This is a genomic window from Curvibacter sp. EU05-FHT14A10 (assembly GCF_058791075.1).
Genome location: NZ_JBYTDE010000006.1, coordinates 113,584 through 170,371 on the forward strand (window position 1 = coordinate 113,584; position 56,788 = coordinate 170,371).

At 63.9% G+C, this 56,788-nt stretch carries 50 protein-coding genes and 1 pseudogene (2 of these 51 running past the window's edge); 24 read left to right on the top strand and 27 right to left on the bottom strand.

Annotated elements, in window-relative coordinates; all coding sequences use genetic code 11:
* The 3 genes and pseudogenes from AC3WUT_RS13270 to AC3WUT_RS13280 all read left to right on the top strand — a co-directional run.
* On the top strand, positions 1-242 hold the 3' end of the coding sequence (locus tag AC3WUT_RS13270) for a tripartite tricarboxylate transporter substrate-binding protein (RefSeq protein WP_492347540.1). It extends 706 nt beyond the left edge of the window; 242 of the gene's 948 nt are visible here — the last part of the coding sequence; the start codon falls outside the window, past its left edge; the stop codon is at positions 240-242.
* Positions 243-336: 94 nt separating this feature from the next.
* Complete coding sequence (locus tag AC3WUT_RS13275; protein WP_492347541.1) at positions 337-1,107, top strand: amidohydrolase family protein; 771 nt, start codon at positions 337-339, stop codon at positions 1,105-1,107.
* A 142-nt stretch (positions 1,108-1,249) separates the two neighbouring features.
* Positions 1,250-4,695: pseudogene (locus tag AC3WUT_RS13280) on the top strand (pyruvate carboxylase).
* Between the two features lie 113 nt (positions 4,696-4,808).
* Here the strand turns inward: AC3WUT_RS13280 and AC3WUT_RS13285 are convergent.
* From AC3WUT_RS13285 to AC3WUT_RS13295, 3 genes are read right to left on the bottom strand one after another with little or no spacing between them, the layout of a single operon-like run.
* Positions 4,809-6,032, bottom strand: a complete 1,224-nt coding sequence (locus tag AC3WUT_RS13285) for a M24 family metallopeptidase (protein WP_492347542.1) — start codon at positions 6,030-6,032, stop codon at positions 4,809-4,811.
* 11 nt (positions 6,033-6,043) lie between these two features.
* Positions 6,044-7,039, bottom strand: coding sequence for a Bug family tripartite tricarboxylate transporter substrate binding protein (locus tag AC3WUT_RS13290; RefSeq protein ID WP_492347543.1), 996 nt, complete (start codon positions 7,037-7,039; stop codon positions 6,044-6,046).
* 18 nt (positions 7,040-7,057) lie between these two features.
* Positions 7,058-8,248, bottom strand: a complete 1,191-nt coding sequence (locus AC3WUT_RS13295) for a M24 family metallopeptidase (RefSeq protein WP_492347544.1) — start codon at positions 8,246-8,248, stop codon at positions 7,058-7,060.
* A gap of 145 nt (positions 8,249-8,393) precedes the next feature.
* Between AC3WUT_RS13295 and AC3WUT_RS13300 the strand changes: the two genes are divergently transcribed.
* The 5 genes from AC3WUT_RS13300 to AC3WUT_RS13320 all read left to right on the top strand — a co-directional run bounded on the left by AC3WUT_RS13300 (position 8,394) and on the right by AC3WUT_RS13320 (position 15,805).
* Positions 8,394-9,044, top strand: a complete 651-nt coding sequence (locus tag AC3WUT_RS13300; protein ID WP_492347545.1) for a TetR/AcrR family transcriptional regulator — start codon at positions 8,394-8,396, stop codon at positions 9,042-9,044.
* Positions 9,045-9,252: 208 nt separating this feature from the next.
* A complete protein-coding gene (locus AC3WUT_RS13305; protein ID WP_492347806.1) occupies positions 9,253-9,948 on the top strand; it encodes an SDR family oxidoreductase in 696 nt (231 codons plus the stop codon).
* 406 nt (positions 9,949-10,354) lie between these two features.
* Positions 10,355-14,026 carry an MHYT domain-containing protein gene (locus tag AC3WUT_RS13310; protein WP_492347546.1) on the top strand — a complete coding sequence of 1,224 codons (3,672 nt, stop codon included), beginning with the start codon at positions 10,355-10,357 and terminating at the stop codon, positions 14,024-14,026.
* The gene (locus tag AC3WUT_RS13315) at positions 14,023-15,057 is read left to right on the top strand and encodes an HD domain-containing phosphohydrolase (protein WP_492347547.1); all 1,035 of its coding nucleotides are present in this window, start codon (positions 14,023-14,025) and stop codon (positions 15,055-15,057) included. Before AC3WUT_RS13310 ends, AC3WUT_RS13315 begins: the two co-directional genes overlap by 4 nt.
* An 88-nt stretch (positions 15,058-15,145) precedes the next feature.
* Entirely contained in the window at positions 15,146-15,805 is a 660-nt protein-coding gene (locus AC3WUT_RS13320; protein ID WP_492347548.1) for a hypothetical protein, read from the top strand.
* A gap of 68 nt (positions 15,806-15,873) precedes the next feature.
* On the opposite strand, the gene AC3WUT_RS13325 is transcribed toward AC3WUT_RS13320, so the two are convergent.
* From AC3WUT_RS13325 to AC3WUT_RS13345, 5 genes are all read right to left on the bottom strand, one after another.
* The gene (locus tag AC3WUT_RS13325; RefSeq protein ID WP_492347549.1) at positions 15,874-16,815 is read right to left on the bottom strand and encodes an NAD(P)H-dependent flavin oxidoreductase; all 942 of its coding nucleotides are present in this window, start codon (positions 16,813-16,815) and stop codon (positions 15,874-15,876) included.
* Between the two features lie 83 nt (positions 16,816-16,898).
* Positions 16,899-18,005 carry a CaiB/BaiF CoA transferase family protein gene (locus AC3WUT_RS13330; protein WP_492347550.1) on the bottom strand — a complete coding sequence of 369 codons (1,107 nt, stop codon included), beginning with the start codon at positions 18,003-18,005 and terminating at the stop codon, positions 16,899-16,901.
* Complete coding sequence (locus tag AC3WUT_RS13335; RefSeq protein ID WP_492347551.1) at positions 18,002-20,116, bottom strand: acetate--CoA ligase family protein; 2,115 nt, start codon at positions 20,114-20,116, stop codon at positions 18,002-18,004. The genes AC3WUT_RS13330 and AC3WUT_RS13335 overlap by 4 nt, the downstream gene beginning before the upstream one ends.
* A gap of 54 nt (positions 20,117-20,170) precedes the next feature.
* Positions 20,171-21,319, bottom strand: a complete 1,149-nt coding sequence (locus tag AC3WUT_RS13340; RefSeq protein ID WP_492347552.1) for an acyl-CoA dehydrogenase family protein — start codon at positions 21,317-21,319, stop codon at positions 20,171-20,173.
* 40 nt (positions 21,320-21,359) lie between these two features.
* Positions 21,360-22,169 (bottom strand): IclR family transcriptional regulator, encoded by an 810-nt coding sequence (locus tag AC3WUT_RS13345; protein WP_492347553.1) that lies wholly within the window; start codon positions 22,167-22,169, stop codon positions 21,360-21,362.
* Between the two features lie 188 nt (positions 22,170-22,357).
* Here AC3WUT_RS13345 and AC3WUT_RS13350 point away from each other — a divergent pair, with 188 nt between their 5' ends.
* The 9 genes from AC3WUT_RS13350 (at position 22,358) to AC3WUT_RS13390 (ending at position 29,854) form a co-directional block, all read left to right on the top strand.
* A complete protein-coding gene (locus AC3WUT_RS13350) occupies positions 22,358-23,338 on the top strand; it encodes a Bug family tripartite tricarboxylate transporter substrate binding protein (protein WP_492347554.1) in 981 nt (326 codons plus the stop codon).
* A gap of 41 nt (positions 23,339-23,379) precedes the next feature.
* Entirely contained in the window at positions 23,380-23,811 is a 432-nt protein-coding gene (locus AC3WUT_RS13355) for a Zn-ribbon domain-containing OB-fold protein (RefSeq protein ID WP_492347555.1), read from the top strand.
* Positions 23,808-24,977: a thiolase family protein gene (locus tag AC3WUT_RS13360; RefSeq protein WP_492347556.1), complete on the top strand. Its 1,170-nt coding sequence runs from the start codon at positions 23,808-23,810 to the stop codon at positions 24,975-24,977. Before AC3WUT_RS13355 ends, AC3WUT_RS13360 begins: the two co-directional genes overlap by 4 nt.
* A gap of 32 nt (positions 24,978-25,009) precedes the next feature.
* Positions 25,010-25,819, top strand: a complete 810-nt coding sequence (locus AC3WUT_RS13365; protein WP_492347557.1) for an enoyl-CoA hydratase/isomerase family protein — start codon at positions 25,010-25,012, stop codon at positions 25,817-25,819.
* 34 nt (positions 25,820-25,853) lie between these two features.
* Positions 25,854-26,669: an SDR family NAD(P)-dependent oxidoreductase gene (locus AC3WUT_RS13370; RefSeq protein WP_492347558.1), complete on the top strand. Its 816-nt coding sequence runs from the start codon at positions 25,854-25,856 to the stop codon at positions 26,667-26,669.
* 84 nt (positions 26,670-26,753) lie between these two features.
* Positions 26,754-27,725 carry a Bug family tripartite tricarboxylate transporter substrate binding protein gene (locus AC3WUT_RS13375; RefSeq protein ID WP_492347559.1) on the top strand — a complete coding sequence of 324 codons (972 nt, stop codon included), beginning with the start codon at positions 26,754-26,756 and terminating at the stop codon, positions 27,723-27,725.
* Positions 27,722-28,555 (top strand): SDR family NAD(P)-dependent oxidoreductase, encoded by an 834-nt coding sequence (locus AC3WUT_RS13380; protein ID WP_492347560.1) that lies wholly within the window; start codon positions 27,722-27,724, stop codon positions 28,553-28,555. Before AC3WUT_RS13375 ends, AC3WUT_RS13380 begins: the two co-directional genes overlap by 4 nt.
* Positions 28,552-29,049, top strand: a complete 498-nt coding sequence (locus AC3WUT_RS13385; RefSeq protein ID WP_492347561.1) for a nuclear transport factor 2 family protein — start codon at positions 28,552-28,554, stop codon at positions 29,047-29,049. Before AC3WUT_RS13380 ends, AC3WUT_RS13385 begins: the two co-directional genes overlap by 4 nt.
* Before the next feature lie 16 nt (positions 29,050-29,065).
* Positions 29,066-29,854 (top strand): SDR family NAD(P)-dependent oxidoreductase, encoded by a 789-nt coding sequence (locus AC3WUT_RS13390; protein ID WP_492347562.1) that lies wholly within the window; start codon positions 29,066-29,068, stop codon positions 29,852-29,854.
* A gap of 214 nt (positions 29,855-30,068) precedes the next feature.
* On the opposite strand, the gene AC3WUT_RS13395 is transcribed toward AC3WUT_RS13390, so the two are convergent.
* From AC3WUT_RS13395 to AC3WUT_RS13425, 7 genes are all read right to left on the bottom strand, one after another.
* Positions 30,069-31,145 carry a porin gene (locus AC3WUT_RS13395; RefSeq protein ID WP_492347563.1) on the bottom strand — a complete coding sequence of 359 codons (1,077 nt, stop codon included), beginning with the start codon at positions 31,143-31,145 and terminating at the stop codon, positions 30,069-30,071.
* A gap of 274 nt (positions 31,146-31,419) precedes the next feature.
* Positions 31,420-32,433, bottom strand: a complete 1,014-nt coding sequence (locus AC3WUT_RS13400) for a tripartite tricarboxylate transporter substrate binding protein (protein WP_492347564.1) — start codon at positions 32,431-32,433, stop codon at positions 31,420-31,422.
* 207 nt (positions 32,434-32,640) lie between these two features.
* Positions 32,641-33,969, bottom strand: coding sequence for an MmgE/PrpD family protein (locus AC3WUT_RS13405; protein ID WP_492347565.1), 1,329 nt, complete (start codon positions 33,967-33,969; stop codon positions 32,641-32,643).
* A gap of 1 nt (position 33,970) precedes the next feature.
* The gene (locus AC3WUT_RS13410) at positions 33,971-34,885 is read right to left on the bottom strand and encodes an alpha/beta fold hydrolase (RefSeq protein WP_492347566.1); all 915 of its coding nucleotides are present in this window, start codon (positions 34,883-34,885) and stop codon (positions 33,971-33,973) included.
* 49 nt (positions 34,886-34,934) lie between these two features.
* On the bottom strand, positions 34,935-37,022 hold the full coding sequence (locus AC3WUT_RS13415; protein ID WP_492347567.1) for an acetate--CoA ligase family protein: 2,088 nt from the start codon (positions 37,020-37,022) through the stop codon (positions 34,935-34,937).
* 3 nt (positions 37,023-37,025) lie between these two features.
* Entirely contained in the window at positions 37,026-37,817 is a 792-nt protein-coding gene (locus tag AC3WUT_RS13420; protein ID WP_492347568.1) for an enoyl-CoA hydratase/isomerase family protein, read from the bottom strand.
* A gap of 24 nt (positions 37,818-37,841) precedes the next feature.
* Positions 37,842-38,840 (bottom strand): Bug family tripartite tricarboxylate transporter substrate binding protein, encoded by a 999-nt coding sequence (locus tag AC3WUT_RS13425; protein WP_492347569.1) that lies wholly within the window; start codon positions 38,838-38,840, stop codon positions 37,842-37,844.
* A gap of 142 nt (positions 38,841-38,982) precedes the next feature.
* On the opposite strand from AC3WUT_RS13425, the gene AC3WUT_RS13430 reads away from it, so the two are divergent.
* Complete coding sequence (locus AC3WUT_RS13430) at positions 38,983-39,792, top strand: IclR family transcriptional regulator (protein ID WP_492347570.1); 810 nt, start codon at positions 38,983-38,985, stop codon at positions 39,790-39,792.
* Positions 39,793-39,876: 84 nt separating this feature from the next.
* Here AC3WUT_RS13430 and pcaF read toward each other — a convergent pair whose 3' ends face one another.
* From pcaF to AC3WUT_RS13475, 9 genes are all read right to left on the bottom strand, one after another.
* Positions 39,877-41,079: a 3-oxoadipyl-CoA thiolase gene (gene pcaF / locus AC3WUT_RS13435; RefSeq protein WP_492347571.1), complete on the bottom strand. Its 1,203-nt coding sequence runs from the start codon at positions 41,077-41,079 to the stop codon at positions 39,877-39,879.
* Positions 41,080-41,106: 27 nt separating this feature from the next.
* Positions 41,107-41,751 (bottom strand): 3-oxoacid CoA-transferase subunit B, encoded by a 645-nt coding sequence (locus tag AC3WUT_RS13440; protein ID WP_492347572.1) that lies wholly within the window; start codon positions 41,749-41,751, stop codon positions 41,107-41,109.
* A 17-nt stretch (positions 41,752-41,768) separates the two neighbouring features.
* Positions 41,769-42,485 carry a 3-oxoacid CoA-transferase subunit A gene (locus AC3WUT_RS13445; RefSeq protein ID WP_492347573.1) on the bottom strand — a complete coding sequence of 239 codons (717 nt, stop codon included), beginning with the start codon at positions 42,483-42,485 and terminating at the stop codon, positions 41,769-41,771.
* A gap of 112 nt (positions 42,486-42,597) precedes the next feature.
* Positions 42,598-43,035 carry a hypothetical protein gene (locus AC3WUT_RS13450; protein ID WP_492347574.1) on the bottom strand — a complete coding sequence of 146 codons (438 nt, stop codon included), beginning with the start codon at positions 43,033-43,035 and terminating at the stop codon, positions 42,598-42,600.
* A gap of 91 nt (positions 43,036-43,126) precedes the next feature.
* Positions 43,127-43,648 (bottom strand): carboxymuconolactone decarboxylase family protein, encoded by a 522-nt coding sequence (locus tag AC3WUT_RS13455; protein ID WP_492347575.1) that lies wholly within the window; start codon positions 43,646-43,648, stop codon positions 43,127-43,129.
* Positions 43,649-43,676: 28 nt separating this feature from the next.
* Positions 43,677-44,639 carry a Bug family tripartite tricarboxylate transporter substrate binding protein gene (locus AC3WUT_RS13460; protein ID WP_492347576.1) on the bottom strand — a complete coding sequence of 321 codons (963 nt, stop codon included), beginning with the start codon at positions 44,637-44,639 and terminating at the stop codon, positions 43,677-43,679.
* A 35-nt stretch (positions 44,640-44,674) separates the two neighbouring features.
* The gene (locus tag AC3WUT_RS13465) at positions 44,675-45,475 is read right to left on the bottom strand and encodes an SDR family NAD(P)-dependent oxidoreductase (RefSeq protein WP_492347577.1); all 801 of its coding nucleotides are present in this window, start codon (positions 45,473-45,475) and stop codon (positions 44,675-44,677) included.
* Positions 45,472-46,311, bottom strand: coding sequence for an amidohydrolase family protein (locus AC3WUT_RS13470; protein ID WP_492347578.1), 840 nt, complete (start codon positions 46,309-46,311; stop codon positions 45,472-45,474). Before AC3WUT_RS13470 ends, AC3WUT_RS13465 begins: the two co-directional genes overlap by 4 nt.
* A 111-nt stretch (positions 46,312-46,422) precedes the next feature.
* Positions 46,423-47,307, bottom strand: coding sequence for a LysR family transcriptional regulator (locus tag AC3WUT_RS13475; RefSeq protein ID WP_492347579.1), 885 nt, complete (start codon positions 47,305-47,307; stop codon positions 46,423-46,425).
* Positions 47,308-47,478: 171 nt separating this feature from the next.
* On the opposite strand from AC3WUT_RS13475, the gene AC3WUT_RS13480 reads away from it, so the two are divergent.
* The 3 genes from AC3WUT_RS13480 to AC3WUT_RS13490 all read left to right on the top strand — a co-directional run bounded on the left by AC3WUT_RS13480 (position 47,479) and on the right by AC3WUT_RS13490 (position 51,401).
* Positions 47,479-48,771, top strand: coding sequence for a cation:dicarboxylate symporter family transporter (locus tag AC3WUT_RS13480; RefSeq protein WP_492347580.1), 1,293 nt, complete (start codon positions 47,479-47,481; stop codon positions 48,769-48,771).
* A 67-nt stretch (positions 48,772-48,838) separates the two neighbouring features.
* Entirely contained in the window at positions 48,839-50,437 is a 1,599-nt protein-coding gene (locus AC3WUT_RS13485) for an alpha/beta fold hydrolase (RefSeq protein WP_492347581.1), read from the top strand.
* Between the two features lie 70 nt (positions 50,438-50,507).
* Positions 50,508-51,401, top strand: coding sequence for an alpha/beta fold hydrolase (locus tag AC3WUT_RS13490; RefSeq protein ID WP_492347582.1), 894 nt, complete (start codon positions 50,508-50,510; stop codon positions 51,399-51,401).
* 58 nt (positions 51,402-51,459) lie between these two features.
* Here AC3WUT_RS13490 and AC3WUT_RS13495 read toward each other — a convergent pair whose 3' ends face one another.
* Positions 51,460-52,383, bottom strand: coding sequence for a carbon-nitrogen hydrolase family protein (locus tag AC3WUT_RS13495; protein WP_492347583.1), 924 nt, complete (start codon positions 52,381-52,383; stop codon positions 51,460-51,462).
* 86 nt (positions 52,384-52,469) lie between these two features.
* On the opposite strand from AC3WUT_RS13495, the gene AC3WUT_RS13500 reads away from it, so the two are divergent.
* On the top strand, positions 52,470-53,390 hold the full coding sequence (locus tag AC3WUT_RS13500) for a LysR family transcriptional regulator (protein WP_492347584.1): 921 nt from the start codon (positions 52,470-52,472) through the stop codon (positions 53,388-53,390).
* Positions 53,391-53,432: 42 nt separating this feature from the next.
* On the opposite strand, the gene AC3WUT_RS13505 is transcribed toward AC3WUT_RS13500, so the two are convergent.
* Together AC3WUT_RS13505 and AC3WUT_RS13510 are read right to left on the bottom strand one after the other, a co-directional pair.
* A complete protein-coding gene (locus AC3WUT_RS13505) occupies positions 53,433-53,912 on the bottom strand; it encodes a DUF934 domain-containing protein (RefSeq protein WP_492347585.1) in 480 nt (159 codons plus the stop codon).
* A gap of 336 nt (positions 53,913-54,248) precedes the next feature.
* The gene (locus AC3WUT_RS13510; RefSeq protein WP_492347586.1) at positions 54,249-55,643 is read right to left on the bottom strand and encodes an aminotransferase-like domain-containing protein; all 1,395 of its coding nucleotides are present in this window, start codon (positions 55,641-55,643) and stop codon (positions 54,249-54,251) included.
* Positions 55,644-56,021: 378 nt separating this feature from the next.
* Between AC3WUT_RS13510 and AC3WUT_RS13515 the strand changes: the two genes are divergently transcribed.
* Both AC3WUT_RS13515 and AC3WUT_RS13520 read left to right on the top strand, forming a co-directional pair.
* Positions 56,022-56,504, top strand: a complete 483-nt coding sequence (locus AC3WUT_RS13515) for an MSMEG_0572/Sll0783 family nitrogen starvation response protein (RefSeq protein WP_027474024.1) — start codon at positions 56,022-56,024, stop codon at positions 56,502-56,504.
* A gap of 20 nt (positions 56,505-56,524) precedes the next feature.
* Positions 56,525-56,788 carry the beginning of a Nit6803 family nitrilase gene (locus tag AC3WUT_RS13520; protein ID WP_492347587.1) on the top strand. 750 nt of this gene lie beyond the right edge of the window, so only the first 264 of its 1,014 coding nucleotides appear in the window; it begins with the start codon at positions 56,525-56,527; its stop codon lies beyond the right edge, outside the window.

Consider the following 56,788-nt stretch of genomic DNA (forward strand, 5'->3'; position numbering starts at 1 on the left):
AGCAAGGCTTCCCTGGAGTGAGTGTCAACAGCTTCAACGCTTTCTTCGCTCCGAAAGGCTTGCCTAAGCCTTTGGCGGAAAAGTTCAACGCTGCGTTGCGTGCAACATTGGCGGACAAAGACGTCCAGATCAAGGTGGCGGATATGTCGCTAGAAATCGCTCCAGCTGATCTGGATGAGTCAGCCAAGGAAGTGGCTGCGTCCTATGAGTTTTGGCATCGCGCCGGAGTAGTTCCCAAGTAACTGAAACGAGCAGGCCATGTCTCATTCTGTTCCCTATTCAGCTGGCACCGACAGGCCTGCATTCACACCCCCAGAGAATGCATGTGACTGCCACATGCACTTGTTCGACAACCGGTTCCCGTTTATCTCGCCCGATGCACTAACCCATCCGGACGCCACCGTCGAGGACTATCGGAAGCTTCAGGCACGACTCGGATTGCAGCGATGCGTGTTGGTCCAGCCTTCTAGCTATGGTCTTGATCACCGTGTGCTTTTCAGTGGTTTGGACCAAATGGGGCAAGCTGCGCGCGGGGTTGCGGTTGTTGACGCGACTTTCAAAGCTGAGACCCTAGCTGAAATGAGTGCACGAGGTGTGGTTGGCACCAGGTTCAACCTTGTTCAAAAAGGCGCGACGCACGACGAAATGCTGGAGTCAGTAGCGCAGCAGATCAAGGATTTTGGTTGGCATATTCAGTTGCACATGAGCGCTGACGTCTTCTTGGGATTGGTGGATCGCCTTGCCGCGTTGCCTGTTCCTATCGTGATAGACCACTTGGCCAGGATCAACACGGCGCCGTTTATTTCCCAAGACGTTGAGAAACAGCTTTTGAGATTATTGGATCGAGGCCAAGCCTGGATCAAGCTTTCAGGCGCTTACATCGCATCCAACGATCACCCTCTGTACCGTGATTTGGATGCGTTTGTGCAGCGCCTACTCAAGACTCATCCAGAGCGTGCGGTGTGGGGATCAGACTGGCCTCATGTGACCGAGTCAGATAAGCCCAACGACGCAGCCCTGTTCGACCTGATGGCGCGTTGGGCACCGGAAGAAGGTCTCAGACGCCGGATATTGGTGGACAACCTGACATCCCTGTACAAATTTTGAGGCTCATGGCGTTGGAAGATGCCACTTTGTTCCCGATACAACCCGGGCATTTGCCTTAGGCGAATTCCAGTCAGAGCTTTTGGTGGCGCCGCAAAACGCTGGTGCCATTGCGACGGTTTTTAAACTCTGAGTGTTTTCTTTCATGAAACAACGAACCCTCCGGTCCATCCTGATTGCCAACCGAGGAGAGATCGCCATTCGCGTCATGCGCGCCGCCACAGAGATGGGTATGCGCACGGTCGCGATCTACTCCCATGAAGATCGATTTGCTTTGCATCGCTTCAAGGCCGACGAGGCTTATCTGGTTGGTGAGGGGCAAAAGCCGATTGCCGCGTATCTCGACATTGCTGAGGTGATCCGCGCAGCCAAACTAGCGGGTGTGGACGCTATCCATCCGGGCTATGGTTTTCTCTCCGAAAACCCCGACTTTGCTGACGCATGCGAGGCCGCTGGCATCGCCTTCATTGGCCCCAAGGGCGATGTGATGCGAACTCTGGGTAACAAGGTGGCAGCGCGCAACTTGGCACAGTCGGTAGGCGTACCGGTGATGCCAGCCACGCCGCCACTTCCCTTCGATGCCGTTGAGGCATGCGCAATGGCGGCCCAAATCGGCTACCCCGTCATGCTCAAAGCCAGTTGGGGTGGGGGCGGTCGCGGCATGCGCATCATCCAGGGCGAGGCTGAATTGCTCACCCAGATGCCGGTGGCTCGGAGCGAGGCAAAGACCGCGTTTGGCAATGACGAGATTTACCTGGAGAAACTGGTCCAGCGGGCTCGCCACGTTGAAGTGCAGATCCTTGGTGACCGCCACGGCAACCTGGTTCATCTGTATGAGCGCGATTGCTCGGTACAGCGCCGCAACCAGAAAGTTGTTGAGCGTGCGCCGGCACCTTACTTGAGCGAATCGACCCGCCACGCTCTGTGCCAGGCGGCTCTCAAGCTGGCCCAAGCCGTCAACTACACCCATGCGGGCACGGTTGAGTTCCTGATGGGTGCCGACACCGGGGCCTTCTACTTCATTGAGGTCAACCCTCGCATTCAGGTGGAGCACACCGTTACCGAGCAGGTCACAGGGATCGACTTGGTCAAGGCTCAGATTGCGGTGACTCAAGGTGCAAAGGTTGGGGTCGACGGTGGGTTCGTGCCTATCCAGGACGACATTCGCTGCAATGGTCATGCTCTGCAATGTCGTGTGACGACTGAAGACCCAGAGAAGAACTTCACACCTGACTATGGTCGCCTCTCGACCTACCGATCCAGTGGCGGATTTGGCCTTCGCCTGGACAGTGGCACTGCGTATTCGGGAGCGGTGATCACTTCGTTCTACGATAGCTTGTTGGTCAAGGTCACATCCTGGGGCAGCAACGCCGACGATGCCATCTCGCGCATGGATCGGGCACTGCGTGAGTTCCGCATTCGGGGTGTGGCTACCAATCTGGCCTTCCTGGAAAACGTCATCGCTCATCCATTGTTCAAGAGCGGCGAGTGCACCACACGCTTCATTGACCAGACACCTGAACTGCTCAAGTTCAAACCACGTCGAGACCGAGCCACCAAGCTGCTCAAATACCTGGGCGAGGTGAGTGTCAACGGCCATCCAGAAATGAAAGGCCGCACTCTACCGACATTGCCCGTATCGATGCCGGTGAAGCCGGTCTGCGATCTGACCGCTATGCCCGCTGAGGGCACTCGTCAGCTGCTGAAGAGCCTGGGGCCCGATACCTTCAGTCAATGGGTACTGGCCCAGCAGCGCGTGCTCTTGACCGACACAACGATGCGTGATGCCCACCAGTCTCTGTTGGCAACTCGGATGCGCAACAAAGACATGGTGGACATTGCCCCGCATTACGCCCGGTTGATGCCCGACCTGTTCTCGTTGGAATGCTGGGGTGGCGCCACCTTTGACGTGGCACTGCGCTTCCTCAACGAAGACCCCTGGGATCGGCTGGCCCAATTGCGTCAAGCAGTGCCCAATGTATTGCTGCAGATGCTCCTGCGTGCCTCCAACGCGGTCGGTTACACCAACTACCCCGACAACGTGGTGCGCTTCTTTGTGCAGCAGGCGGCCAAGGGGGGGGGCGACGTGTTCCGTGTCTTCGACTCGCTCAACTCGGTGGACAACATGCGAGTGGCGATGGAGGCGGTGCGGGAGACAGGGGCCTTGTGTGAGGCGGCCATCTGCTACACAGGAGATCTCTTTGATGAGAAGCGCGCGAAGTACAACTTGGCGTACTACGTCCATTTGGCCAAGGAGCTCAAGGCAGCCGGTGCTCACATATTGGCCATCAAAGACATGGCCGGCGTCTGTCGCCCACGTGCGGCAAGCGCGCTGGTACGTGCCCTGAAGGAGGAGGTGGGGCTGCCCATCCACTTCCATACCCATGACACCAGCGGGCTGTCCGGTGCCAGTGTTCTGGCTGCGATTGAGGCGGGGTGCGACATCGTCGATGGCGCCATGGACGCCATGAGCGGCCCAACCTGGGCAGTATCGTCGCGGCCCTGGAGGGGCATCCCCGCGACCCGGGCGTTAGCCAAAAGTCCCTGAGAGGACTGTCTCATTACTGGGAGGGGGTAAGGCGCTACTACCTGCCCTTCGAGAGCGACATCCGCAGCGGCACCTCCGACGTTTATCGCCATGAGATGCCTGGTGGTCAGTACACCAACCTGCGCGAGCAGGCGCGATCCATGGGCATCGAGCACCGCTGGCCAGAGATCGCCGAGGCCTATGCCCAAGTCAACCAGCTGTTTGGCGACATCGTGAAGGTCACCCCGACCTCCAAGGTGGTGGGCGACATGGCCTTGTTCATGGTGGCCAGCGAACTCTCGCCCAAGGACATCCTACATCCGGACAAAGAAATCGCATTCCCCGAATCAGTTGTGCAGCTCATGCGCGGTGAGCTGGGCTTCCCGGCTGATGGCTTCCCTGCTGCCTTGCAGCGCAAGGTGCTCAAGGGAGCCGCCCCTCTGGTGGGGCGCCCGGGTGAGCACTTGCCTACGGTGGACCTCGAGGCTGAGCGCGAGAAAGCCCGCAAGCTGGTCGGCCATGCAGTCGATGATCAGCAACTGGCCTCCTATCTCATGTACCCCAAGGTTTACCAGGGCTACGCGAAACACCGAAGCCAGTATGGCGATGTGAGCCGCATTCCGACCCCGGCCTACTTCTATGGCTTGCAGGACCACGAGGAGATTGCCGTCACCATCGACCGGGGCAAGACCCTGCAAGTGTGCGTCGAGGGCAGGGCGCCGGCAGATGACCAGGGGCAGTGCCGCCTGTTCTTTGAACTCAATGGTCAGCCGCGTCTGGTGCGAATCGCCAAGGCCGGTGCATTGGCCAGTGCTAAGGCCTTGCCAGAAGCTGAGGAGGGCAATCCCCATCACGTAGCTGCGCCAATGCCCGGCTCGGTGGCACGCATCGCCGTCAAGCCAGGTCAAAAGGTGTTGAAGGGGGATGTGCTGGCCAGCATCGAGGCCATGAAGATGGAGAGCCTGCTCACGGCCGAGCGCGATGGTACTGTGGCCTCGGTTCACGTGAAGGTCGGAGACACGGTGTCTGCCAAGGCGTTGCTGATGGAGCTCAGCAGCGTTTGAGCTTGTGCGCCATAGACATGAGGCTTGTCACATGAACCAGCAGAAAATTAGACCCCTGTTTTTGCTTCTAGCGAACCTGATGTCTGGGGTTGTTGACTTTTTCGGAGTGCATTTCATTGGGTAGTCAGGCCCAGCGCACGCTTTGTCAGAAAGCTTCTCAAGCCATGGCAAAGAGTTTTCTTGCGCAACACCAGTGCTTCAATGGCGATAGGCGCTTGAGTCAGGCATCTGTAGCCGTGTTCGGTTACGAGAACGGTATCTGAGTGCCTGTAACCGCCGACGCCCGTTGTGTAAATCCCAGGCTCGACTGAGATCAACATGTTCTTTTTGAGCACGTGCGGGCTCCCCACTGCAATCCATGGCGGTTCATGATTTCCCAGCCCGAAGCCGTGCCCACAACGATGGAGTCGTGTGCGCCAGTCACCAAAGCCCTCGGCTTTCAAGAACACGTTGACCGAAGCGTCGATTTCCTGGCAAGGCACGCCGGGCTGGATCATCTGGAACGCAAGTTCCCGAGCACGTGTCATGATCGCAAACACCTCTCGCTCCTCGGCAGTTGGCCCGGTAGTGAAAAAGGTGCGTTCGCATTCCGCAGCGTACCCATTGACTCGAGTCAGCACCATCGCCACATGGGGCCCCGCACCCAGACAGTCATCCATGCGCGGAATGGAGTGAGGTTCAGCACTCAGCGGTGCTGGCCATGCGGCTGCAATCGCCTTGGTTGCAAGTGCATCCCAGTCTGGGACCTCTCTGATGATCTTTCGCATCAAGGCCTGGGTGGGCGCGTATGTTTCCGCCACGGAGCCGCCGTTCCAAGCGGCACGCATGACCTGCAGAACACCCCAATCGGCATAGCGTGCAGCCCGCTCAATCTGCTCAATCTCCCACTCCGACTTCACCATTCGAATGTCAGCAAGAAGGTCTGATGGGTGACCTCCTGCTTTGCGCAGTACCTCACCGATCATGAATGGCGTGCCGTCATCGAACGAGAACGAACCTGAGAACAGCTGGCCCTCCAACAGTCGCTCCGACCATCCCTCACCTGGCGGCGCCGGATACTCCCTGTAGAAATGGATGTCTTCGCGAGTCAGGCCCCAGGCTTTGTGCATGTGATCCACTTCGAGCATGGGCACCAGCATTGCGCGCGATCCATTCGCGCCAACGATGAGAAAAAACGGTCTCTCTAATGGGTCGAACGTTGCTCCTGTGAGGTAAAAAATGTTTTCTGAACCGGTGACGACGTGGTGCTCGAATCCGGCTATGCGAATGGCGTCGACAAGGGTCCTGTGGCGGCGGCTGTATTCAGCCTGCTCGCGGGCATCAAATTGGCGCTCCATGGTCGGGTCCCTTACTGCGCAATGCCCAGGCGCTCAATGATCGGCCCCCAGGCGGCAGAGTCACGCTTGGTCATGATGAGAACGTCTGCGGGCTTGGATTTGACGGCTGTCAGCATCTGACCACTCAAACGGTCCTTCATTTCGGCACTGTCGAGCGCTTTGTTGACCTCTGCGTTCAGCCGGTCGATGGCCTCTGATGGAGCCCCTGCCCGAGCTACCAAGGAATACCATCCTGGCACATCCATCTCGATGCCCAGTTCCTTGAATGTGGGGACGTCAGGCAACTGTGGAAGGCGCTTTTCGCCCGTCACAGCGAGGGCAACCAGCTTGCCGGCTTTGACCTGGGGGACCAGCCCCACCGGAACAGTGGTGATGACGGGCGTGTCACCGGCCATCACGCTGGTCAATGCATTGGGTCCGCCTGCGCCACTGATCGGAACATGCTGCAGTTGGATGCCCGTACGAGACTTCAGCAACTCTGTGGCAAGGTGGGTTGAGTTGCCGATACCCGCAGAGGCATAGCTCAATCGACTCGGCTCGGCCTTGGCCATTTTGATCAGGTCAGCCAGGGTCTTGACTCCGAGGCTTGAGTTGACCGCAGTGATGAACGGTGTGTTAGCGATGACGGCGACACCGGCGAAGTCGCGTGCCGGTTGATAGGGCAGCGCCTTGTAAAGATGCGGGTTCCAAGACAAATTGGACACGCCTGCTAGAAACAGGGTGTATCCATCAGCTGGTTGCGAGAGCACGTAGTTGGCCGCCAGCGACCCATTTGCCCCGGGACGGTTCTCGATCATGACCGGTTGCCCCATGTTTTTTGAGAGCACGTCGCCAAGCGTTCTGGCCAGCGTATCGGGTCCCGATCCCGAGGGTTGAGGGACCACGATCCTGATGGGCTTGTTCGGAAATCCCTGGGCATACCCGGTTACCGAAGACAAAAGCGTTGATGCGCAGAACCCGAGCAGGGCGATTCGACGAGACAGCATGTTGATGCCTTTGTGTTGCATGATGAAGGGGCCCTCGCTTTAGCCAACGATGGCGTATTCGAGTGATTTAGGCGTGTTCGTGAGCACGCGAGGCGTGGCGCCGACGACGACCGTGTCATCCAAGCGGAAGCCCCCGACGCCGTACACGTACAGACCGGGTTCTGCTGAATAGACCTCGTTGTCTAACAAAGGACGTTGGCTGAACGCCATGTCTTCGGGGTATTCGTGGTGCACGATCCCGATCGCGTGACCAGTGCGATGGCGAATGCAGGCGGCGTATCCAGCCCGCTCGATGACCGCCTGGGCGGCTGCATCGATACAACACACGGGGTTACCCGTGACGGCTGCGTCAATGGCGGCCGCAGTGGCGTCACTTGCGGCCTTCCAGAGTGCCTTCTTTTGTTCATCCGGAGCACCACAAAACCAAGTGCGCTCGTTTTCGATCGTCAGGCCGTTCAAGCGAGGGATCACGATGTTGACCAGGATGTCACCTTCATGGATGCGGGCACCGCATGACGCTCCATCGCCGTGCGGTGACGCAGACGCTGGTCCGCTCAGGGTCCAGCAGCGCACCACTTCAAACTGCTCGCCAGGAAAGCGTTCAGCGGCCTCCTGCACCAACAGACTTGCCATGGCACAGTCAAGCTCCTGCACCAGACGCCCCGGCCTGATGTTTTCTCGGTAGCGGTCCTGGATCCAGTCAGACAAGCCAGCGATGGCTTGCATCACCGCCAGCTCTTCGGCATGCTTTTGCCAACGCAGGCTGCGGCACTCCAGCGTTGCAACGCGGATGTGCAACTCGGGCAGCAAGCGCTGGGTCGCGGCCAACACTCCGCTTGCGCCATCCGTTGCAATGCGTGCGCGGTGAAGGCCGGCCTGCTTCAGCCGGTCCGCCAAAACTTCCGGGAGCTGGGAGATCAGCGGTAGCCGGTTTTGCACCATGGGGTGCTCGGCGTAGAACGTCACGTCGGTGACCCACACCTTTTCCGCCTCCTTAGAGAAGCGCATGTGGTGAGTCGACAGCTCGTTCATGATCAAGAAGCCATCGCCGTGCCGGGGAATGACGGCAAAGATCGGGCGCTCCCACGGCTGGACGTCTGTGTGGAAATTGGTCGCGTATTGAAAGAAGTCTGCTGTGGTGAACATCAGCGCATCCACAGCCAGTTCGTCCATGAGTCGAAGCATCTTCTCGCGTCGGTGGCGCCACACGGCTTGGGTCAATTGAGGCATTTGGATTCCATTGATCGAGGGGTTTCGGATGCCTGGTACGGCTTCCAGGTTGCCATTATACAAACCGACCAGACGGTTTGTAAATGTGTGAGGAAAATTCCATGTCAGCGCTGGGAACGCCTGAGACAAAGATGACAATCGACTGATGGACAGGAACCTCACGGAATCAGCGGAATTGAAGGCCAAGCAGAGCAAGCCCCCTCGACGCAGTCACGCGGAGCGCAGTGGAGAGACCCGCCAAAAGCTGTGCGAGTCGGCTTTGCAGCTCCTGTCGGAAGTGGGTTATGAGCGTGTCACGACAGCTTCAATCGCACAGCACGCCCAGGTCTCGAAGGGCGCGCAAACCCATCATTTCCCAACCAAGGTCGACATCTTGGCCGCTGCGTTCGAATACTTGCTCGACGGCTGGAGAGAGCGTCGGATGCAGTTGATGAGCCAAAACGACGGTACTCCCACGCTGGAGGACACTGTGCGCTACCTGTGGCAGGAAGTCTTCAACCGACCCGATTACATTGCTGCCATCGAGCTCATGCTTGCTGCCCGGCACGATGGTCCTTTGCGCACCAAGCTTCAAGAATTGCTGGCCAACTGGACTGTGGCACGCGATGACATGTTTCGCCGCGTTGCAGGGCTGGACGGAGATCTGGACAAGGCTTCCACGTTTTTGAGACTCAACTTTTGTGTGCTGCGTGGAATGGCGCTTTACGAGGGATTGAACGAAACATCTGATCTCAATGAGCCTGTGCTCGAACTCTGGATCTCGATGGCAAGGCAACACTTGACAGCACAGGGGTGAGCAAGGAGCAAACCTATGCCTATCAGCAGGCCGTCCTGAAGTCCAGACGTGGATCGTGATGTCAAAACCCTGTGGTGCAGAGGGGAAATGCATGCATCGGAAGGCAAGCTGAGAGCTGTTTACGACTTTAGCGTCGTGAGCGGTTGGCGCTATGCTGCTGCAGCCCGCATGAACATTGACTCAGTGTTTACGACTTTAATTTGCAGGAATAGCCGCGGCGGCCATCGCCTTCGCCCGTGAGGGCGCTCGCGTGGCCATCACCGGCCGTGACGTCGAAAGCCTCGACCGTGTGAAAGCCGAGTTGGGGCCCGACGCGCTGGCCTGGGTCAGCGATGCCGGTGAGGTGTCGGCGCAGGCGGCGCTGGTGGCCCGCCTGCAATCGCAGATGGGTGTGATCGATGGCGTGTTCATCAACGCCGGCGTGGCCCAATTCGGGCCGTTCGCGCAAATCGACGAGTCTTTGTGGGACCGCAGTTTCGACACCAATGTCAAAGGCCCGTATTTCCTGATCCAGGGCCTGGCCCCCTTGATGACGCGAGGCGGGTCCATTGTTCTGAACGGCTCAATCAATGCCCACATCGGCATGCCGAATTCCAGTGTCTACGCGGCCAGCAAGGCTGCGCTGGTGTCATTGGCCAAAACCCTGTCAGCCGAGCTGCTGCCGCAAGGGGTGCGGGTCAACGTGGTGAGCCCGGGCCCGGTGACGACACCGCTGTATGGCAAGCTGGGCCTGGCGGCGGACCAGTTGCAGGCCATGGCCACCAGCATCCAGACGCAGATTCCGCTGGGTCGCTTCGGCCGCCCGGAAGAGATTGCGGCCACCGTGCTGCACCTGGTGTCGCAGGAGTCGGCCTTCATCGTGGGCACCGAGATCATTGCAGATGGCGGCATGAGCCAGCTTTGAGATGGGTGTTTTGCAGGGATCAACATGGCAGCGGAGACACGGGGCAGGCGGGCCCCGGTCTTGAGCCAGGGCCTGGATCCCCTATGCGGCCGTGTTCAAGGCACCGTCGTGGCCGCCCTGGCCCTCACGATGCCGAGGCATCGTGATGCCGAAACCTGCGTCAAGGATGTGCTGGCTGCCGCCAGGCAGCTCAGCCTGGTCATGGTTGGCCTGCCCGCACGCGGTCGTCAACCCAGTTGCGCGGGCCTGATCGTCTCAAGGAGGGCCAGCGGTCAGCGTCATGGGCTGCGCCAAGGCTTGGGTCAGCCTTGATCTTGAATGCCCCATCCCGTGGCAGTGCCCTTGAATCTCTCAAGCTTTCGTCAATTTGCCAAAATGACATTTTTGGATTCGTCACGGACCTGCTTTGCTCTCGTCTTTCTTCTATTTCGGCCCTGCCGACGCGGGTCTTCTGCAAGGGCAGCATGAGCCCTGGCTGGTGCTGTTGTCGGTGCTGGTGGCCATGCTGTCGTCGGCCATGGCCTTGCAACTGGCGGGTATTGCGCGGCGCAGCAGCCAGTTGGGGCTGGCGCGCATCGCCCTGGGCACGGGGGCGCTGTCCTTGGGCGCCGGGGTGTGGGCCATGCACTTCATCGGCATGCTGGCTTTTCAGCTGTGCACCACGGTGCGTTACTCGCCGGCCATCACCATTGGTTCGATGCTGCCCAGCCTGGGGGCCTCTTATGTGGCGCTTTGGGTGCTGTCGCGGCGGCAGGTGCGGCGTGGGCAACTGGTGTTGGGCGGGGCGCTGGTGGGGGCCGGCATCGGCCTCATGCACTACGGCGGCATGGCCGCACTCCAGATGGCCCCGGTGCTGCGCTACGACCCGCTCTGGTTTGCTGCCTCGCTGGGGGTGGCCGTGGGGCTGGCGGTACTGGCCTTGTGGATCCGCTTCGAGTTGGCACGGCGCCGCCGGCTGACGGCTGGGCAGGCCATCGCGCTGGGGGGCGGGGTCATGGGGCTGGCGATTTCGGGCATGCATTACTCCGCCATGGCGGCCGCCCGCTTTGTGGGGCAGGACGAGCCCGGCTTTGTGGCGGATCTGGGCAGAAGCAGCAGCCTGGCGCTGACCATCGCCCTGATCACCCTGCTCATTTGCGCGATGACGGCGGCTGTCAATGCGGCGTTGCGCTATCGCCAGGTGTACCGGCACCTGGCCCGCAGCCAGGCCCGGCTGCAGGCCATTCTGAACACGGCCGCCGATGGGGTGATCAGCATGAACCCGCAAGGGGTGATCCTGACGCTCAACCCGGCGGCTGAGCAGCTCTTTGGCGCGCCGGCCGCCCAATTGACGGGGCTTTCGATCAACGTGTTGCTGCCCGAACTGCGTGGCGCTGGTGATCACCCGGAGGGGCCGGCGCACCCAGGCCTGGTGCCAGGGGTGCGTGAGTTGACCGCGCAGCGCATGGATGGTCGTCTGTTGCCCATCCGGCTGGCCCTGGGCCAGGCCCCCGATGCCGATGAATCGCTGTGGGTGGCCTTTGTGACCGACCTCACCGAGCGCCAGCGCATCGAAAACGCCCTGGCCGAGAGCGAGCACCAGCACCGCAGCCTCATTGCCAACATTCCTGGGGTCACTTTCCGCTGTGTCTACCAGCGTGAGCGGGGCTGGGGTGAGTTGGTGTTCATCAGCGATGCCGCAGAGCCACTCACCGGGTGGCCGGTGGTGGCTTTCATGGCCGGCGAGGTGCAGCTGGAGGCACTGATCCACCCCGCCGATCGTGAGCGGGTGCAGCGCCTGCGCCAGCAAGCGCTGGCGGAGACGGGTGCTAGCGCCCTGGAGTACCGCCTGCTGAGCCGTGGCGGCGTTGAGCACTGGGTGTCTGAAACCTCGGCCGCCGTGCGCGACGCGCAGCGCCGGCAGCGTTGGGTGGACGGTATCCTGATGGACATCACCGAGGCCAAGCTGCGCAACGCCGACTTCGAGAGTGTGGTGCAGGCCATCAACCGGGCGCTGGTGGTGATTGAGTTCGACCTGGAGGGCCGCATCCTCAATGCCAGCGACAAGTTTTTTCACCTTGTGGGCTATTCACCGCACGAACTGATCGGGCAACACCACCGTCTGCTGTGTCTGCCCGAAGAGGTGGCTGGGCCGGCCTACGCCGAACATTGGCAGGCGCTGCGGCGCGGCGAGTTCCGCGGCGGCGAATACCGCCGCCTGGGCAAGCACCACAAGGACATCTGGATCCATGCCACCTACAGTCCCATTTTGGATGCCGACGGGGCGCCGCGGCGCATCATCAAGTTCGTCAACGACCTGAGCGAGCGCCACGCCATGGAGCTGGACCTGCGCCTGGCCAAGGACAAGGCTGAGCAGGCGGCCGCCAGCAAGAGCACCTTCCTGGCCAACATGAGCCACGAGATCCGCACCCCCATGAACGCGATCATCGGCTTCACCGAGGTGGTGCTGGAAAGCCAGCTCAGCGAGGCACAGCGCCAACACCTCAACATCATCAACCGGTCCGCCCGATCTCTGCTGAGCCTGCTCAACGATATCCTCGACACGGCCAAGATGGAGCATGGCTCGGTGGTGCTGGAGCCGCGGGACTTTTCGCTGCGCGAACTCTGCCGCGATCTGCTGGCCACCCTGCGCCTGGGAGCGTCCGCCAAAGGCCTGGGCCTGACCCTGGACTACCCTGATGAACTGCCCGAGTTCTTTGTGGGCGATGCGCTGCGGCTGCAGCAGGTGCTGCTGAACCTGCTGGGCAATGCCATCAAGTTCACCGAGCAGGGGCAGGTGGGCCTGGTGATTGGCTACTCAGGCCAGAGCCTGCGCGTGCAGGTCATTGACACCGGCATCGGCATCCCCGCTAACCGCCTGGAGCGAATTTTCGATCCTTTCTCCCAGGCCGATGCGTCGATGACGCGGCGTTTCGGCGGCACTGGCCTGGGCACCACCATCGCCCGCCAGCTGGTGCAGCTGATGGGCGGTGACATCAGCGTCAGCAGCACCCTGGGGCAGGGCAGCACCTTCACGGTGCAGGTGCCGCTCCCGTTGGGCAAGGCGCCTGCCCCAACGAATGACGCAGGCGGAGGGCTGAGCCTGCCGCCATTGCGCATCCTGGTGGCCGACGATGTGCCGCAGAACCTGGAGCTGCTCACACTGCGCTTGGGCCGATTGGGGCATCAGTTGGCCACCGCCTCGGACGGTGAGCAGGCGCTGGCCCTGGCGCAGAGCCAGTCTTTTGACGTGATCCTCATGGATGTGCAAATGCCCCTGCTGGACGGCCTGGCCGCCACCCGGCGCCTGCGGCAATGGGAGCGTCAGAACGCCCGCTCCCCGGTGCCGGTGGTGGCCCTCACGGCCAGTGTGCTGGAGGAAGACCGCCGAGCCACCCAGGACGCTGGCATGAATGGTTTTGCCGTGAAGCCGGTCGAACTGCCGCGTCTGCTGGCTGAGATCGCGCGTGTCACGGGTCTGGCCATCAACTCCCAGGCCGCTGCGGCGGTGCCGGCCTCGGGTCCGCAGGCTGCAGACGGCCAGGCCGAGGGCGTGGACTGGGCCCGCGGCGCAGAACTCTGGGGCGATGTGCGGACCCTGCAGACCCGCATCCGCCAGTTTCTGACCGAGGCCCTCAGAGGGCTGCCACCGGGGGTGCCACCGGGCGATGAACTGGTCCAGCGGGCCACAGCGCATCGCCTGCAGGGCGCCGCGGCCAATCTGGCCCTGCCCCGCGTGCAGGCCCTGGCCGCCGAATTGGAGCAAGGCGCCCTGGCCCGGCCCCAGGCGCAGTGGGCCGCTCTGCGCGCCGAGATGCAGGCGCTGCTGGACCGTTTGCCCGAGGCGCCTGCGGCGCCAGCCGTGGTGGAGCCAACGGCTGCCATCTTGCTGCCCGAAGACCTGCGCACACTGCAGCAACATCTACAGCGAGGCGAGCTGGCCGAAGAGGCCCTGCAGCGTGTATGCACGGCCTTGGGGGCCGAGCATCGCGAAGCCTTGCAAAACGCGATCGATTGTTTTGACTTCGACAGTGCCTTGCGCCAGGTTGAGGCTCTGTTGCAGCAATGGCTCACCCCCGCCCCTGGAACCCCGACATGACCACCGCCACAACCCCAGCCAAGCCTTTGCCCGACCGCCGTCCCTGCCTGCTGCTGGTGGACGACGAGCCGACCAACCTGCAGGTGCTCAAGCAGATTCTGCAGGCCGACTACCGCCTGCTGTTTGCGCGTGATGGCGAGAAGGCCCTGCAATTGGCCCAGCAGGAGCAGCCCCAGTTGATCCTGCTCGATGTGATGATGCCCGGCCTGAGCGGGCTGGAGGTCTGCCGCCAGCTCAAGGCCCAGCCCGGTACCGCCGCCATTCCGGTGATCTTTGTCACCGCGCTGGCCGACGAAAGCCACGAGGCCGAGGGCTTCGAGGCCGGGGCGGTCGACTACGTGACCAAACCGGTCAGCCCGCCCATCGTGCGGGCCCGGGTGCGCACCCACCTGTCGCTGGTGCGGGTGGAAGACCTCAAGCAGAGCCGGCTCGAAATCGTGCAGCGCCTGGGCCGTGCGGCCGAGTACAAGGACAACGAGACGGGCCGCCACGTGATCCGCATGAGCCACTATGCCCGCCTCATGGCCCTGGCCCTGGGCTTCTCACCCGACCACGCGGATGAGTTGCTGCACGCAGCGGCCATGCACGATGTGGGCAAGATCGGCATCCCCGATGCGGTGCTGTTGAAGAACGGACCGTTGGACGCCGAGCAATGGCAAATCATGCGCCGCCACCCTGAGATGGGGGCCGCCATCATCGGCGAACACGCCTCCACGCTGCTGCAGATGGCCCGCCGTGTGGCCCTGACCCACCACGAGAAGTGGGACGGCAGCGGCTACCCGCAAGGCCTTCAGGGCGAGGCCATCGCCCTGGAGGGCCGCATTGTGGCGATTGCCGACGTGTTTGATGCCCTGACCAACGAGCGCCCCTACAAGGCGGCCTGGCCGATCGAGCAGGCCATCGAGCTGCTGCAAAAAGAGTCGGGCCGGCATTTTGACCCTGCGCTGGTGCAGCTGTTCATCGACCTGCTGCCAGAGATCCTGAAGGTGAAGGCGCAGTGGCCTGAGCAGGACGCGGTGGCGCTTGGGTAAAGTTGCTGGTAAGTACGGCGCGGCCCGCCTAGGCTGAACAGGGTAGGGGCCCTCATCGGTGTGCGGGCCCGCCCTTCCTTCTGCTGCCATGAGCCTGTCTTCTGCTTTCTCAACAGCCGCCTCGTCAACGGCCACCAGCCAGTTGCCCTACCTGCAGTCCTTGTACCAGTCAGGGCTGCTGACGCTGGGGGCGGCCGGCAAAGGCAATTCGGCGGCCTCCGGCACCTCGTCCGGCACCTTGTCCAGCACGGTGGTGCAGATTTCCGATCAGGCCCTGGCCTTGCAGAACAACGCCACCCTGCTGGGCAGCGCCACCGGTACAGGGGCAGATCTGCAGCAGTCTCTGCAACAGCTTGATGCGCTGGCTCTGCAGGCCTCAGGCCAGGGCAGCAACAGCGGCAGCCAGGCGCTGGCGGATGCGGCCAGTGCCGCACTGGGCCTGTCCAGCAGCAGCAACCTTGCCTTGCAAAACACCGATCTGGCCGGCACCTCCACCCTGCTTGGCTCGCTGGGGGGCGACCCCGTCAGCCTGCTGAGCAGCCTGGCCGATCTCTCCACCCAGTACCAGAACCAGCTGTCGCTGAGTGATCTGGGCCTGGCCGGAGGCACCGCATCATCGGGTGACACCGCCACGTCTGCGGCGTCCTCATCCACGTCTACATCGACCCCCAGCGCCACCCAGCAGGCGCTCTCGCTCTATCAGACCCTGCAGCAACAGGGTTTGGGCCAGCTGTTGGCCAGTGCGTGAGGTCGGGGGCGGAGGGCGCAGTGTCTGAGCGTGGGTGACGGTCGGTGATGGCGGGCGACCCGTGCGCTTCAGAAGACGTGTTCGAATTCCGCCTGCAGTGTCCGGATCAGCTCGGCGACCGGGGGCAACGATTCCACGCCAGACACGGTGTGCCCGGCGCTCCAGAGATCTGCCCATCGTTGAATCACGGCACCGTCGGCGCCACTGCCAAATTGGCGCCGGGCTTCCTGGACCGAAATGCCTTCATCCAGCTGCTCGGGGTCCAGGCCGACGCCCGTGATCGACGGCCGGAGAAAATTGGCAGGCAGGCCTGTGAACGCCCGCGTGGTCATGATGTCGTCGATCGAGCTTTGCAGCAGCATCTGCTTGTAGGCTGGCGAAGCCAGGCTTTCCTGGGTGGCCATGAAGCGGGTTCCGATGCAGCCCAGATCGCAGCCCAGCACGGTGGCGGCCCGCAGCGCGACCCCGTCTGACAGACCGCCCGAGAGGACGATGGGCCCGTCAAACAGCTTGCGAACGGCCCTCACAAAAGCGAAGGGATTGGCCCATCCGGTATGGCCACCTGCCCCCGCAGACAGCAAGACCAGCCCATCGACGCCAGCCTCGATGGCCCGTTGCGCGTGGTGCAGCGAGGCGACATCTGCGAACACCAGGCAGCCGCCCTCATGCAGCATCGGGATGACGGCTTCGGGCGAGCCGACACTGGTGATCACCAGCTCGGTCCGGTGCTTCACGATCAGCTCGACCTCTGCCTTCAGTTTGGAGGGGTCGCGTCGCATGATCAGGTTGGGGCAGTGGGGCGCGCGTTGGGGCGATGCCCTGGTTTCGGCGCTGAGGCGCTGCAGCCAGCTTTCGAGTTCGTCCAGCGACCGGCAGTTGGCGGTCGGAAATGCACCGATCACGCCTGATTCGCATGCAGCCGACACCAGTTCGATGCCCGAGACGCGCAGCATGGGCGCAGCGATGGCGGGCACGGTCAGGCGATCCATGAAGGGCAGTTTCTTTGTCATAGGGGTTCCATGGCGCAAAGCCGTTGAATTGATTCTCTGGCCGCCTGGCGATCCATTGAATCGCCGGGAGGCCGCGGCATAGCTCACCGGGTCAGACTGCCCAGCTTGGGCGCCCCGTCCATCTCGACGGAACTCAAGCCGGCCATGGGAACAGGAAATTTCACGAGAGGCATCACGTCTCCCGCCGCGAACTTCTCCCGCAAGGTGAAATGCGGCAGCGATGAGAGTTGTGACGGTGCGACGACCGGGGCGACTGGGATGTCATGTTGTTGCAACAAGCCGAACAGCGCCTGGGCGTCCCAGCGCTCGACCGCTTGCGCGATTCTGAGGTTGATGGCATCAGCCTGTGCTTTTCTGGCCTCGTGATGGCGATGCGCCTCCCCGTCGAAGGGGGCCAGGTCGAGCACCGTGCAAAGGCGCTTCCAGAAATGGTCCTCCAGTGCCGCGATGGACAGGTAGTGGCCATCCTGGCAGCGGAACGCGCCGTAGGCCGCCTTCACCAGGGTTGAATGCCGTTGTTCCGCCACCGTGTGGATTGAACCGGCCCGGTAAGCACCCAGGCGCGGGTTCATCCAGTGCATCACGCAGTCGGCCAGCGCCACGTCCAGGTGCTGCCCTTGGCCCGTGGTGGCGCGTTGCAGCAGGGCCGCGAGCGTGGCACTCAGGGCGTACATGGCACCACACAGGTCGGCCACCGGCAGGCCAAAGCTCTGCGCCGGCGAGCCGTCTGACGGGCCCGACACCGCCAGAACCCCGGCTGCCGCCAGGTAGTTGATGTCATGTCCCGGCAAATCGGCCCAGGGCCCTGACTGGCCGTAGCCGCTGATGGACACGTAGATCAGTCGAGGGTGGGCCTGGCGCAGCGACTCGGCGTCCAGCCCCAGGCGGGCCATGACCCCGGGCCGGTACGACTCGACCACCACGTCGGCATCCGCGATCAGGGCCCGGACCTGCTCCCTCTGGGCCTCGTCCTTGAGGTCTGCCAGCAGGCTCTGCTTGCCCCGATTGACGGCCTCAAAGCCCCCTTTGCCCAGCAGGCGCGCGTTGTCGCCGTGTGGTGGGCGCTCGATCTTGATCACGCGCGCGCCGAGTTCGGCCAGGTTCTGGGTCAGGAAGGGGCCCGGCAGCAATTCGCTGAAGTCGATCACGGTGATGCCGTTCAGCGGCGAGGCCTCGGCCTGCGTCGTCATGCCGAGGCTCCCGGCTCTGCGCGTTCGATGATCACGGCGTCCAGCGGCAGCACACCCTCGCCGGCAGCGCCGATCCACACCGGGTTGAGATCCATCTCTTCGATCCGGCTTGCGTTCTGGACAACAAAGTCCGACATGCGTTCGAGCAAGTCTTCCAAGGCGGCCAGGTCGGCCCTGGGCCGGCCCCGGGCACCGTCGAGCAGGGCAAAGCAGCGCATCTCGCGGATCATGGCCTTGGCCGCACCGGTGGGGAGGGGCAGGGTGCGCCGCGTCACGTCGCGCAGAATCTCCACGTAGATGCCCCCCATGCCAAAAGTCAGGACATGGCCGAACACCGGGTCGCGCGTGACCCCGATCATCAGTTCCAGCCCGCCCTGCGGTGCCATCTTCTCGATCAGAAGACCGTCCACGCGGGCGTCGGGGCGATGCTGGCGGACCGATTCCATGATGTCCTGCCAGGCCTGTTTCAGTTGTTCCTCGTTTTGCAGGCCTACTTTCACGCCACCGATGTCGGATTTGTGGACGATGTCCTCGCTGGCAATCTTGGCCACCACGGGGTAGCCCATGGCGGCTGCCATCGAGAGCGCCTTGTCCGCCGTGCCCGCCACGCCACGGGGCAACATGCGGATGCCTGCTGCTTCCAGCTGTTGCTTGGCCTCGGCTTCAGACAAGGAGCGCGTGGATGCCGCCGGGGACAGTCCGGGCGTGATGCTCATCGGTGCGTCGGCCCCGTGTTCACGCCGCCAGCGGCCATATTCCACCCAACGCTGAATGGCCTTGATGCCCTTGCCCACCGAGCGCGGTGGCGCAAAGCCCGCTTCGACCAGCATGCGATAGCCTTCGCCGAGGCGATCACTCATCCAGATGGGGACAATCGGGGTTGGACACCCCTTTTGTGCCGCGATGATGGTTTGAGCCAGTTGGATCGTGGTGTTGCCGTAGTCCAGTGCGATGGGCACGATGACGCAACCCAGATTGGGATCGATCGCCACGGCACTCAAGGTTTTTTCAATCAGCGCCGCGTCACTCAACACCGCCGCGGTCGTGTCCACCGGGTTGTCGATGGCCGCGTAGTCCGGGAGTTCGGTGCCCAGCACTTCAAGTGTCGAAGGGCTGAACTGGGCCAGCGTCAAACCTGAAGTCCCCACGGCGTCCGCCGTCAGTGCGGCCGTGCCACCCGAGGAGGTGTAAATGGCCACCCCTTCACTGGGGCCAGGCGTGGCGCGGGCAAACAGCCAGGCGGTATCGACCAGTTCGTCGATGTCGTCGACCTCGATCACCCCGCATTGCCGGAACACCGCGCTGTTCACTTCGGCCGAGCCGGTCAGTGAGGCTGTGTGAGATTGGGCCGCTTTCTGGCCGTAGGCTGATTTGCCCACCTTCAGGGCGATGACGGGTTTGCCGTTGGCGGCGGCCCTTTGCACGGCCGCGACAAACTTGGCGCCGTCCTTGATGCCTTCGAGCAGCGTGACAATCACCTTGATGTCGGGCGCATCGGCCATGTAGTGGATGAAGTCGGCCACCTGCAGATCGACCTCATTGCCGGTCGACGCCCACAGCCCGATGCCGATGCCCCGGTCCATGGCCTGCATCACGTTGCGGCCCAGGCCGCCGCCCTGGGTGGCCAGCCCGATGGGCCCCTTGACCAGGTCGTGCGGGAACGAGGGCGAGAAGGTCAACCCCAGCCGGTGGTTGACGTTGGTGAGGCCAGGGCAGTTGGGGCCATAGAGCCGCATCCCACCCGCGTCTGCGATTTCCTTGAGACGAATCTGGGCTCGCTCACCGTCCTCTCCAGCCTCTCCGAACCCCGACGTCAGCACGATGGCAAATGCAACGCCACGGGCAGCACACTCCTCGGCGACTGTCAGCACCCCCGAGGCGGGTACGACGATCACCGCCAGATCGGGGGTGGCGGGAAGGGCTGCGACGCTGGGCCAGCAACGGTGGCCTCGAATCTCCGCCTTGCCTGGATTGACCAGGTAGATCGGGCCGTCGAACTCGGAATGGTCGAGCAGGTTGCTCAAGGTGCGTTCGCCGATGCTGTGCTCGCGGTCAGAGGCGCCGATCAGGGCGATCGAACGGGGGCGGATGAGTCTTGAAAGATCAGTCAATGGTGTCTCCGGGTCTTGTGTTTCGATGCGGCTGCTGCCAGGTGTGCCCGTGCTTCAAGCGATGGCGGAGATGCCGAGGATCTCGCGGCCTGCAATCAAGGTCTGGACCTCGGTCGTGCCCTCTGGAATGGTGCCGCCCCGGGTATCGCGGAAGATGCGTTCGATCGGGTAGTCGGTGGCATACCCCAAGCCTCCGTGCACTTGCATGGCCATGCTGGCCACCTCGTGGGCGGCTTCGGTGGCGTACAGCTTGGCGATCGAGCAGGCCATGCGGGCGTCGGCATTGGCATCCAGGGCCGCCGCGGCGCGCAAGCTCAATGCACGTGCTGCTTCGACGCGGATGGTCATGTCAACGATGAGCTTCTGCACCAGTTGGAAGCTGCCGATGGGCTTGCCGAACTGGGTGCGTGTGCGGGCATAGTCGATCGACAGGTCCAGGGCAGCCTGGGCCGCCCCGACCGCCCCCATGGCGATGTTGACGCGGGCACCGTCCAAGCCCATCAGCATCTTCTTCAGTGCGTTGCCTTCTTCTCCCAACAGGTTCTCGCGCGGGACCTTGACGTTGTCGAAACCCAGTTCTGCCGTGCCGGTGCTGCGCAGGACCATGGTGTCGACCTGACGCACCTCATAGGGGGACACATCACGCTCCACCAGAAAGGTGGACAGCTGCCCCTGGCAGTTGGGGCTGAAGGTGCGGGCCACCACGATCCCGAAATCGGCACTGACCCCATTGGTGATCCACAGTTTGCGGCCGTTGAGCACATAGTGGTCGCCCACCAGATCCGCGCGGGTCTGCACTTGGGCGATGTTGGACCCCGTGCCCGGCTCGCTGATGGCATTGAAGACGCGGCGTTGCGAGCTCAGCAGCGGATGCAAGAAGCGCTGCTTTTGTTCTTCATTGGCCTCCGCTGCCAGCTTGTTGATCGCCGCGTTGGTGATGTTCACCATGGTGCGCAGCGACAGCCAGGTGTAGCCGGCCTCTTCCATGAGCATGGCCCAGGTCATCTGATCCAGGCCCATGCCGCCTTCTTCTTCGGGCAAACGACCCCCGATGTATCCGAATTGGGAGAGCTGTTCGAGCAATTCAAACGGGAACGACTTGTCCCTGTCGTGCTGCGCGACATAAGGTGCGACCTCGGATTTCATGAAGCGGCGCACGCTGTCGCGCAACATTTCCTGCTCGGATGTCAGAACTGAATACATGGGATGTGTCTCCTGTAGGTGAAATGAAAATGACTGGGTTCTAGGTTGGACTTGTGTCCTTGGTGCCTGCGCCTCGGCGCCCTGGGGCCGATCGCAGTGCCGGTGCTGGACTCACAGGGTGCAAGACAAGGGCTTGCACCTCTTTCAATGCCTGCAGGCAGGCCTCCTGGTTTTGACGCAGTCGCTCCGTGGGCCCGGCAATGGACAAGGCCAGTGGCTCATCCCCGACGTAGCCCGCCACAGCCAAGGCGGCAAGACCGTCAAAGCCCTCGTTCTCGACCCAGCTCCAACCGAGGGTCCGCGCCTGTGCCACTTGGTCTTCGAGCGTTTTCAGGTCGGTGATCGTGCCTTTGGCGATCTGCTTGAGCGGCTTCAGTCGAAGCTGGCGTGCCGCTTCTTCAGGCGTTCCCAGGGCCAGCTCGGCCTTGCCGAGTGCCGAGACATGAAGGGCGATCTTGTTGCCGACGTTGTCCACGTAGCGCAGTGGATGGGTGCCTTCGGCAAAGGCCAGCACTTTCACGACACCGCCTTCGATCCGACCACACAGGCCCGTCTCGCCGGTCTTGTCGCGCAGCAGCTCGCAGGCTTCGGTGGCGACCGCAAACAGTGAATCCCCGGCGGCGATGCCTTTGGCCACGGTGAGCAGGCGAGCGGTCGGATAGAAGCGCCGGGTTCGGGCGGTGCGCATCAGGTAGCCCAGCTCATGCAGGGTGTGAAGCAGGTCTGAGCAACTGCTTTCGGGCAGGTCCATCAAGCGCGCGAGGTCCGAGTTGGACAGCTCCCGACGCTCACGGGCAAAGACTTCTAGCAAGGACATGGTTCTGGCTGCGGCTGGAACGATCGTAGGCATGAATTTCTCCGAAATTTCGTAGTAACCAACGAATGATATCTGCGGGTATGGCGCTCAGATTCCCGTTGTTAAGTCATTTGTTGTGATTTGTGCCTGCTGATTTCTGTAAATTTGCTGTTGATGTTCTACGATATGTCGGTGTATTCTACGATCCATCGAATAAATTTAGCAAGAAACAGGAGACATCGATGGCCCTTTCAAAACGAAATCTGTTTGCCATGGCGCTCGCTGCGCTGGCCAGTGGAGGCCTGCACGCAGCCAGTGATGCCTGGCCCAGCCGGCCCATCACCTTGGTGGTGCCCTTTCCCGCGGGGGGCATCACGGACAGCACCTCGCGGCTGATCGCCAAGCTGCTGTCGGCCCAGTTGGGGCAGGCGGTTGTCGTGGACAACCGACCCGGTGCGGGGGGATCCATCGGGGTGGAGTCGGCGGTGCGGCAGCCAGCGGACGGCTATACCTTGATCTACGGAACCCAAGGCACCCACGCGGCCAACCTGGCGCTGTACAAGAACGTGCGCTATGACCCGCTGAACGACTTCGTGCCGGTGCACGCCTTGTCGGAGGCGCCGCTGATGCTGGTGATCAACCCGGCGCGCCCGTTCAAAACGGTGCCCGAGCTGATCGCCTACGCCAAGGCCAATCCGGGCAAGCTCAATTTCGGCTCTGCCGGGCCGGGGACCGGGACGCACCTGACCGCCGAGCTCTTTCAATCCGCGGCGGGGATCAAGATGACCCACGTGCCCTACAAAGGGAGTGCGCCGGCCTTGAGCGACCTGATGGCCGGCAATCTCGACCTGATGTTTGACTACCCGGCGGTGGTGCTGCCCTTTGTGCAGGCGCAGAAGTTGAAGCCGCTGGCCGTGACCTCAAAGGCCCGGTTGTCGGGTTCGCCTGACATCCCCACCGTGGCCGAACTGGGCCTGGCCGATGCGGAGGCCAGTGTCTGGTCTGCTGTGTTTGTGGCGGCCAAGACGCCCCCCGCCATCGTCAAAAGACTGGCCGATGAAATTGCCAAGGTCATCGTCCACCCCGAGATGCTGCAGAGCGGCGAGAAGTTCGGCACCGTTCCGCTCTCCGGCCTGCGAGAGGCCAAGTTGGCCGCCTTTGTGAAGTCAGAACTGACGCGCTGGCGGGCCGTCGTTCAGCAATCCGGCGCCAAGCTCGATTGACAGGTCCGACCTCTCATCCATTCCCCAAGCAACCTGAACCCATGACAGAACCCCAAATCCTCTACAAGTCATTGCATCCGTCGCTGTACACCCTGGCCGACGATGGAAGTTCGTTGAACTTCTATTTCGCGCGTTGCAGCCATTGCGGCGGCTTCAGCTTTCCGGCCAATGCGCCGGGCTGCATGCACTGCGGTGCCGTGATCGACGAAGCAGACAAGCTGCTGCTGCCCGGGCAGGGCACCTTGCTTGAATGCGTCACCCTGCATGTCCCCCTGGTGCCAGGCATGCCGACCCCCAGCATTGCTGGCGACATCCTGCTTGCCGAAGGGGTGGTCGAAGAGGGCGTCATCGCAGTCTCGGATGAGCGCGTCCTGAAGCCCGGCATGCGCTTGAAGGCCGTGGCCGAAATGGAGCCTGGCGAGGGCGTCTATGCCTGCCGCTTCGTGCCCATGCAAGAGGAGGTGTCGCAATGAGCACGACTTCGAACCAGGCGGGCAATTGGCTTGATGCCAACGGTGGCGTCTTCATCGCCGGCATCGGGCTGCATCCCTATCAGTTTCCTTCAGAGACACCCTATACCGCGCTGGGTCTCACGGCGGTCAGGGCGGCCCTGGCAGATGCAGGTCTGAGCTGGCCTGCCGTGCAGAGTGCTTATGTGGGAACCACCTCCATCGGCATGGCTGCAGGCCGGGTGATGTTGCGGCACCTCGGCTCCACGGGGCTCAGTGTGACCCAGGTCGAGAACGCGTCGGCATCCGGTTCATTCGCGTTTCGTCAGGCCTGCATGGAAATCGCCACGGGTGTCAGCGATGTGGTGTTGGCGGTCGGGGTCGACAAGCATGGTGACGGCCGCCGCGCCGCCAACAAGGACGGCCTGGAACGGTTGAGCGAAACCGCCACGATCCCGGCGGTCAAGTTCGGCATGATGGCTCGCCAATACCTGCGCGAACGGGGGGCCAGCGTGGCCGAGATGGCGAACGTCGCAGTCAAGAACCACGCCAATGCCGCGCGCAATCCATTTGCTCAATTTCGCAAGCCCCGCACGCTGGAGCAGGTCCTGGCCTCACCCCGGGTGGTGGGCGACCTCACCGTGCAGCAGTGCTGCCCTCGTGGCGAGGGCGGGGCGGCGCTGATCTTGGTGTCCGGGCAGGCCATCCGCCGACTGGGGCTGGATGCGCGTCGCTGCATCCGGGTGCGGGCTTCGACCGCGGCCAGCGAGCGACCGGAGACCCGCTATGGCGAGTCGGCCGTCGATCTGGTGCAACTGTCGGCCCGTGCAGCCTGCGAGCAGGCCGGTATCTCGGCCAAGGAGCTGGACCTGCTGGAACTGCACGACGCCTTCTCGGTCGAGGAGCTGCTCTACAGCGAAGCCATCGGTGTCTGCGATCCCGGCGAAGGGGCCCGCTTCCTGGCCCAGGGGCATTCACAGATCGGTGGCCGATGCGCCATCAATGCCTCAGGGGGGCTGATCGGCATGGGCCACCCCCTGGGGCCGACCGGCATTGGCCAACTGGCGGAAATCACCCGGCAGTTGCGGGGCGAGGCCGAAGGCCGACAGCAACCCCAGGCCCGCTGGGGCATGGCCCACATGATCGGGCTGGGCTCGGTGTCGATTGCCCACGTGTTGTCTGCAGGTTGAAGTGTTCCCACCCCCTTTTTCGAGAACTCAGCATGAAAAACGACGACATTCAAGATCTGGGCACCCTGCTGTACGAGGTGCGCGAGCGGGTCGCCATCATCACGCTCAATCGGCCCGAGCGCATGAACACGCTGGGCGGCACCATGAAGCAGGATCTCGCCCACGCGTTCTTCGGGCTGGCCCGCAACGATGAGCAGGTCCGCGCCGTGCTCATCACCGGCCAGGGCGACAAGGCCTTCTGCGCCGGGGCCGACATCAAGGAGCGTGCCAACGAGGTGGTGAGCGGGCCGGAGCACTTCGTGCAACAAAAGGCCACGCACGATCTGTTGCGCAACATCGAGGAGTTCGAGAAGCCCGTCATCGCGGCCATCAACGGTGTGGCCCTGGGCGGCGGGCTTGAGATCGCCATGTGCTGCGACCTCCGGATCGCGGCGTCCCATGCCCGCTTCGCACTCCCTGAGATCAAATTGGGCGTCATCCCGGCCGCCGGTGGGACCCAGCGTCTGCCCCGCCTGATCGGCGAGGCCCGTGCCAAAGAGATGATGTTCATGGCCGATCTGATCGATGCCGCCACCGCCGAACGCTATGGGTTGGTCAGCCGTGTGGTCGAGCCCGCCGATCTGATGCCGACCGCCCTGGCCTGGGCGCAGCGCATCGCCCGCCATCCGCCGCTGGCGGTCCTGTTTGCCAAGCGAGCCATCAATCGAGGCATGCAGACCGATCTCGACTCGGGCCTGGAGTACGAGCGCTATGCCTCCGCCATGGTCGTCGACAGCGAGGACCGCATCGAAGGCATGCGTGCCTTTGTTGAAAAGCGCGAGCCTCAATTCAAAGGGCGTTGAGCCTACCCACCAACCTCATGACAGGAAATCAAAAATGAAACTCGGACTGAATGGACAAATCGCGCTGGTCACTGGAGGCGGCCAGGGGGTCGGACGACAGATCTGCCTGGAACTGGCCTCGGAGGGCGCGCGGGTCGTCGTGAATGATCTGTTTGCTGAGCGAGCCAACGCCGTGGTTGCAGAGATCCACGCTGCTGGTGGTCAAGCCTTGGCTGCCCCGGCTGACATCACCCAGCAGGAAGAGGTCGCGGCCATGGTGGCCCAGGCTGCCCAGCATTTCGGGGGGGCGGTCACCGTGCTGGTGAACAACGCCGGCATCATTCCCGAGCGACGCGAGAAGGGCGGACGCACCCCCGCATTTGTCGACATGCCCGTGGCCGACTGGGCCAAGATCGTCAATCTCAACGTCTACGGCACCCTGCATTGCTGCCATGCCGTGTTGCCAGGCATGGTCCAGTCCAGGCACGGCCGCATCGTCAACATCATCTCTGAGGCCGGCCGCATCGGTGAGGCCAACATGGCGGTCTACTCCGGGGCCAAGGCGGCCATTGCAGGATTTGCCAAAGCCCTGGCGCGTGAGCACGGTCGCCACGCCATCACGGTCAATTCGGTGGCTTTGGGCGCGGTCTCGCACGAGGGCATCAAGGACGGTCCGCTGAGCATCCACGCCACCGTCGAGAACAACGAACTGCTTGGCAAGATGCTCAACGCCTACCCCATCTCCAAGGGCGTGGGCCGGCTCTCGCGACCCGACGATGTGTCGGGTGTGGTCGCCTTCCTGGCCTCGGAGCGGGCGCTTTTCATCACCGGTCAGACCCTGGGCGCCTCTGGCGGCTTCGCGATGGTCTGAGCCCCCACTGTGGGGCTCGGTGGCGAGCCCTTGTGTCAGGCGCACGCCCCGCAGAGGGCGTGCTCGAAAAAAGGAGACAAACCCATGATCAATCGCCGTGCCACGCTGCTTTCGTTGAGCGCGATGGCCCTCTCGCCCAGGTCGCAGGCTCAGGCCGACTACCCCCAGCGGCCCATCACCCTGGTCGTGCCGTTTTCGGCCGGCAGCGTGGTCGATGTGCAATCACGCCTGGTCGCGCGTGAGCTGAGCGCCCGATTGGGTCAGCCCATCATCGTCGACAACCGCGTGGGTGTCAGCGGCTCGATCGGTGCCGAGTATGTGGCCCGGGCGGCGCCTGATGGCTACACCCTGCTGATCGGTACCCAGGGCACCCAGGGAACCAACAGTGCCCTTTACAAGACCATCCGCTACGACCCGGTCAAAGACTTTGTTGCCGTCCATGGCCTGGCCGGCAATCCCAATGTGCTGGTGGTCAACCCGGCGCGCAAGTTACGCAGCGTGTCCGACCTGATCGAGTACGGCAAAAGGAACCCGGGCAAACTGAATTTCGGCTCAGGGGGCAACGGGACCTCGGGCCATCTGTGTCTGGAGCTGCTCCAGACCATGACCGGCGCACGTTTCACGCACGTGCCCTACAAGTCCACCTCGGCGGCCATCATCGACCTCATCGCGGGCAACGTCGATGCCATGTTCGACTTTGTCCAGACCTCGCGTGCCCACATCCGTGATCAGAAGATCAATGCGATCGCCGTGACCAGCCCCAGCCGGGTGCGGGCGCTGCCGGAGGTTCCCACCATGATCGAATCGGGTTATGCGGCGGTGGAGGCCCTCAGTTGGGGGGGCGTGTTTGCCCCGGCCAACACGCCAGCCGCTGTCGTCCGGCGCCTCTCCGACGAGGTTGGCAAGGTCATGGCCATGCCCGAGGTCCAGGCCGCCTTTGACGCCGTCTCCAGCGTGCGCCTTGGCATGCCCCACGAGGCGTTTCAGGCCTTTGTGATCAGTGAAGCCAGCAAATGGACCGAGATCATCCGCCGGTCCGGGGCGAGCCTCGAATGAGCCACTTATCCGTCGCCGTGGTCACTGGCGCAGGAAGTGGCATCGGGCGCGAGTTGGCGTTGGCCTGCGCGCGCGAGGGCATGGCCGTCGTCATCGCCGATGTCGAGCCCGCCCCGCTGGCCCAGACCCAGGCCCTGCTGGACGCGCTGGGCACGCCTTGCCTGGCCCGCCTTTGCGATGTGGCTCAGGCCCACGAGGTTGAAGCCCTGGCCAACGCCACCTGGGATCGGTGGGGTGGTGTGGACTGGCTCTTCAACAATGCCGGGGTGGCCGTGCTGGGACGTGCGTGGGAGGCCACTGAGGCTGACTGGCATTGGCTCTTGAGCGTCAACCTGCTGGGTGTGGTCCATGGCGTGCGCAGCTTCGTTCCACGCATGCTGAGCGCTGGTCGGGCTGCCCATGTGGTCAACACCGCCTCGGCCGCAGGCCTCGCGTCGGTGGCGGGCTCGGCCGTGTATGCCGCCAGCAAGCATGCGGTGGTCGGCTTTTCGGAATGCCTGGCCAAGGATCTCGAATTGGTCGACGCGGCCATCGGGGTCTCGGTGCTGTGCCCTTCGCTGCTGCCGACCGGCATCCATGCGTCGGGCCGCAATCGACCGACTGACCTGGGGCCGGCCGGCCCCACCCGTGCCCTGCACGAGGAGCGTGTGCGAGCCGGCATGGCGGCCTCGCCCATCGGCGCGGCCGATGTGGCCCGCCTCACGCTCGAAGCCATTCGGAGCCGGCGCTTTTATGTGCTGCCCCATGCACACACCGCCGCGTCTGTGGCGCAGCGTGCCGAAAAAATTCTTGCCGACCATCGACACATCCACCAGGAGAACCTGCCTTGACCCACCCGACCAACGCCGTCCCGTCTGAACCTGCCGATCGCTATGCCATGCTGCTGGCCCGACTGGAGCGCCTTGAAAGCATCCAGGCCATCCAGGCCCTGCGCGCCCGCTACCACGAACTGGTCAACGAAGACCAGGGACCCAGGCTCCATGAGCTGTTCGCCCCCGACGCCACCGTCGCCTATGGCGGTCGGCCTGCCGTCCAGGGACGGGACAACATCCAGGCCTTTTTTGCATCCTTTCCAGTTCAGACCGCCCGCCAGTTCATTCACAACCACATGGTCGAGGTCGATGGCGACCGCGGAACCGGCTACAGCTACCTCGATGGTCGCCCCGTGCGCGATGGCAAGAGCTTTTATGTCGTGGGTCGTTTCGACGACGAATACGTGCGCTTGCAGGGCCAGTGGTTCTTCCAGAGCGTCACCTTGCACGTGCACTACATGATCGAGGCCGCCGAGCACTGGGAAAGCCTCATTCCTCTCAAGAAAAACTGAACCGGAGCCTGCCATCATGCGTTTCCCTTCTCTTTTTGATCTCAGCGGCAAGCGTGTCCTGGTCACCGGCGCCGCCAGTGGCCTTGGCCTGGCCATTTCGGAGGCGATGCTCGAAGCCGGGGCCCAGGTGCTCATGTCGGACCTGAACCTGGATTTGCTGCAGGCCCAGGCGCAGCGTTTGAAGACCCGTCATCCAGACCTGAGCTGTGTCGGCCTGGATGTCGGCGATGCTGCCGCTGTGGATCGGGTCGTCGACAACATGGCGGCCGAGGGGCCCATCGACTGCGTCTTTGCCAATGCCGGCATCAGTGCGGGCCGGGGTTTCATCGTGAGCGCCGGCCAGTTGGAGAACATCGATCTGGCCGCGTGGGACCGTGTGCTTCAAGTCAATCTGCAAGGCGTCATGAGCACCCTGCGCGCCGCCGTCCGGCACATGAAGCCTCGCAAAAGCGGGCGCATCATCGTCACCTCGTCGATCGCAGGCCTGCGTTCGGAGTCGCTCTCGGGTTACGCGTACATCGCGTCCAAGGCCGCCGTCAACAACCTGGTGCGCCAGGCCGCGGTCGAGCTGGCACCGCACAACGTGCTGGTCAACGCGATTGCCCCGGGCCCGTTTGCCACCGAGCTCAATGGTGGCCGCCTGCGGCTGCCGGAAAGCGTCGAGCGCATGCGCACGCACATTCCCATGGGCCGGATGGCCGACCCGCAGGAGATCAAAGGGCTGGCCCTGCTGCTGGCGTCGCCAGCGTCGAGCTACATGACCGGTGCGGTCATCCCGATTGATGGGGGTGCCAGCGCGCGTTGAGGGCGTTCGCCATGTGATTGGCTCGGTCGACGAAGCGACCGATGTTGACATCAGCCGCTGGGCCGGGGGACTGGGTGAGGCTCGTGGAGGTCATGAACCCCGCCATGCCCTGATGGCTGGGCAGCCCTTGGCCAGCGCCGAGCAACTGGCGTTGGCGGTCCTAACGCCGTTTCCTCATAAGCGGTCGTTGTCCGTTTGAGGCTGCGTGGGTGTCTCAGAATGTGTGTTTGATACCCGCGGACAAGCCGGTGCTGCTGCTCTTGAGGCCAGCGCCCTGATAGGCATTCTTCCACTGCGTGCTGTCGGCTTCAAGGTAGACCAGGGACCGATTCGACAACTTGTATTCGAGGAACGCGATGGTGCGGTTGTAGCCGTCGTCGGCATTCGCTGTACGCGAGCGGTTCACCCGGTAATGGCTGACCAGCAGGTCCAACTGCGGCGTGAGTGGCCAGGAGCCGCCCAGGCCCAGAATCTTGTTGGTCGTCTTCGCGGTGGTCGATGTGTCAGCTGTGTGGCCGCTGTAGGTGATGTTCAGCTTGCCGGCTGCCACAGGCACGGCAATCCCGCTGACAAAGCCATTGAGCGTCAGGTTGGTGGCTGTCTTGAACTGGTGGTAAGCCACGGTGGCCTGAAGCACGTTGCTCCTGTAGTCCAGGCTGGCCCCATTGGAAGACAGCTTGCTGTTGCTGTCGGCCTGGTTGCCGAACGCGTGCATCACGCGGGCCGTGGTATTGCCAAAGCTGTAGGCGTATTTCGCCGAGTTGTCGAGGCGATAAGTGCCCGTGCTGGAACCCGAGGCGCCGTACTCGGCACCCAGTTGGTGGGCGCTCAAGGCCGACAGCGCCACGTTGGGGTTCAAGCCTGCAAAGCGGGTGGCCAATGGGTCGACCGGGAAGATGGCATCGGACAGCAAGGTATTTTGTCGACCGACAGTCAGTGTTCCCAGGTCACCCTTCAGGCCCGCAAACGAGCCTCGGTCAAAGAACTTGCTGGTGTTGGAGGTGGTGCCGTTGTTGATGTTCAGGCCCGACTCCAGAAAGAACAGGGCGGAAAGCCCGCCGCCCAGATCTTCGGTGCCGCGAAAGCCCAGACGGCTGGTGGTGTTGATACCGCTGTTCACCATGTTGGCGTTGCCGGCGGAGCGAACGTTGGATGGATCCAGGCCGGAAGCCGTCCGAACACCTGCATCCATGATCCCGTAAAGGGTCACCGAGCTCTGTGCATGACTATGCGGGGCGGCCAACAGGCATGCCAGCAGCGAAGCTGTTTTGAGGCTGTTTGGGCTTTTCATCTGTTTATCTCCTTGGATCCATCGATCTCGGTTTTGGGTTGGTTCGGTCACGGCGGGTTGGTGCTGTGCACTGCACTGAACCCGGCACAGGCACAGGGTGCAGAGCCGGGGGCGCAAGCCCTTTGCAGTGGCTGCTCAGGGCTTGAGTAGCTTAGGTGCTGGTCTGTTTCTGCACCATGCCGTATTTCCATTTGATGGAAATTGTGGGGGTGAATGAAAAACGGATTCTGGGCCTCCGCTGCCAGGGGCTGAGCGGCCTTTGCATGGGCGCAATTCAATCCAATGTGACCTTGCCTTCGACAACCACTTTCCGCCATCGGGCGATGTTCGCTTCCAGAAAGCGCTGGGTTTGCGCCGGTGGGGCCATCGCAAGCCGAAGCCCTTCCTTGGCCAGTTTGGCCACGTAGGCTGGAGTTTGAGCGGCCTTCTGCAATGCTTCGTACACGCGGTTGAGGGTGGCCTCCGGGGTGGCGGCCGGCGCCAGCAGGGCGTACCACACCTCGGCTTCGAAACCTGGCAGGGTCTCCGCGACCGTGGGGACTGATTGGTAGAGGGGTGTGGTGCTGCGTTGCACCGAGGTCACCGCCAAGGCCCGCATCTTGCCCGCCTCGACAAACTTGGCGACCCCTCCGGCAGTGCCGAACAACAGGTCGACCTGGCCGCCCATGAGATCGGTGTACGCCGGGCCTGCGCCTCGGTAGGGCACGTGGGTGATGTCCACGCCTGCCATGCTCTTGAACAACTCTGCAGCCAGGTGGACGGCCGAGCCGTTGCCGGAAGACGCGTAGCTCAACTTTCCAGGGGAAGATCGAGCGGCCGATATGACATCAGTCAAGGTCTTGAAGGAGCTCTTTGCGTGTGTGACCACGACATTGGGGCCGCGGCAGATAAGGCTGATGCCTTTCAAATCGTGCTCGGTGCTGTACGGCAACCTGGGCACCAGGGAGGCATTGATCGCCACGGCCGAGGTGGTCATCAACAAGGTGTGGCCATCCGCGGCCGCCTTGGCGACCAGGTCTGAGCCAATGACCGTGCCGCCGCCCGGCTTGTTCTCCATGAAGACGGGCTGTCCCAAGGCTTGCTGCATGCCCTCCAGCAAGGCACGCCCAATGACGTCGGTGCCACCGCCCGGCGCAAACGGCACCACGATGCGCACAGCCCTTGTCGGATAGGGCTCTACGGCCCGGGCGGGTGGGCTGTGCAACGCAGCCCAAGCCAGGGTGCTTGCGCCGCTCAGGCCCGAGCCCAGGCGGATCAGCACTCGGCGACGGGCATTGTCGGCCGACATTCTCTGCGCAGGCCGCGATGCATCGGTTGCCGCCATCTCTGGATTTGAAGCTATGTTCATGAGGTGCTTTGAGGGGGCTGCAAGCAAGCGATCCGGCGTGGCTAGGCAGATCGCGTCGCGGGCTGTTGCAAGGCGATGGGGAGGCGGCCGCTCAGATCGCCTGAAAGCCAGGCTTCGGGCGCATGAGCTGGCCCGGTGGCATGGGGTTCAGCGTGGCAGCACGGCCAACTCGTCCAGGCGCCAAAGTTGCGTCAGCAGGGCCTGTGCGCTGGCCTGCCCGATGACGGGGCTGGCCAACTCCAGGTACTTGTCGTTGAGTTCCTGGTCGCTCAAAGGCAGCTCAGGGTCGCCCTTGCGGTTGGCTTGCAGGTGTTCAAGGCGTGTGCCGTCCCGCATGACCAGCGTGACACGGGCTGCGCGCTGGGCCGGAAAAGCTGCGTCCAGGGCCGGGTCCACGTTGACCGTGGTGCGTTGCATCAGCGCCCGGGTCTCGGGGTGGTCGACCCGATCGGCCTCGTAGGCCGCCAGACGCACACTGCCATGGGTGAAGGCCGTGGCGACGACATAGCTCAGGCTGAACCGGGCCTCGTTGAGCGTGGTGGGCTGCAGGTAGCACGCAATGTCCAAGGCCGGCTTGTAGGTGGCCACATGAACCTCGGCGATCTCGTCGGGCCGGCAGGCGTGCTGTTGCCTGAGTTCCAGCGCCGCATCAATGGCCGCGAAGGTGTGCCCACAGCCGATGTGGTTCTTGAAGGTCAGCCGGGTGATGTGGAAGTCCTGGCCCAGCGTGCTGGCCACCAGCGACCAATCCACCCCTTCGCTCATGGCGGCCCCCAGGCCTGCCTCGCCATCGAGCACGTCCAGCGATCCGGTGACGCCCCGGGCCGCCAGCTGTGCTGCCAGCAAGCCGGCCTCGGCGGCGCGTCCGGCGTGCAGGGGTTTGGACATCGAGTCCATCCTGAACGCCTGCTGCAGCCCGGCTGCAAAGGTGGCCGCGGTCGCCAGCGCATGGGCCATGCCGGCTTCGTCGAGTTGCAGCAGGGTTCCCACTGAAGCAGCGGCACCGAAGGTGCCGATGGTCCCGGTGTTGTGCCAGTGGGTGTAGTGGGGACGGCCCATGGCAACGCCGATCCGTGTCGAGACCTCGTAGCCCGTGACCACCGCGCGCAGAAACTGCAGGCCCGTGGCATGGCGCTCATGCGCTGCCGCCAAAGCGCCTGCAATGGTGGCCGCGCCGGGGTGGTACATCGCTTCGCGGAAGCTGTCGTCGACCTCGGCGGCATGGGCGGCTGTGCCATTCAAAAGGCTTGCCGCTTTGGCGGTGGCGCTGCGGCCGACCCCCACCCAGGATGAGCCTCGGTCCAGGTCTTCGCTGAGCACATCGACCAACTGGGGAACAGGCGCCACGCTCAGGCCTGGGTACAGGGAGGCATACCAGTCAATCACAGCCCGCTTGGCGTGGTGCAGCACGTGGGCGGGTAGTGGGTGCAGGTGCAGCGACACGGCTGCTTGTGCAAGCCGTTGGGTTGCGTACATCTTATTTCTCCTGAAGGGTGGGGGCCTGCAGCCAGTCGTTGAGCAAGCCGTTGCATCGTTCTGCAGCCTCGAACTGAACCCAGTGGCCCACCCCTTCCAGGGTGTGTGCAGTGCAGGCTGAGCGGCGGGTGTTGAGCCGTTCCATGACGGTCAGTGGATCGGCGGTCACATCGTGTTCGCCCCAGACCAGCAGCAACCTGCCGCTGTAGCTGGCGAGCAGATCCGACAAGCCAGCGGCTCGGGACAAGGGCTTGCTGCGCAAGCGTGTGTGGGTACAGGCGTTGGTGTGAATCGTCAATGCCAGATCGTCGACCTGCGAGGCTTGATGAACCATGTGCATCAGCAGGTTGTGGCGCATCACGGCGCTAAGGGCCTCGTGGTCCTGGGTCTTGAGCGCTGGCCGCCAGGGCAACAGGTCGCCCTTGGGGCGCCTGGGGCCGCCGTGGCCGGCAGGGCCCAGCAGGGCCAGCCGAGGGACGGCAGGCCTCAGGGCCGCCACCTGGGCCGCGACCAGGCCACCGAACGAGAACCCGACCAAGGTGATCGGCGTGGACTCGGGGAGCAGAGCGCCCAAAGTCTGCCGGGTCATCTGTGCTACCGCCTCCAGCGAGGGTTGCGCGGGCAGATCGGATTCCCCAAAGCCCGGCAGGTCGGGAACCCACACCGTGTGCCGGGTGCCCAGCGCGATCACATTGCGTGCCCAATGCATCCAGCATCCGTGGCCACCGTGCAGCAACACCGCAGGGGGGCCGCTGCCCCAGCGGCGCCAGATCATGGCGCGGCCATCCAGCTCGACGCGATGGCGTTGCCCGATGGCGGCCAGAGCATCAAGCCATGCCCGGCTGGTGAGTGCGTCGCCTGTCATGGCTTGAAGGGCACGACAGGCGCCAGGTTGCTGGCGCAACACAGGCTCCATGGGCTCCAGAGAGGCCAGAGTGGCCCCGCTTGGGCTGCGGCCTCGGGGGTCATGCTGCCAGCACGACCACGCCATCGGCCGCCCTCACCCCCTGGCCTTGGGGCAGGACGAAGAGGGGATTGATCTCGGCCTCCAGCAGGCGATCGCCGAGTTGGGCCGCCATGTTCGAGAACGCCACAATCGCCTCCACCAGGGCTTCGACGTCTGCCTTGGGGCGTCCGCGGTAGCCATCGAGCAGCGGCCAGGTCTTCAGTTCACGGGCCATGCTCAGGGCTTCTGTGCGGCTCAAGCCGCCTTGCGGGGGCAGCAGACGCAGGCAGGTGTCCTTGAAAAGCTCCGCCGTCACCCCCCCCATGCCCAGCAGGATGGCGGTGCCCAGGGCGTCGCGGCTGGTCCCCAGAATCAGCTCGGTTCCCCCGCTGACCATTTGCTGGACGAGAAAGCGCTCGGGCTTCTTGTGGGTGTGGGCCAGTACCTGCTGGGTCATGGACGCCAGGCGCTCGCCAATCGTGTCGGGGCTCAGGTTGATGGCCACGCCGCCCACGTCGCTCTTGTGAGTGATTTCGGCGGAGAGGATTTTCAGCACCACCCGGCCGCCCAGCTCCAGGGCCGCGCTTTGCGCCTGTGCCGGTGTGCTGACCACTCTTTCTGGTGCGCAGGGGACCCGGAACCGGGCGAACAAGACCTTGGCTTGCGCTTCATCCAGTGAGCCGCCGGGCAGGTCGTCCACGGGCACCGGCGCTGCGGCCACCGTGTTCGCATCCGACGCCTGCCACATGGTTCGGTGGAGCAGGGCGGTCAGTGCCGAGGTGCAGCTCTCTGCCGCGGCAAAGGCCGGCACACCGCGCTGGGTGAGCAGGGCCGCCACGTCCGGCGCATGGGGGCTGACGTAGGCCATGATGGGCTTGTCAGACAGGGGCAGGCAGTCTTGGATCGCGCCGGCCATCAGTTCGGGCATGGCCAGGCTGGACGAGCCAACGATGATCACGAGGGCGTCATAGCTCGGGCTGGTCAGCAGTGTCTTGATGGCGCCCCGCAGCAGATCGGGGCGCAGTCCGGCCAGGGTCACATCGATCGGGTTGCGGTCCAGCACCGCATGGTCGCCTGTTTGCAGGTCACGCAGGGCTTGTGCGGTGGCTGCATCGGGGGCCGGTGTCTCGAAACCCGCCATGCCCAGATCGTCGGATACCAGGGTCCCGGCGCCACCGGTGGAGGTCAGGATGGCTACCCGCCGGCCAGCCAGCCGGCGCCCGGTCTGCAAGGCTGCTGGGATGTCGAGCAGGTCAGCAAAGGTGTCGGCACGGATCACCCCCACTTGTTTGAACAGTGCGTCGTACATGCGATCGGCTCCTGCCATGGCGCCGGTGTGCGACACCGCGGCCTGGGCACCGGCTTCGGAGCGTCCGATCTTGAAGGCCACGATGGGCTTGCCTGCCGCCGCGGCGCGCAAGGCAGCCGCCCGAAACTTGGCCGGGTTGCGCACCGTCTCGATGTACAGGGCGATCACCTTGGTGGCCTCGTCGTCCACCAGGTGGTCGATGAAGTCGGCCAATTCGAGGTCCACCTCGTTGCTGGTCGAGATCAATTTTGACAAGCCGATGCCCCGTGCCGCGGCCCGTGACAGCAGCGACCCCAGGATACCCCCGCTTTGTGAAACCACACCGATCGAGCCCACGGGAAACGTGTCCATCTCCAGCGCACCGGTGGCCGACAGCACGATCTTGTCCGTCAGATTCACCAGCCCGATGGTGTTTGGTCCGAGCAGGCGCATGGGGCCTGCGGCCTCCAACAGTTCTTGTTGACGACGTGAGCCCACAGCCCCTGTTTCGGTGTAGCCGCTGGCCAGCACAATGGCTGCCGCGGTGCCGCGTGCCGACAACTCGCGCACGGCCAGATGGGCACGCTCCGCGCCCAGCAGCACGATGGCCACATCGGGTACTTCGGGCAGCGAGGCCACATCGGGGTAGCACTTGAGTTCACCGATGTGGCTGACCTTCGGGTTCACGGGGAAGATGCGGCCGGCATACCCGTGCTTGAGCAGGTAGGACACCGGCCTGCCTGCGGTCTTGCTGGCATCGGCCGAGGCACCGATGATAGCCACGCTGCGCGGTCGAATGAGTCGTGCGATAGCGCTCATGGGTCATTCCTTCACGGCGGATTTGGTCAGGAAGGCCTCCACCGAGGCCCGGTGCTCGGTGCTGGTGTAGCAGATGCCCTGGGCCTGGCTGCCCTGGGCGAAGACCTGCTGCGCAGTCATCTCGAAACTCTGGTTCAAGATGGTCTTGCCCAGGGCCAGCGCGGTGGCCGACCCCTGGCTCAGTTCGGTCGCCCAGGCCTGGGCTTCTTCCAGCAGTCGCTCAGCGCTTGTCTTGCGATCGACGATGCCCAGGGCCAGTGCCTCGTCCACATTCACCTTGCGGCCGGTGAAGATCAATTCCTTGGCCTTGGGCAGTCCGATGCGGCGCGGCAGGAAGTACATGCCACCGCCATCCGGGATGATGCCCCGGTGGATGTAGGACCAGCTGAAGTCGGCCCACTCGTTGGCGATGATGAAGTCACAGGCCAGCGCCGTATCGGCCCCCAGGCCCGATGCTGCGCCATTGACGGCTGCAATCGTCGGCTTGGGCATGGTGTGCAGCAGCGCTTGGGTATGGTGCACACGCTGCTGGCGCTTCCAGCCATTGAAGCCCACTTCGCCAGCGGGCGCGTTCATGCGCCGCTGCATGCCTGCGATGTCGCCGCCGGCGCAAAAGCCTTTGCCATTTCCGGTCAGCACCAAGGCGCGGATGGACGGTGTGCTGCTGACGTATTCCAGGGCCTCGATGAATTCGGAGCGCATGTCGTCGCTCATGGCGTTGCGCTTGTCGGGGCGGTTCAGTGCCAGGGTCGCAATGCCGTTGGCTTGCTGCATTTCAAGGTATTGGAAGTTCATGGGTGGGGTCCTCGAAGCTGGTTCTCAATCTGCGGTGATGTTGTTGTCTTTCACAACCTTGCGCCAACGGATCTCTTCGCGTTTGGCGTAGGCATCGAAGTCCTGGGGCAGGCCGCCTTTGATGACCAGGCCCTCGTTCTCGAGTTGCTTCTTGAAGGATTCAGTCTGTACAGCCTTGTTGGCGGCGGCATTGAGGCGGGTGATGACGTCCTTGGGCGTGCCTGCCGGGGCAAACAGGCCGTACCAACTGTCTGCCACGTAGCCCGGCACGCCACTCTCGGCAATGGTGGGCACATTGGCCAGGTTGCGGGCCTTGGACCGTGTTTCGGTGGTCACTGCAATGGCGCGCAACTTGCCGCTTTCGACCAGGTTGCCGACGGCGGAGGCCGTGGCAAACATCATGTCCACCTGCCCGCCCATCAAATCTGTGAGCGCGGGCCCGGCGCCGCGGTAGGGGATGTGCAGGATGTGGGTGTTGCTGAGGTTCTTGAACAACTCGCCCGCAAGATGCGCCGACGTTCCCGCCCCCTGTGAGGCGAACGACAGCTTGCCAGGGCTGGCTTTGGCCGCGTTGATGATGTCCTGTACGGTCTTGAAGGGGCTCTTGGCGTTGACCACCAGCACGTTGGGTGACACCCCCACCAGCATCACCGGCGTGAACGCCTTCTCGTACACATACGGCAGCTTCGACTGGATGCTGGGGTTGACCACGTGGGCCAGAGTGGCCATGACCAGGGTGTAGCCGTCGGGGGCGCTCTTGGCCACGGCATCGGTTCCGATGATGGTGGCGCCGCCAGGCCTGTTGTCGATGATCACTGATTGACCGAGGTCCTGCCCCATGGGCACGGACATCGAGCGAGCCACCAGATCCGTGCCGCCGCCGGGCGCGAAGGGCACCACGATGCGTATCGGGCGCTCAGGGTAGCCGGCCCAGGCCAGGGCGGGCACCAGGCAGGCAATGGATGCCGTGAGGGCCAGCGTCATGCTGCGTCGTTTGGCGACGCAGAACAGGGGTTTGTTCATGTCTCTTGTCTCCTTTATAGGCCCTGTGCCTGGCGTTCCGGGAGAGGGCGCACAAGCGGGCTGATGGCTTTGAAGCGTAGCTGCATGGGCTTAGAATTGCACCCACCAATTTCCAATGGTTGGAAATAATGGAGGTTCTGAGATGACGACTGACCTGCCCATGGAGGGTCGCAAGGGCCACCATGAAGACCCAGTTCTCAACCGGTCGTTGGAGCGGGGCATCGAGATCCTGCGTGCCTTTCGGCCCGGTGCGGACCTTCTTGGCAACGGCGAAATCGCTGAACGCACCGGTCTCTCGCGTGCGACCGTGAGCCGGCTGACCCAGACCCTGGTCTCAGGGGGGCTGCTTCAGCATGATCGTTCGCAGCGCGCCTACCGCCTGGCCCCTCTGGTCTTGAGCTTGGCCCATGCCATGCGTTCGGGCTCCCTCGCCATGCAGGTGGCCGCCCCGTTGATGCGCAAGACGGCAGAGCACCTTCGGATCAATGTGGGCCTGGCCGTGCCTGATCGCGATGAGATGGTCTACCTTGAGTCTGTCCGGTACAACAAGAAAGTCGCCTTGCGCAGCGTGGTCGCAGGGCAGCGGGTGCCTATCGAATTGACCTCGCTGGGGTTTGCCTACCTGTGCTCGCTGGAAAATGGCGCCCGTGAGGGCGTCTTGCAGCGCATTTCCATGCTCCGACCTTCGTCCTGGCAAGAGGCCAGCCAGCAGGTCGATCGGGCATTGAAGCATCATGAAAAACATGGCTTTTGTGTCGCCTCGTGGCAACCCGAGGTGGTGGCGGTGGCGACACCTCTTGCGGTAGAGGGGTACCAGGTGCTGGTGTTGAACATGAGCCTCTCCACCTCCAGTTCCATGCGGGAAGTTGCCAAGGAGTTTGGCCCTTGCCTGATGCGTTTGAAGGAAGAGATCGTGGCGGCCTTGGACATGACGGGGCCTGACGGCCAGTGAGAGGCGCTCTGGCTTGTGCCACCCGGTGGTGAACCATCCACACAAGCCCACGCCCCCTGGCAAGCGGCCCAACGCCGGCCAGGGTTACTGCCTCTCCAGTACCACGGCGATGCCTTGCCCAACCCCGACGCACATCGTGCAAAGCGCATACCGCCCGCCCGTGAAATGCAGACGGTTGATGGCCGTCGCCACCAGGCGCGCACCGGAGGCCCCCAAAGGGTGACCCAAGGCAATCGCACCACCCCAGGCATTGACGCGGGCATCCTCATCGCTGATGCCAAGCCCGCGCAACACGGCAAGGCCCTGTGCCGCAAAGGCTTCATTGAGCTCGATGACGTCCATCTGTTCCAACGTCAACCCGGTCTGAACGAGCACCCTCTGCACCGCGGGGGTGGGGCCGTAGCCCATGATGCGCGGGGCGACGCCCGCCGTGGCCATGCCGATCACCCTGGCCCGAGGGGTCAAGCCGTGCAGCTTGGCGCCCATTTCGCTGGCCAGTAGCAAGGCGCAGGCCCCGTCATTGACCCCGGAGGCATTGCCGGCCGTCACGGTGCCGTCGGGCCTAACCACCCCCTTGAGCCGGGCCAGCGCTTCCAGGCTGGTCGAGCGAGGGTGTTCATCGTGCTCGACCATGATGGGGTCGCCCTTCTTCTGAGGGACCTGCACCGGACAGATCTCCCGTGCCAGGTGCCCGGCTTGCTGGGCCGCCACGGCGCGCAATTGGCTGTTCAGGGCCATTTGGTCCTGGGCTTCGCGGCCGATCTTGAAATCGGTGGCTACGTTTTCGGCGGTTTCCGGCATGGAGTCCACGCCGTACAGCTGCTTCATGAGCTTGTTCACGAAGCGCCAGCCGATCGTGGTGTCATAGACCGCGTTGGCCCGCGAGAAGGCCGACTCGGCTTTGGGCATCACAAAAGGCGCGCGGCTCATGCTCTCCACGCCGCCCGCGATCATGAGCTGGGCTTCGCCCGACTTGATGGCGCGTGCCGCAGTGCCGATGGCATCCAGGCCCGAGCCGCACAAGCGGTTGATGGTGCTCCCTGGCACCGCCATCGGCAGGCCGGCCAGCAGGCTGGACATGCGCGCCACGTTGCGGTTGTCTTCGCCGGCTTGGTTGGCACATCCAAAGATCACATCGTCGATACGCGACCAATCCACCGTCAGGTTTCGGCTCATCAGCGCGCGCAGCGGGATCGCTCCCAGATCATCAGCACGAACGCTGCTGAGGGCGCCGCCATAGCGACCGAAAGGGGTGCGAATCGCATCGCAAATATAAGCTTGGGTCATGGGGTACCTTGTTCAGTGGCTTGACGATCAGGCCTGGATGGGCAGGCCGATCAGGCGCTCGAGCTCGGCGTGCGCCAGGCCCGGCACCATGTCGATCAGCTTCAGCCCCTGGGGCGTGCAGGCCAGCGTGGCCAGGTCGGTGTAGATGCGCTTCACGCAGGCCACGCCGGTGAGCGGGTAGGTGCAGGCCGGCACGATCTTGCTGGCCCCCTGCTTGGTCAGCAGGTCCATCATCACCCAGGTCTGCTTGGCGCCCACGGCCAGGTCCATGGCCCCGCCCACGGCCGGAATGGTGCCGGCCTCGCCCGTGCTCCAGTTGGCCAGGTCGCCGTTGGCCGACACCTGGAAGGCGCCCAGCACACAGATGTCGAGGTGGCCGCCACGCATCATGGCAAAGCTGTCGGCATGGTGAAAGAAGGCGCCGCCCGGCAGCAGGGTGACCGGCTGCTTGCCGGCGTTGATGAGGTCGTAGTCCTCCTGACCAGGGGCCGGTGCCGGGCCCATGCCCAGGATGCCGTTCTCGCTGTGCAGCACCACCTCGATGCCGGCGGGCAGGTGGTTGGCCACCAGGGTGGGCTGGCCGATGCCCAGGTTGACATAGGCACCGTCGAAGATGTCTTGCGCCACGCGGCGGGCGAGCTCGTCTTTGCTGCGTCGTGTGTAGGGGCTCATGTGGGATGTCCTCGGGTTCAAAGGGCGGCTTTGAAGCCACCGGCCTGAGTGGCGGTGCGCTCGATCTTCACGATGTGCGAGACGAAGATGCCGGGTGTGGCGATGGCCTCGGGGTCCAGCTGGCCCAGCTCGACGATCTCGTGCACGGTGGCCACGGTGCGTTGGGCGGCGGTGGCCATCACGGGGCCGAAGTTGCGCGCGGCCTTTCTGAAGCAGAGGTTGCCCCAGCGGTCCCCACGCTCGGCCTTGATGAGGGCCACATCGCCATGGATGGGGTACTCCAGCACATAGGGCTTGCCGTTGATCACGCGGGTCTCCTTGGGGCTGCCGTCGGGGTTCCGGGCCAGTTCGGTGCCGAAGCCGGTGGGGGTGAAAAAAGCGCCCACGCCAGCGCCTGCGGCGCGCAGGCGCTCGGCCAGGTTGCCCTGGGGAACCAGTTCGAGCTCGATGCGGCCGCTGCGGTAGAGCTCATCAAACACAAACGAGTCGGCCTGGCGCGGAAAGCTGCAGATGATTTTGCGCACGCGACCGGCCTTGAGCAGGGCGGCCAGGCCCGCATCGCCGTTGCCGGCGTTGTTGTTGACCACGGTGAGCTCACGAGCGCCATGCTCGATCAGGCCGTCGATGAGTTCGTTGGGGATGCCGGCGGTGCCAAAGCCGCCGATCAGAACGGTGGCGCCGTCCTGGACCGTGCTCAGTGCCTCGGCAACGGAGGCCGCAATCTTGTTGATCATGGATGTCTCTTCTTTGGGATGTGCCCAGGCACGAGGCTGAAGCTGGGTGGCAAGTGGGGACGGGCATGCCACGAAGGCCGCGCCACACCATGGCGGCCCCTTCGCTGAGCCCTCAGGGCGCGCGCCTGAACAGGGTTCTTTGGGTGTTGCGAAACGCAGGCCGGACCCGGTCGCTCCATGGGGTGGCCCGCACCTTCAACCAGGCCGGGCTGCCCAGCACTTCGGCGTGAATCAGGTCGTAGCAGGCAAAGTAGCGTGGCCGTCCGGACTCCTGTCGATAGCGCACGGCCCTGACGGTGCCGGGTACCGAGGCCAGGCCGGGCAGGTGCTCCTGCTCATACCAGGCATTGAATTCGGCCTCCATGTCGGGCAGCACATCGGTCTCCACCACGTAGTGAAAGCCTGCCACCTGCTGGCCAGCGCTGCCCAGCAGTGTTTGCAGGGTGTGCAGCGAGAACACGCTGTTGTTCGTGTCCTCCTGTACCCATTGCGGCAGTTCATTCAGGTAGCGGTAGCTCAGATCCTGCTCCAAGGCGTTCCAGGCGCGCACGATGGGCGTTGCAAGCCCTTGGGACGGCCATTCACTGGAGTGGGGGCGTTTGACAAGCCAGAGCTGTGACATGGGAGGGCCTTTGCCGGGTTCAGTGTTCGACGTTCAGGGCCACCAACAAGCGCGAGACCATGTTGTAGGCCGCCACAGTGGCCACCAGCTCCACCGTGCCCTGGGCGTCAAAGTGGGTCTGAATGCGCGCCATCAGAGCGGCCGGCACAGTGATGTCGCGGGTCATGGCGTCGGCCAGTTCCAGCACCAGGTGCTCCAGGGGGGTGAACACCCCCGACAGAACAGGGCTGCGGTTGGCCGCGATTTTCTCGCTGCTCACGCCGGCCTTCTCTGCGTGGGGAATGTGGGCATCGAATTCAAACGTGGCCTGGTTCAAGACTGCCACGCGCAGGATGATCAGCTCGCGCAGGTCGGCGGGGATGCTGGTTTGATTGCGCACGGCGGTCAACATGCGCTCCCACCCCGAGGCGATGGGGCCGCTGTTGAGCAAGACCTGGTACAGCAAGGAGATGCGCCCGCGCTCGGCCAGGATGCGGCCTTCGACTTCGGCCAGCTCAGGGCGGGTGCCGGGGGTGACCAGGGGAACTCGAATGTGGGTCATGGGACAGTTTCTTTCAGTCTGGCGGCGGTCAGTCGGGTTTGATGTTCTTGGCCTTGATCAGCGCGGCCCATTTGTCCGCGTCTTTCTTCTGCAGGACGGCCAGCTCCTGAGGCGTGGAGGGGGCCGGTTCGGTGCCGGCCTTCAGCAACTTGTCTCGGATGGCCGGGTCTGCCAAGGTCGTGCGCAAGGCCTTGTTGATCGCATCAACCACCTCGGGAGGGGTCTTGGCTGGCGCAAACAGGGCGTACCAATTGTTGGTGTCGATGCCTTTGATGCCTTGCTCTTCCAATGTCTTGACATCGGGAAGGGCCGGGTGCCGCTTGCTGGACGCCAGCCCCAGGGGCTTGAGGCGGCCGCCCTTGATGGCCGGCAGCAGTCCAGCCACGTCGCCAAACAGGCCGCTGACCTGGGCACCCATCAGGTCGGTGATGGCGGGCGCGGCCCCTTTATAGGGCACGTGAAGCAGCTTGGCGCCGGTGGCATCCACCAACTGTTCGATGGCCAGGTGCGGGATGCTGCCGGTCCCGGTCGAGGCGAATGGGGTGGGGCTGGATTGACGCTTGCTGTTGGCGATGAATTCGGCGGCGTCCTTCGCCGGGTTGTTCGCGTAGGTCACCATCAGCTCGACGTTGTTGGCCACCAGAGACACGGGGGTGAAGTCACGTGCCAAGTTGTAGGGCAGCTTTTCATACAAGCCGCCATTGATGGCGGCGGCCCCCACGCTGGTGAACCAGAGCGTGCTGCCATCGGCCGGTGATTTCATCACGTCGGTGGCGCCGATGGCGCCATTGGCACCGGGCTTGTTGTCCACCAGCACGGTTCGGCCCAGCTCTTTGCCCAGGCGCTCGGAGATTGTGCGTGCCACGGCATCGACCGGCCCGCCGGCCGTGAACGACACCACGATCCGGGTGGTCTTGTTCTGGGCGTGGGCTGGCCACAGGGGTGTCAGTGCCAGCAGCACCGCCGTGACGGTCATCATCTTCTTGAACATATCGATTTGTCTCTTTTTATGCGGTCATGCAGGGGTCAGTCGCAACGAGCCGTCATGCCGCCGTCGACCACCAGTTCGGTCCCGGTCACAAAGCGGGCGTCGTCACTGGCCAGGAACAGCACAGCGCTGGCCGTGTCGCGACCATCGCCCATGAAGCCCAGTGGAATGCGCTTCAGGCGCTGGGCCAGCAAAGCGTCCACGTCGCCACCGGTGCGCTGTTTGGCCAGCCGGGTTTCGACCATGGGCGTGTGCAGCTGACCGGGTACAACCGAGTTGACGCGCACACCGTCGGGGGCATGTTGAACCGCCACCACTCGCGACAGGTGGATCACCCCGGCCTTGGTGGCTGCATAGGCGACCTGGGCACTGCCCGTGAAGCGAAGGCCGGAGGTCGAAGCGATGTTGACGATCGAGCCACTCTTCTTGGCAATCAGGGTCGGCAGCACATGCTTGCAGGTCAGGAACACGCTTTTGAGGTTGATGTCGATTTGCAGGTTCCAGGTTTCCTCTGCCAGTTCAACCGGTCCGCCGGCAGCCGATCCGCCCACGTTGTTGACCAGAATGTCGATGCTGCCGTAGGTGTCGATGCAGGCCTTGGCCATGGCGGCCACGCTGTCGCTGCTGGTCACGTCGCACACCCAGGGGGTGATGGAGGCGCGGGCATCGCCCGCCAGCTCCAGGGTTTCGTCCAGGCGGGCGCGGTCACGGTCCACCGCCAGCACTTTCGCGCCTTCTTCGGCCAGGCGGACCGCGATGGCACGGCCATTGCCCCAGCCTGCGCCCACGCAGCCGGCGCCGGTCACGATGGCTACTTTGTTTTCAAATCGACGGCTCATGTCAGGTCTCCAAATTGATAAAGGCGTTCAGGGTTGCTCACCATCAGGGCGTGGCGGGCGGCTTCGCTGGGGGCGATCTCGTGGATCAGGTCCACCAGTTGTTGTTCGTCGGGCACCGGGCCGGCGTGGTTGGGGTGAGGCCAGTCGTTGCCCCACAGAACCCGGTCTCCGAACTCGTCCACCAAGGCTTTGGCAAAGGGCTGGGCGTCTGCATACGGGGGCCCCAGCCGGGTGATGCGGTCCATGCCGCTGACCTTGACCCAGAAGCGGCGGTCCGCCATCAGGCGGCGCAAGGCCTTGAAGGCCGGTTGGTCCAGGCCGAGTGAGGCGTCCAGGCGCCCGATGTGGTCGATCACCACTGGCGTGGGCGAGCGGAGAAGCGCGGGCGCCATGTCCGTCAGCAGGCTGGGGTCGCCGTGGATCTGCAGGTGCCAGCCCAGGGGCTCGAAGCGCGCAGCCAGGGCCAGAACCTCTTCGACGGGGGTGCGGTAACCCAGGTGCCCCATGAAATTGAAACGCACGCCTCGAAAGCCCGCGGTGTCGAGTCGATTCAGCTCGGCTTGTGCCACGTCAGTGGGAACCAGCGCAATGCCTCGGTAGGCCTGAGGGCGATGGCGTATGGCATCTTCTGCCGCACTGTTGTCAAAGCCGTGGCAGGCCGACTGCACGACCACGCAGCGTTGCAGACCGAGCTTGTCGTTCAGGTCATACAGCGCCTCTTTGGGCGCATCGGCTGCCGGGATGAAGCTGGCGTTGGCCGCGTAGGCAAAGGTATCCCGCGGGCCAAACACGTGGCAGTGCGCATTGCACGCCAAAGGGGGGAGGGGTGTGTGCATGCCCTCAGTGTCTTGAAGGCCGCCCTCCCGGGTAAGCCGTCGAGAGGCATATCAACTATGCGTCTTTCCTATGGCTTCTGTGCTGAGAACATGAGTTCTCGTATGGCGCGATCAGCCGCGGAAGTCCAGTTCTGTCAGTAATTTGCTGGTTTCACGGATCAAGCGATTGGCGGGCTTGGCCTTGGGCACGGCCAGCATCAAGGTGTTCCAGATTTCAGGCGGCCCGATGGGCGTGCGCGGCAGCGGCGGCCCTTGCAGTCCCAGCGCGACACCGCTCTCCGGCAGGATGGTGCAGCCTTGGCCATGGGCCACCAGGGCCAGAACGGTGTTGACGGCGCCGACCTCCGCATGCACCTTGAGCTGAACGCCTTGTGGGCGCAGCGCCGCGTCCACAAGGTTGCGGATGGCGTTGGGTGCGCTGGGCAGGATCAGGGGGTAGTCGGCCAGGCTGCTCAGGCTCACGCTCTTGGGCAGGCGGTGGCCCGGCGGCGCAATCAGCAACAGGCGCTCGCGTGAGAGCTGGGTGTAGCTCAGCTGGGGTGTGGCCGGCGGGTCGAACAAGAGCGCCAGATCGAGCCGGCCGGCCATCAGGGACTCACGTAGTGGGATGCTGAGCCCTTCCAGGATGGTGATCACAGCACGTGGAAACCGCTCTCGGAAGCGGCGCACCAAGGGCACGCTGATCCCCAGGGCGACCCTGGGCGGCATGCCGATGACGATGCGGCCGCTCGGGCTGTCACCCATGTCACGCAACTCGTCGCGTGCCGCGCGTGACGAAGCCAGCATGGTGCGCGCATGAACCAGAAGCGCCTCTCCTGCTTCCGTGGCGGTGACACCGCGCCCGGTGCGGGTGAGCAGGCGTTGCCCCAGCTCTTCTTCCAGCAGTGCGATTTGCCGGCTGACGCTGGGCTGGGCCAGATTCAATGCCACGGCAGCCCGGCTGAAACTGCCGCTTTCCACGACACACACCAGGTACTCAAGTTGTTTCAGATCCATGTTTTTTAAGTATATCTGCTATTGAAGTCATGCCCTTGTTCGATGGCTTCTCTGCTCTGACACTGCCGAGGACGTTGGGCTTGCGGCCTGGCGTTTGAGCGTGACCTTCACGCAATTTGATTCCAACAAACACAAAAGGCTTCGCCTGCCCTAGGCCGTTGCCCAGCTTTCATGAGACACCTCAAGCAACTACACATCCAGGTTTTGATTGGCCTCCTGGCGGCCGTTGTGCTGGGCCTGACCGCTCCTGAGACTGCAGCAGCCATGAAGCCGCTGGGTGATCTGTTCATCGCCTTGTTGAAGATGATGTTAGCCCCCATCGTCTTTTGTACGCTCATTCATGGCCTGGCTCATGTGCGTGACCTGGGCAAGCTGGGGCGCTTGGGAGCCAAGTCTCTGCTGTACTTCGAGGTGGTCAGCACGGTGGCCATGCTGGTGGGCTTTGTGGTGGTCAACCTGTGCGAGCCGGGGGCCGGGTTGCACGCTTCAGGATTGGAGCCCTCCAGCGCTGCCATGAAGGTGGCCAGCCAGTCGGGCTCGATTTCGGCCACTTCCTATCTGCTGAGCTTGATTCCCCACACACTGGTGGATGCCTTTGCCAAGGGCGACATCATGCAGGTGTTGATCGTGTCGCTGCTGGCCGGCTTTGCCTTGAACATGTCGGTGGGCAGCGATTCGGTGATCCTCAAGGGCATCGACGAGGCGCAGCGGGTGCTGTTCAAGATGCTCTCCTTCATCATGAAGCTGGCCCCCTTGGGTGCCTTCGGTGCGATGGCGGCGGCCATCGGCAGCTACGGAAGTGCCACCTTGCTCTACCTGCTCAAGCTGGTGCTGGTCTATTACGGCGCCTCCCTGCTGTTTGTCGTGGTCGGGCTGGGCAGCATCTGCTGGCTCATCGGCCTGTCGCTGTGGCCTGTGGTGCGCCTGATCCGTGACGAGATCCTGCTGGTCTTTGGCACCGCCTCCGGTGAAGTGGCTTTTCCGCTGCTGATCGCCAAATTAGAGCAGGCGGGCTGTGATGAGGCAGTGGTGGGCTTTGTCCTACCTGCAGGCTACAGCTTCAACCTCGACGGCACCTCGATCTATATGGCGATCGCCGTGGGCTTCATCGCCCAGGCCACCGACACGCCGTTCTCGTGGCTCCAGCAACTGGCTTTGCTGGGGGTGTTGAGCCTGACCTCCAAGGGGGGCACCACGGTGGCTGGCGGGGCCTTTGTGAAGCTGGCAGCCACGCTGCAATCGGTCAAAAGTCTTCCCATCAGCGGCCTGGGCCTGTTGTTCGGCATCGATCGATTGATGGCCACGGCCACCGCTCTCACCAACATCGTTGGCAACACTGTCGCCGTGTTCGCCATTGCGCGCTGGGAAGGCTCATTCGATGCCGACAAATACCGTGTCCTCACGGGCAGCGTGGTGCGCCGCAGCTGGCTGGGTCCCAAGGCGTCTGCCAGGCCCGCAGATTGATTCGCTCCACCGCAGCCCGGCCACGGGGCCTGGCGCGGGGGACTCGGTTAACAACAAGGAGACGTGAATGAAAAGGTACGAAGACAGACTCAAGTCCGTGGTGTGGCCCGCCTTGCTGGCCTTGGCCTCGATGGGCCATCCGGCTCAGGCGGTTGAACTGGAGGTGCTGGCGACGGGTGCCGTGTCAGGAGCCTTCAAGACCGTGGTGGCCGACTATGAAAAGCAGTCGGGCCATCGGCTGAAGATGTCCTGGGGCCCTTCGCTGGGTCAGTCGCATGAAGCCATCCCCGTGCGGATCAAAAACGGGCAAGCCCCTGATGTGCTCATCATGGTGTCCTCCGAGCTGGATCGTCTGATCCGTGAGCGGCGCTTCGCAGCTTCGGCTCGGCTCGACATCGCTCAGTCAGGGGTCGGCGTCGGGGTCAAGGCGGGCAGCCCTGTGCCAGACATATCGAGTGTCGACAAGCTGCGCCAGGCGCTGCTTGGCGCACCTTCGGTGGCGTACTCGGAAGGCGCCAGCGGAACCTACATCCAGAACGTGCTGCTCAAGCGATTGGGTATCGAGCAGGAGGTGGCATCCAAGCGCCACCTTGTGCCGGGCAAACAATTGGTGGGTGAGGTGCTGGCCGAAGGCAGTGCTGCCCTGGGCCTGCAGCAGATCAGCGAGTTGCGGGTGGTGCCAGGGGTGCACTACGTCGGCCCCTTGCCGGAGGAGGTTCAGAAGGTCTCCGTGGTGACGGCCTCCGTTGCGGCCAATAGCACGCATGCTGCGGAGGCGCTGGACTTCGTGCGCTACCTGGGTTCCCCTGCGGCAGTCGCGGCCATTGAACGCAGTGGCCTGGATCAACCGGGCGTGCCAGCCACCGTGATCGAACGCCGCCTGGTCCGCAGCGGCGCGGTGCAGATCGAGGTGCTGAGCCAGGGGCAAGGGCCTGCGATCGTGATGTTGCCATCGCTGGGGCGCTCGGTTCGCGACTTTGACCAGGTGGCTGCACGATTGGCCGCGCAGGGTTTTCGTGTGATCCGACCTGAGCCTCGTGGCATCGGTGCCAGCCAGGGGCCTCTGGAGGGCTTGACCCTGCACGACTTCGCCGCCGATGTGGCAGCGGTGTGCGATGCCGAGAAGACCGGTCCGGCCGTCATTCTGGGGCATGCCTGGGGCAGCCAACCGGCGCGCATGCTGGCGGTTGACCGACCAGACCTGGTCAAAGGCCTGATCATGGCCGCGGCTTCGGCTGGCAAGCTTCCGCCGGGCTCCACCGAGAAGCCCTATGGGCGTCTGCGCGATGCCATTGACGGCTCGGGCAACCCGGCGCTGCCGCAGGCCCAGCGCCTGCAATACCTGAAGCAGGCCTTTTTTGCCCCCGGCCATGATCCGAGCGAATGGCTGGAGGGCTGGTACGAGGCGAACCACCATGCCGAGGCCCACGCCCGCAATGTCACGCCCATCGACCGCTATTTTTCGGGCGGCAGCACCGCCCCCATCCTGGATCTGCAGGGCGAATTCGATGCGGTGGTGGTCAAGGATGTGATGAAGGCGTATTTGGGTGATCGGGTGCAGGTCGACGTGGTCAAAGGGGCAGGCCACGCCATGTTCCCGGAGCGACCCGCACAGGTCTCCGAGGCCGTGGCCCGCTTCGCACGCCAGGTGAACGCTGCCCACTGAGCGCGCGCCCATCTTTTTCCATCCTCGCCCTGGCCACTGCTTAAGAGGCCGGGGCCCTTGAAAGCCAACCATGAAAATTGCCAAACTCATTCTTCTCTCTGGCTTGATTGCCTGGTCCGCCTGCAGCATGGCCGCCGATGTGGCGGCCACTGCTTTGCAACACAAGGTGATCGAAAATGGCCCTGTTCGCATCGAAGTCACCGAACAAGGGCAAGGCCCTGCCATCGTGATGCTGCCCTCGCTGGGCCGATCAGGCCGTGACTATGACAAGGTTGCCGAACTGCTGGCCTCCGAAGGCTTTCGCGTGCTGCGGCCTGAGCCCCGCGGCGTCGGCCAAAGCCAGGGCCCCATGCACGGCTTGACCGTGCATGACTTTGCCGCCGACGTTGCCATGGTGATCGATGCCGAGGTCAAGGCCCCGGTGGTGGTGGTCGGTCATGCATGGGGCAACTTCGCGGCCCGCATGCTTGCCACAGACCGCCCCGATCTGGTGGCCGGGGTGGTGGTGGCCGCAGCTTCCGCAGGCAAGGTGCCGCCGGGGTCCAAAGAGCTGCCTATCGGCCCTGAGATGCGCAAGGCGATCGACGGCCCCAGCAATCCAGCCTTGTCTGAAGAACAGCGCCTGGAATACCTGAAGATCGCCTTCTTCGCCCCGGGCAACGACCCCAGGGTCTGGTTGGGTGGTTGGCACGAGGCCACCCATGAGGCGCAATCGCATGCCCGCAACGTCACCCCGGTGGACGATTACTTTGCTGCTGGTTCCGCCCCCATCCTGGATCTGCAGGCCGAGTACGACCCCGTGGCCCCGCGCCGGTTTTCGAACGTCCTGAAGTCCATGCTGGGCGACCGGGTGACCATCGTCGTGATCAAGAACGCCAGCCATGCCTTGGCACCTGAGCAGCCCCAGGCCATGGCGGACGCGATTGCCGACTTTGCCAAGAAGGTGTTTTCGGCTCGCCGTTGACGGGTGCGCCTTCACATGTCGTCTGCGTTCTGTCGTCCGCAGGCCACAACCCCGGTGCTCAAGCCTTGAACACCACACTCTGCCGCGGGCGCTCGTCCACCGTCAGCGAGAACACGTCCGGCCGCGCGTAGTGGCCCACCACATCGAAATCGTAGCGGGCGCGGGTCAGTTCGGTGGTGTCGATCTGGGCCACCAGCAGGCCGGTCTCGTGCTGGAGTGGCCCGGCCAGCACGTCGCCCAGAGGGCCCACGATCATGCTGTTGCCGCCGATCAGGGGCAGATCGGGGTCCCAATGGGGGGCGTTCACGCCCAGGGCCTTGGGTGAGGGCTGCACCTGGCAGGCGCTGATCACGAAGCAGCGCCCCTCGTGCGCGATGTGCCGCATCGACGACTGCCAGATGTCGCGCGCGTCCACCGTGGGGGCGCACCAGATCTGCACGCCCTTGGCGTACATGGCGGTGCGCAGCAGGGGCATGTGGTTCTCCCAGCAGATCACGGCACCGACACGGCCTGCGGGCGTGTCCAGCACCGGCAGGGTGGAGCCATCGCCCTGGCCCCAGATCAGCCGTTCGGTACCCGTGGGCATGAGCTTGCGGTGCTTGGCCACCAGTCCGCCCTCGGGGGCGAAGAACAAGGCGGTGCAATACAAGGTGTTGCCTGCGCGCTCGATCACGCCGATCACGATGTGGGCCTGGCAGCGCTCGGCCAGGCCGGCCAGGGCCTCGGTTTCGGTGCCTGGCACGTCGATGGCGTTGTCGTAGTAGCGCTCAAAAGCCTGGCGGCCTTCGGGCAGGCGGTAGCCCAGGTAGGTGCCAAAGCCCTCGCCCTTGGGGTAGCCGCCCAGCAAGGCCTCGGGCATCACCACCAGGCTGGCGCCGGCGGCGCGGATGGCGTCTTCATGCGACAGGATCTGCGCCAGGGTGGCGGCCTTGCCTTCGGGGTGGGCGCCGATTTGCAGCGCGGCAACCGTGGATCGGGTCATGTGAACTCGCTTTCGAAACAACAGGGTGATTGCGTCATCGTCGGCCTTTGGCGATCATCAATCAACCGATGATCAGACAAGCTGATATGAACGACATGAATATCGACAGCGTCGACCTGAACCTGCTCAAGGTGTTGCAGGCCTTGCACGAGGAGGGCACGGCCGGCCGGGCCGCCATCCGGTTGGGGGTCACGCAATCGGCCGTCAGTGCGGCGCTGGGCCGGCTGCGCGCCCTGTATGGCGACCCCTTGTTTGAGCGCACCGGCCGTGGCCTGCGCCCCACGCCCAAGGCCGAAGAACTGCGCCCCCTGATTGCCGAGGCCCTGCAAAAGCTGCGGCAAAGCCTGGCCCTGGCCCAGCCCGGGGGCGCCAGCTTGGCCGGGCGCACCGTGGTGCTGGGCCTGTCAGACGACCACGAGATGGCCCTGGGGCGCCGGCTCATCGACCGGCTTCAGCAGGCGGCGCCCGGCCTGCGCCTGGTGCTGCGCCAGACCCACAGCGGCTTGGCCGCCGACATGCTGATGGACCGGCGCATCGACCTGAGCCTGGGGGCCGGCACGGGCAGCTCGCGCACCCTGGCGCGCCAGGTGCTGGGCACCGGCCGCTATGCCTGCGTGATGGACCTGGCTCAGGCCCCAGCAGGCCATTTGGGGCTGGACGAGTACCTGCGCCGGCCGCATCTGCTGATCTCGTCGGGTGGCTTTGTGGGGGTGGTCGATGAAGCCCTGGCGGCCCTGGGCCACAGCCGGCGCATCGAGGCCTCCACCACCCACTTTGCGGCCTTGCCTCACCTGCTGCGTGGCAGCACGGCCCTGGCCACCCTGCCCGAGCACGCGGCCCGCGCCTTGGCTGCCCTGGGGACCTTGGTGTGTGTGCCCTGTCCGATCGAGCTGCCCCGCTATTCCATCGAACTGGCCTGGCGCAGCAGCAGCCTGCGCGACCCGGCGCTGCAGTGCTTGAAGACCCATCTGATGGATGTGGCCCAGGGCCTTTACGGGCCCGCCTGAGCCCGGGGCCTTGCCGCCGCGCCGCAGGGCGGCGCGCGCATTTCAGCACTCCAGGCTGGGGGTGGGCATGGAAAAACTGTTGAAGCCGCAGCGATGCAGGTAGAACAACTGCGCCCCGGTGATGGGCCCGAAGGCGCGCAGCTCCCCGCCAAACTTCAGCGAGGCCCTCAGGTGGTTGGCCGCGCCATAGCACCAGTCTGAATCCGGGCCACCGATCCGCAGGGCCACCAGGGGCAGCGCCGCCAGGGCCGGCGCATGGGCCTCGAACTGTTGCTGGCTATCGACCCAGACGCCGATTTGCGACAGATCCAAAGAGGTTTCGCCGAGCAGTTCGCGCCACATCGGCAAAGGCAGGATCAGGCGCTTGTCGGCGGGCGTCGAGATCAAATCGTCGGGCTGGTGGATCAACAGCCAGGGGTCGTCGATCCACATCTGGTTTTGCTGGCTGACCAGAAGAACCTGGGGGTTCGGCGCCGGGCTGGCTGGCTTGGCTTGGATGTCTGCGTATCGTTGTGTGGGCATGCACCGTAGTTTGGCTACACCTGCCCTGAGGCAGCCGCATCAGAAATCGGAAACTTTTCAGGATCAGTTGGCCACCACGGCGTGTGGTGCGCACAGCGCGTCGATGCAGGGTTGGGCAGGGCGTCCAATTCAGCATCGTTCGACCGTCCAAATCAACATTGAAGCAGCGTCCAAATCGACATTCAAGGGGCGTCTGGATCGACAAACAACCATCCTCCAGGTCGTTCCAAGGACCAGCCAAGGAGCGAGCCAACTCGGCCCTGTTTGGCGCAAAGGCAGGCCCATTCAGCGCCTTTCAGCACCTGAACGCCTCGAATCCCCTCGAATCGCCTCGCTTCACGCCGAGGGTGGCGGCAGTGCCTGGTCCAGCACGGACGACAGCAGGCGCAGCGCCTGCTGCAGGTCCTCGCGACCGATCGAGCCGCCCAGGCACAGGCGCAGCGCGGGCGGTGGGTCGGCGTCGGTCGAGAAGGCGGCGCTGGCCACGCAGGCGATGCCCTGGGCACGCAGGCTGGTGGCCACGTCGATCGGGTTCCAGTCTTCGCGCAGCGGCAGCCAGACATGAAAGCCCTGCGGGTCGGCCAGTGCGCCGTGCTCGGCGAGGTAGCGCTGGGCCAGGTGCTGGCGTGCGGTCGACTCTTCGCGGATCGCCGCCAGCATGGCCGGCGCTGCCCCGGTCTGGATCCAGCGTGTGACCAGGGCTGCGGTGAAGGGTGAGCTCATGACCGTGGTGGCGCGCAGCGCACCTGCCGTGCGTTGCAGCAGGCGCGGGTTGAGTGTGCAGAGGTAGGACATGCGCAGCCCCGCACCCAGGCTCTTGGACAGGCCGGCGATGTAGTAGGTCAGCTCGGGGGCCAGGCTGAGCAGGGTGGGCAGGGCCTGGGACTGCAGCTTGCCATAGGCATCGTCCTCGATCAGGGGCACGCTGTAGCGGGTGGCGATGTCGGCGATCTCGCGGCGCCGCTGCAGGCTCATGGTCACGGTGGTCGGGTTGTGGATGTTGGGGTTGCACACCAGGGCGCGAGGCTGCATGGTTTTGCAGGCGTGTTCGAAGTCCTCGGCGCTCACGCCTTCATCGTCCAGGGTCAGGGCCTGCAGCTTCACGCCCAATTGGGCGGCAATCACCTTCATGCCGGGGTAGGCCAGGGCTTCGACGCAGAGCACCTCGCCAGGCCGGCACAGCAGGGTGATCAGGGCCAGCAGCACCCCGTGGATGCCCGGGCCCACAAGCACCTGTGCGGCATGGCAATCGGGCACATGGCTGCGCAGCCACAGCGCGCCCGCATCGCGCGCCTCGTTGCTTCCGCCGTAGTCCTGGTAGCGCATCAGCTCGTAGTAGCCGTGCGAGCCGCCATTGGCCAGGGCTTCACCGGCCTGCTGCTGCATCTGCTGCACCAGGGCATGGGCCACAGGCTCGGGTGGCAGGTTCATGGTCATCTCGGCGCTGCTGCCCGAGCGCAGCGGCAGGCCAGGGATGCGGCCACGCACCACCGTGCCGATGCCCACATGCGAGTCGATCAGACCCCGGCGCTTGGCTTCGCCATAGCCCCGGGCCACGGTGGTGTAGTTCAGCTTGAGCAACTGCGCCATGTCACGCAGGGTGGGCATGCGCTCGCGCGTGCTGAGCTCGCCGCGCTGGATGTCTTCGGCGATCAGCTCGGCCATCATCAGGTAGGCCGGTCGGCTGTCCTGGCTCAGGCGCTTGCGCCAGCGGGTGGCGTTGATGGGCATGGGGGGCTTTCTGAGGGCGGGGGGGCTGCCGGATTGATTGCATCAAGCATGCCACGCGGGCCGGGCCATCGCGCGCCAAGGCCGCACCAAAGCTGCTGACTCGGGGGGGCGGCTGATCGCCTTTGGTGCCGGGCTGGCCAATGATGGAGTGCATTGATCGCACGGCCAATCAAGGCTGTTTCGGGGTCTTCAGGCGGGGTTTCGCGGCTCGGAGGGGGCCTCCATTTTTTTGCAGGCGCGCCGGGGCAATGCACAGGCGCTTGATCGCAGATTGATCGCATCGGCCAGGCCCAAACGGGCATGTGGCCTGCAATGCAGAAGGCAGACACGGGGCATTCAGCCCGGTGTCTTCCCACCAACCCTCCATGGAGCAGCGCTATGCCAAAAGTCACCCAACCCGCCCACCAGAAAGGCGATTTTCTTGTCGACTACGAAGAAAAAGTCTTTGAAGATGTGAAGGCCGCCCCCGGCGAAAAAGCCCTGGTCACCTTCCACACCGTGGCCTTTGAAGGTTCGATCGGCTTCGTCAACCTGCTGCAGGCGACCCGGCTGCTGCGCAAGGGCTTCGAGACCTCGGTGCTGCTGTATGGGCCCGGCGTCACCCTGGGCCTGCAGCGCGGCTTTCCCACCCTGGGCGACGAGGCCTTCCCGGGCCATCAGAACCACAACAACCAGCTCATCAAGTTCATGGCCGAAGGGGGCAAGGTCTATGCCTGCCGCTTTGCGCTTCAGGCTTTGTATGGCCACGGTGAGGGCTCGCTGATTCCGGGCATCCGCCCCATCAGTCCGCTGGATGTGCTCGACATCAAGCTGCTGCACCGCAAAGAGGGGGCCTTGATCATCGACACCTGGACGGTCTGAGTCGAGCAGGGAACACCACCATGACCCAAGCTCGAACCGTCCGTGCCGCCGCCGTCCAGATCGCTCCCGATCTGGAGACCCCCACCGGAACGCTGGACCGGGTCTGCAATGCCATCGATGAGGCCGCCCGCCAGGGCGCCGAGCTGGTGGTGTTCCCCGAAACCTTTGTGCCGTACTACCCCTATTTCTCGTTTGTACTGCCACCCTGCCAGCAAGGCGCACCGCATCTGCAGCTCTACGAGCGGGCCGTGGTGGTGCCCGGCCCGGTGACCCAGGCCGTGGCC

Coding starts and splice junctions, on each gene's coding strand:
- AC3WUT_RS13275 (WP_492347541.1), top strand. CDS start 337: ATGCACTTGTTCGACAACCGGTTCCCGTTTATCTCGCCCGATGCACTA.
- AC3WUT_RS13285 (WP_492347542.1), bottom strand. CDS start 6,032: ATGGAGCGCCAATTTGATGCCCGCGAGCAGGCTGAATACAGCCGCCGC.
- AC3WUT_RS13290 (WP_492347543.1), bottom strand. CDS start 7,039: ATGCAACACAAAGGCATCAACATGCTGTCTCGTCGAATCGCCCTGCTC.
- AC3WUT_RS13295 (WP_492347544.1), bottom strand. CDS start 8,248: ATGCCTCAATTGACCCAAGCCGTGTGGCGCCACCGACGCGAGAAGATG.
- AC3WUT_RS13300 (WP_492347545.1), top strand. CDS start 8,394: ATGGACAGGAACCTCACGGAATCAGCGGAATTGAAGGCCAAGCAGAGC.
- AC3WUT_RS13315 (WP_492347547.1), top strand. CDS start 14,023: ATGACCACCGCCACAACCCCAGCCAAGCCTTTGCCCGACCGCCGTCCC.
- AC3WUT_RS13320 (WP_492347548.1), top strand. CDS start 15,146: ATGAGCCTGTCTTCTGCTTTCTCAACAGCCGCCTCGTCAACGGCCACC.
- AC3WUT_RS13325 (WP_492347549.1), bottom strand. CDS start 16,815: ATGACAAAGAAACTGCCCTTCATGGATCGCCTGACCGTGCCCGCCATC.
- AC3WUT_RS13330 (WP_492347550.1), bottom strand. CDS start 18,005: ATGACGACGCAGGCCGAGGCCTCGCCGCTGAACGGCATCACCGTGATC.
- AC3WUT_RS13340 (WP_492347552.1), bottom strand. CDS start 21,319: ATGTATTCAGTTCTGACATCCGAGCAGGAAATGTTGCGCGACAGCGTG.
- AC3WUT_RS13345 (WP_492347553.1), bottom strand. CDS start 22,169: ATGCCTACGATCGTTCCAGCCGCAGCCAGAACCATGTCCTTGCTAGAA.
- AC3WUT_RS13350 (WP_492347554.1), top strand. CDS start 22,358: ATGGCCCTTTCAAAACGAAATCTGTTTGCCATGGCGCTCGCTGCGCTG.
- AC3WUT_RS13355 (WP_492347555.1), top strand. CDS start 23,380: ATGACAGAACCCCAAATCCTCTACAAGTCATTGCATCCGTCGCTGTAC.
- AC3WUT_RS13360 (WP_492347556.1), top strand. CDS start 23,808: ATGAGCACGACTTCGAACCAGGCGGGCAATTGGCTTGATGCCAACGGT.
- AC3WUT_RS13365 (WP_492347557.1), top strand. CDS start 25,010: ATGAAAAACGACGACATTCAAGATCTGGGCACCCTGCTGTACGAGGTG.
- AC3WUT_RS13370 (WP_492347558.1), top strand. CDS start 25,854: ATGAAACTCGGACTGAATGGACAAATCGCGCTGGTCACTGGAGGCGGC.
- AC3WUT_RS13375 (WP_492347559.1), top strand. CDS start 26,754: ATGATCAATCGCCGTGCCACGCTGCTTTCGTTGAGCGCGATGGCCCTC.
- AC3WUT_RS13380 (WP_492347560.1), top strand. CDS start 27,722: ATGAGCCACTTATCCGTCGCCGTGGTCACTGGCGCAGGAAGTGGCATC.
- AC3WUT_RS13390 (WP_492347562.1), top strand. CDS start 29,066: ATGCGTTTCCCTTCTCTTTTTGATCTCAGCGGCAAGCGTGTCCTGGTC.
- AC3WUT_RS13395 (WP_492347563.1), bottom strand. CDS start 31,145: ATGAAAAGCCCAAACAGCCTCAAAACAGCTTCGCTGCTGGCATGCCTG.
- AC3WUT_RS13400 (WP_492347564.1), bottom strand. CDS start 32,433: ATGTCGGCCGACAATGCCCGTCGCCGAGTGCTGATCCGCCTGGGCTCG.
- AC3WUT_RS13405 (WP_492347565.1), bottom strand. CDS start 33,969: ATGTACGCAACCCAACGGCTTGCACAAGCAGCCGTGTCGCTGCACCTG.
- AC3WUT_RS13410 (WP_492347566.1), bottom strand. CDS start 34,885: ATGGAGCCTGTGTTGCGCCAGCAACCTGGCGCCTGTCGTGCCCTTCAA.
- AC3WUT_RS13415 (WP_492347567.1), bottom strand. CDS start 37,022: ATGAGCGCTATCGCACGACTCATTCGACCGCGCAGCGTGGCTATCATC.
- AC3WUT_RS13420 (WP_492347568.1), bottom strand. CDS start 37,817: ATGAACTTCCAATACCTTGAAATGCAGCAAGCCAACGGCATTGCGACC.
- AC3WUT_RS13425 (WP_492347569.1), bottom strand. CDS start 38,840: ATGAACAAACCCCTGTTCTGCGTCGCCAAACGACGCAGCATGACGCTG.
- AC3WUT_RS13430 (WP_492347570.1), top strand. CDS start 38,983: ATGACGACTGACCTGCCCATGGAGGGTCGCAAGGGCCACCATGAAGAC.
- pcaF (WP_492347571.1), bottom strand. CDS start 41,079: ATGACCCAAGCTTATATTTGCGATGCGATTCGCACCCCTTTCGGTCGC.
- AC3WUT_RS13440 (WP_492347572.1), bottom strand. CDS start 41,751: ATGAGCCCCTACACACGACGCAGCAAAGACGAGCTCGCCCGCCGCGTG.
- AC3WUT_RS13445 (WP_492347573.1), bottom strand. CDS start 42,485: ATGATCAACAAGATTGCGGCCTCCGTTGCCGAGGCACTGAGCACGGTC.
- AC3WUT_RS13455 (WP_492347575.1), bottom strand. CDS start 43,648: ATGACCCACATTCGAGTTCCCCTGGTCACCCCCGGCACCCGCCCTGAG.
- AC3WUT_RS13460 (WP_492347576.1), bottom strand. CDS start 44,639: ATGTTCAAGAAGATGATGACCGTCACGGCGGTGCTGCTGGCACTGACA.
- AC3WUT_RS13465 (WP_492347577.1), bottom strand. CDS start 45,475: ATGAGCCGTCGATTTGAAAACAAAGTAGCCATCGTGACCGGCGCCGGC.
- AC3WUT_RS13470 (WP_492347578.1), bottom strand. CDS start 46,311: ATGCACACACCCCTCCCCCCTTTGGCGTGCAATGCGCACTGCCACGTG.
- AC3WUT_RS13475 (WP_492347579.1), bottom strand. CDS start 47,307: ATGGATCTGAAACAACTTGAGTACCTGGTGTGTGTCGTGGAAAGCGGC.
- AC3WUT_RS13480 (WP_492347580.1), top strand. CDS start 47,479: ATGAGACACCTCAAGCAACTACACATCCAGGTTTTGATTGGCCTCCTG.
- AC3WUT_RS13485 (WP_492347581.1), top strand. CDS start 48,839: ATGAAAAGGTACGAAGACAGACTCAAGTCCGTGGTGTGGCCCGCCTTG.
- AC3WUT_RS13490 (WP_492347582.1), top strand. CDS start 50,508: ATGAAAATTGCCAAACTCATTCTTCTCTCTGGCTTGATTGCCTGGTCC.
- AC3WUT_RS13495 (WP_492347583.1), bottom strand. CDS start 52,383: ATGACCCGATCCACGGTTGCCGCGCTGCAAATCGGCGCCCACCCCGAA.
- AC3WUT_RS13500 (WP_492347584.1), top strand. CDS start 52,470: ATGAACGACATGAATATCGACAGCGTCGACCTGAACCTGCTCAAGGTG.
- AC3WUT_RS13505 (WP_492347585.1), bottom strand. CDS start 53,912: ATGCCCACACAACGATACGCAGACATCCAAGCCAAGCCAGCCAGCCCG.
- AC3WUT_RS13510 (WP_492347586.1), bottom strand. CDS start 55,643: ATGCCCATCAACGCCACCCGCTGGCGCAAGCGCCTGAGCCAGGACAGC.
- AC3WUT_RS13515 (WP_027474024.1), top strand. CDS start 56,022: ATGCCAAAAGTCACCCAACCCGCCCACCAGAAAGGCGATTTTCTTGTC.